This is a genomic window from Caballeronia sp. LZ062 (assembly GCF_031450785.1).
GTDB lineage: Bacteria > Pseudomonadota > Gammaproteobacteria > Burkholderiales > Burkholderiaceae > Caballeronia.
Window position 1 is genome coordinate 575,708 of sequence record NZ_JARTWB010000003.1, and the last position, 57,671, is coordinate 633,378.

Annotated in this window: 47 protein-coding genes and 1 pseudogene (2 of these 48 running past the window's edge); 23 read left to right on the forward strand and 25 right to left on the reverse strand. The window is 62.1% G+C overall.

All coding sequences use genetic code 11. The features are described 5' to 3' along the window. Both P9239_RS22755 and P9239_RS22760 read right to left on the reverse strand, forming a co-directional pair. Positions 1-648: the 5' portion of an EAL domain-containing protein gene (locus tag P9239_RS22755; RefSeq protein WP_309755207.1), read on the reverse strand. The gene continues 219 nt to the left of window position 1, outside the view; only the first 648 of its 867 coding nucleotides appear in the window; the start codon lies at positions 646-648; its stop codon lies off the left edge, out of view. Between the two features lie 309 nt (positions 649-957). Continuing rightward, a complete protein-coding gene (locus P9239_RS22760; RefSeq protein ID WP_309755208.1) occupies positions 958-2,079 on the reverse strand; it encodes a sn-glycerol-3-phosphate ABC transporter ATP-binding protein UgpC in 1,122 nt (373 codons plus the stop codon). A 201-nt stretch (positions 2,080-2,280) separates the two neighbouring features. Between P9239_RS22760 and P9239_RS22765 the strand changes: the two genes are divergently transcribed. From P9239_RS22765 to P9239_RS22815, 11 genes are all read left to right on the forward strand, one after another. Beyond that, a complete protein-coding gene (locus tag P9239_RS22765) occupies positions 2,281-3,651 on the forward strand; it encodes a sugar ABC transporter substrate-binding protein (protein WP_309755210.1) in 1,371 nt (456 codons plus the stop codon). Between the two features lie 30 nt (positions 3,652-3,681). Beyond that, the gene (locus P9239_RS22770) at positions 3,682-4,623 is read left to right on the forward strand and encodes a sugar ABC transporter permease (protein WP_309755213.1); all 942 of its coding nucleotides are present in this window, start codon (positions 3,682-3,684) and stop codon (positions 4,621-4,623) included. Next, positions 4,620-5,501, forward strand: a complete 882-nt coding sequence (locus P9239_RS22775) for a carbohydrate ABC transporter permease (protein WP_309755216.1) — start codon at positions 4,620-4,622, stop codon at positions 5,499-5,501. The genes P9239_RS22770 and P9239_RS22775 overlap by 4 nt, the downstream gene beginning before the upstream one ends. Before the next feature lie 35 nt (positions 5,502-5,536). Next, positions 5,537-6,517 (forward strand): sugar-binding transcriptional regulator, encoded by a 981-nt coding sequence (locus P9239_RS22780; RefSeq protein WP_309755219.1) that lies wholly within the window; start codon positions 5,537-5,539, stop codon positions 6,515-6,517. Positions 6,518-6,524: 7 nt separating this feature from the next. Continuing rightward, on the forward strand, positions 6,525-7,271 hold the full coding sequence (locus P9239_RS22785) for an SDR family oxidoreductase (RefSeq protein WP_309755222.1): 747 nt from the start codon (positions 6,525-6,527) through the stop codon (positions 7,269-7,271). Positions 7,272-7,343: 72 nt separating this feature from the next. Beyond that, positions 7,344-8,378 carry an NAD(P)-dependent alcohol dehydrogenase gene (locus tag P9239_RS22790; RefSeq protein WP_309755224.1) on the forward strand — a complete coding sequence of 345 codons (1,035 nt, stop codon included), beginning with the start codon at positions 7,344-7,346 and terminating at the stop codon, positions 8,376-8,378. 35 nt (positions 8,379-8,413) lie between these two features. Beyond that, positions 8,414-9,505, forward strand: a complete 1,092-nt coding sequence (locus P9239_RS22795; RefSeq protein ID WP_309755225.1) for an alcohol dehydrogenase catalytic domain-containing protein — start codon at positions 8,414-8,416, stop codon at positions 9,503-9,505. Positions 9,506-9,691: 186 nt separating this feature from the next. After that, the gene (locus P9239_RS22800) at positions 9,692-9,931 is read left to right on the forward strand and encodes a hypothetical protein (RefSeq protein WP_309755227.1); all 240 of its coding nucleotides are present in this window, start codon (positions 9,692-9,694) and stop codon (positions 9,929-9,931) included. Positions 9,932-10,254: 323 nt separating this feature from the next. After that, entirely contained in the window at positions 10,255-10,710 is a 456-nt protein-coding gene (locus P9239_RS22805; protein ID WP_309755229.1) for a 2Fe-2S iron-sulfur cluster-binding protein, read from the forward strand. A 1-nt stretch (position 10,711) separates the two neighbouring features. Then, positions 10,712-12,952 carry a xanthine dehydrogenase family protein molybdopterin-binding subunit gene (locus tag P9239_RS22810; RefSeq protein ID WP_309755232.1) on the forward strand — a complete coding sequence of 747 codons (2,241 nt, stop codon included), beginning with the start codon at positions 10,712-10,714 and terminating at the stop codon, positions 12,950-12,952. 11 nt (positions 12,953-12,963) lie between these two features. Then, a complete protein-coding gene (locus P9239_RS22815; RefSeq protein ID WP_309755235.1) occupies positions 12,964-14,259 on the forward strand; it encodes a cytochrome c in 1,296 nt (431 codons plus the stop codon). 25 nt (positions 14,260-14,284) lie between these two features. Here P9239_RS22815 and P9239_RS22820 read toward each other — a convergent pair whose 3' ends face one another. Continuing rightward, on the reverse strand, positions 14,285-14,554 hold the full coding sequence (locus P9239_RS22820) for a DUF1488 family protein (RefSeq protein WP_309755237.1): 270 nt from the start codon (positions 14,552-14,554) through the stop codon (positions 14,285-14,287). Positions 14,555-14,872: 318 nt separating this feature from the next. Between P9239_RS22820 and P9239_RS22825 the strand changes: the two genes are divergently transcribed. Then, entirely contained in the window at positions 14,873-15,301 is a 429-nt protein-coding gene (locus P9239_RS22825) for a DUF3331 domain-containing protein (protein WP_309755239.1), read from the forward strand. Between the two features lie 42 nt (positions 15,302-15,343). Here the strand turns inward: P9239_RS22825 and P9239_RS22830 are convergent, their stop codons facing one another. From P9239_RS22830 to P9239_RS22840, 3 genes and pseudogenes are all read right to left on the reverse strand, one after another. Next, the gene (locus tag P9239_RS22830) at positions 15,344-16,810 is read right to left on the reverse strand and encodes an amidase (RefSeq protein ID WP_309755241.1); all 1,467 of its coding nucleotides are present in this window, start codon (positions 16,808-16,810) and stop codon (positions 15,344-15,346) included. Between the two features lie 56 nt (positions 16,811-16,866). After that, a pseudogene (gene mnmD / locus P9239_RS22835) lies at positions 16,867-17,577 on the reverse strand (tRNA (5-methylaminomethyl-2-thiouridine)(34)-methyltransferase MnmD); the annotation flags it as partial. After that, positions 17,574-18,278, reverse strand: coding sequence for a YceH family protein (locus P9239_RS22840; RefSeq protein WP_309755242.1), 705 nt, complete (start codon positions 18,276-18,278; stop codon positions 17,574-17,576). The pseudogene mnmD and the gene P9239_RS22840, both read right to left, overlap by 4 nt. 406 nt (positions 18,279-18,684) lie before the next feature. On the opposite strand from P9239_RS22840, the gene P9239_RS22845 reads away from it, so the two are divergent. After that, positions 18,685-20,157, forward strand: a complete 1,473-nt coding sequence (locus P9239_RS22845) for a circularly permuted type 2 ATP-grasp protein (RefSeq protein WP_309755243.1) — start codon at positions 18,685-18,687, stop codon at positions 20,155-20,157. 41 nt (positions 20,158-20,198) lie between these two features. Beyond that, complete coding sequence (locus tag P9239_RS22850; protein ID WP_309755246.1) at positions 20,199-21,245, forward strand: alpha-E domain-containing protein; 1,047 nt, start codon at positions 20,199-20,201, stop codon at positions 21,243-21,245. A gap of 9 nt (positions 21,246-21,254) precedes the next feature. On the opposite strand, the gene P9239_RS22855 is transcribed toward P9239_RS22850, so the two are convergent. Beyond that, entirely contained in the window at positions 21,255-22,316 is a 1,062-nt protein-coding gene (locus P9239_RS22855; protein ID WP_309755248.1) for a putative zinc-binding metallopeptidase, read from the reverse strand. Between the two features lie 125 nt (positions 22,317-22,441). On the opposite strand from P9239_RS22855, the gene P9239_RS22860 reads away from it, so the two are divergent. The 4 genes from P9239_RS22860 (at position 22,442) to P9239_RS22875 (ending at position 30,443) form a co-directional block, all read left to right on the forward strand. Continuing rightward, complete coding sequence (locus tag P9239_RS22860; protein WP_309755251.1) at positions 22,442-25,903, forward strand: transglutaminase family protein; 3,462 nt, start codon at positions 22,442-22,444, stop codon at positions 25,901-25,903. Positions 25,904-25,945: 42 nt separating this feature from the next. Continuing rightward, positions 25,946-28,528, forward strand: a complete 2,583-nt coding sequence (locus tag P9239_RS22865; protein ID WP_309755253.1) for a circularly permuted type 2 ATP-grasp protein — start codon at positions 25,946-25,948, stop codon at positions 28,526-28,528. Further along, positions 28,528-29,436: a transglutaminase family protein gene (locus P9239_RS22870; protein WP_309755256.1), complete on the forward strand. Its 909-nt coding sequence runs from the start codon at positions 28,528-28,530 to the stop codon at positions 29,434-29,436. The genes P9239_RS22865 and P9239_RS22870 overlap by 1 nt, the downstream gene beginning before the upstream one ends. A 131-nt stretch (positions 29,437-29,567) precedes the next feature. Beyond that, positions 29,568-30,443, forward strand: a complete 876-nt coding sequence (locus tag P9239_RS22875; protein ID WP_309755259.1) for a hypothetical protein — start codon at positions 29,568-29,570, stop codon at positions 30,441-30,443. A 26-nt stretch (positions 30,444-30,469) separates the two neighbouring features. On the opposite strand, the gene P9239_RS22880 is transcribed toward P9239_RS22875, so the two are convergent. From P9239_RS22880 to P9239_RS22890, 3 genes are all read right to left on the reverse strand, one after another. Next, entirely contained in the window at positions 30,470-31,150 is a 681-nt protein-coding gene (locus tag P9239_RS22880) for a dihydrofolate reductase family protein (protein WP_309755261.1), read from the reverse strand. Positions 31,151-31,197: 47 nt separating this feature from the next. Next, on the reverse strand, positions 31,198-31,425 hold the full coding sequence (locus tag P9239_RS22885) for a hypothetical protein (protein ID WP_309755264.1): 228 nt from the start codon (positions 31,423-31,425) through the stop codon (positions 31,198-31,200). 151 nt (positions 31,426-31,576) lie between these two features. Next, a complete protein-coding gene (locus P9239_RS22890) occupies positions 31,577-33,313 on the reverse strand; it encodes a methyl-accepting chemotaxis protein (RefSeq protein WP_309755266.1) in 1,737 nt (578 codons plus the stop codon). A gap of 565 nt (positions 33,314-33,878) precedes the next feature. Here P9239_RS22890 and P9239_RS22895 point away from each other — a divergent pair. Next, positions 33,879-34,514: a PilZ domain-containing protein gene (locus P9239_RS22895; protein WP_309755268.1), complete on the forward strand. Its 636-nt coding sequence runs from the start codon at positions 33,879-33,881 to the stop codon at positions 34,512-34,514. A gap of 16 nt (positions 34,515-34,530) precedes the next feature. On the opposite strand, the gene P9239_RS22900 is transcribed toward P9239_RS22895, so the two are convergent. Next, positions 34,531-35,577: a GGDEF domain-containing protein gene (locus tag P9239_RS22900; RefSeq protein ID WP_309755271.1), complete on the reverse strand. Its 1,047-nt coding sequence runs from the start codon at positions 35,575-35,577 to the stop codon at positions 34,531-34,533. A 100-nt stretch (positions 35,578-35,677) separates the two neighbouring features. Between P9239_RS22900 and P9239_RS22905 the strand changes: the two genes are divergently transcribed. Then, on the forward strand, positions 35,678-37,246 hold the full coding sequence (locus P9239_RS22905; protein ID WP_309755273.1) for a tyrosinase family protein: 1,569 nt from the start codon (positions 35,678-35,680) through the stop codon (positions 37,244-37,246). A gap of 52 nt (positions 37,247-37,298) precedes the next feature. On the opposite strand, the gene poxB is transcribed toward P9239_RS22905, so the two are convergent. Together poxB and P9239_RS22915 are read right to left on the reverse strand one after the other, a co-directional pair. Further along, entirely contained in the window at positions 37,299-39,020 is a 1,722-nt protein-coding gene (gene poxB / locus P9239_RS22910; RefSeq protein ID WP_309755275.1) for a ubiquinone-dependent pyruvate dehydrogenase, read from the reverse strand. Positions 39,021-39,065: 45 nt separating this feature from the next. Next, positions 39,066-40,136: an SDR family oxidoreductase gene (locus P9239_RS22915; protein WP_309755279.1), complete on the reverse strand. Its 1,071-nt coding sequence runs from the start codon at positions 40,134-40,136 to the stop codon at positions 39,066-39,068. A 242-nt stretch (positions 40,137-40,378) separates the two neighbouring features. Between P9239_RS22915 and P9239_RS22920 the strand changes: the two genes are divergently transcribed. After that, positions 40,379-43,372, forward strand: coding sequence for a response regulator (locus tag P9239_RS22920; protein WP_309755281.1), 2,994 nt, complete (start codon positions 40,379-40,381; stop codon positions 43,370-43,372). Positions 43,373-43,398: 26 nt separating this feature from the next. On the opposite strand, the gene P9239_RS22925 is transcribed toward P9239_RS22920, so the two are convergent. The 3 genes from P9239_RS22925 to P9239_RS22935 all read right to left on the reverse strand — a co-directional run bounded on the left by P9239_RS22925 (position 43,399) and on the right by P9239_RS22935 (position 46,606). Beyond that, positions 43,399-44,058, reverse strand: a complete 660-nt coding sequence (locus P9239_RS22925) for an aldolase (RefSeq protein WP_309755284.1) — start codon at positions 44,056-44,058, stop codon at positions 43,399-43,401. Then, positions 44,055-45,356, reverse strand: a complete 1,302-nt coding sequence (otnK, locus tag P9239_RS22930) for a 3-oxo-tetronate kinase (protein WP_309755286.1) — start codon at positions 45,354-45,356, stop codon at positions 44,055-44,057. Before otnK ends, P9239_RS22925 begins: the two co-directional genes overlap by 4 nt. Positions 45,357-45,544: 188 nt before the next feature. Further along, positions 45,545-46,606, reverse strand: coding sequence for a sugar-transfer associated ATP-grasp domain-containing protein (locus P9239_RS22935; RefSeq protein WP_309755288.1), 1,062 nt, complete (start codon positions 46,604-46,606; stop codon positions 45,545-45,547). A 466-nt stretch (positions 46,607-47,072) separates the two neighbouring features. On the opposite strand from P9239_RS22935, the gene P9239_RS22940 reads away from it, so the two are divergent. After that, positions 47,073-47,255 (forward strand): hypothetical protein, encoded by a 183-nt coding sequence (locus tag P9239_RS22940; RefSeq protein WP_309755290.1) that lies wholly within the window; start codon positions 47,073-47,075, stop codon positions 47,253-47,255. Between the two features lie 71 nt (positions 47,256-47,326). Here the strand turns inward: P9239_RS22940 and P9239_RS22945 are convergent, their stop codons facing one another. From P9239_RS22945 to P9239_RS22955, 3 genes are all read right to left on the reverse strand, one after another. Beyond that, a complete protein-coding gene (locus P9239_RS22945; RefSeq protein WP_309755574.1) occupies positions 47,327-48,634 on the reverse strand; it encodes a sorbosone dehydrogenase family protein in 1,308 nt (435 codons plus the stop codon). Between the two features lie 4 nt (positions 48,635-48,638). Continuing rightward, positions 48,639-49,091, reverse strand: coding sequence for a DUF2231 domain-containing protein (locus P9239_RS22950; RefSeq protein WP_309755293.1), 453 nt, complete (start codon positions 49,089-49,091; stop codon positions 48,639-48,641). A 187-nt stretch (positions 49,092-49,278) separates the two neighbouring features. After that, entirely contained in the window at positions 49,279-50,022 is a 744-nt protein-coding gene (locus P9239_RS22955; protein WP_309755296.1) for an SDR family oxidoreductase, read from the reverse strand. A 115-nt stretch (positions 50,023-50,137) separates the two neighbouring features. Here P9239_RS22955 and P9239_RS22960 point away from each other — a divergent pair, with 115 nt between their 5' ends. Then, the gene (locus P9239_RS22960) at positions 50,138-51,061 is read left to right on the forward strand and encodes a LysR family transcriptional regulator (RefSeq protein WP_309755299.1); all 924 of its coding nucleotides are present in this window, start codon (positions 50,138-50,140) and stop codon (positions 51,059-51,061) included. Positions 51,062-51,077: 16 nt separating this feature from the next. Here the strand turns inward: P9239_RS22960 and pelG are convergent, their stop codons facing one another. From pelG to P9239_RS22990, 6 genes are all read right to left on the reverse strand, one after another. Then, positions 51,078-52,448 carry an exopolysaccharide Pel transporter PelG gene (gene pelG / locus P9239_RS22965; RefSeq protein WP_309755302.1) on the reverse strand — a complete coding sequence of 457 codons (1,371 nt, stop codon included), beginning with the start codon at positions 52,446-52,448 and terminating at the stop codon, positions 51,078-51,080. 9 nt (positions 52,449-52,457) lie between these two features. Continuing rightward, positions 52,458-54,044, reverse strand: coding sequence for a GT4 family glycosyltransferase PelF (gene pelF, locus P9239_RS22970; protein ID WP_309755304.1), 1,587 nt, complete (start codon positions 54,042-54,044; stop codon positions 52,458-52,460). After that, complete coding sequence (locus P9239_RS22975; RefSeq protein WP_404980130.1) at positions 54,044-55,018, reverse strand: lipopolysaccharide N-acetylglucosaminyl transferase; 975 nt, start codon at positions 55,016-55,018, stop codon at positions 54,044-54,046. The genes pelF and P9239_RS22975 overlap by 1 nt, the downstream gene beginning before the upstream one ends. Before the next feature lie 73 nt (positions 55,019-55,091). Next, positions 55,092-56,543, reverse strand: a complete 1,452-nt coding sequence (locus P9239_RS22980; protein ID WP_309755311.1) for a PelD GGDEF domain-containing protein — start codon at positions 56,541-56,543, stop codon at positions 55,092-55,094. A gap of 4 nt (positions 56,544-56,547) precedes the next feature. After that, on the reverse strand, positions 56,548-57,093 hold the full coding sequence (locus tag P9239_RS22985; protein WP_309755314.1) for a penicillin-binding protein activator LpoB: 546 nt from the start codon (positions 57,091-57,093) through the stop codon (positions 56,548-56,550). Between the two features lie 47 nt (positions 57,094-57,140). Next, positions 57,141-57,671, reverse strand: the 3' end of a protein-coding gene (locus tag P9239_RS22990) for a tetratricopeptide repeat protein (protein ID WP_309755317.1). 4,254 nt of this gene lie beyond the right edge of the window; the window shows 531 of its 4,785 coding nt (coding positions 4,255-4,785); its start codon lies off the right edge, out of view; its stop codon occupies positions 57,141-57,143.

Below are 57,671 nucleotides of genomic sequence, written 5' to 3' on the forward strand. Positions count from 1 at the left end.
CGACGAGAACACCGTGCGCGCATCCGCGTTATGTGGCGCTTCGGCGAGCAGTTCCTTGGCGATCTTCACAGTCCCGAAGCTGATCGGACCCAAGGCGGCAAGACACGCGAAGCCGGTGCCGAAATCGTCCATGGCGACGTTGACGCCGCGAGCGCGCAAACGTTGCACGACCTTCGCAATCGACGGGAAGCGGGCGAGATCCTGGTTCTCCGACAATTCCACTTCGATGGACGAAGGCGCGATGCCGTGGTCGCGGCACACGGCATCCAGCCGTTCCGCGAAGCCCTCGGCGGCAGCGACCGAAGGCGGCACGTTGATCGCCACGGGATAGGCCGCGCCGCCGCTCGCCTGCCATGTCGCGATGTCGTGCGAAACCGCGTTCATCACGAAGTCGGTCACTTCCAGCATGACTTCTTCGTCTTCGAGTGCTTCGTGGAACGCGCCCGGCAACAGCACTCCGAACTCGGGATGACGCCAGCGAATCAGGGCTTCCATCTGCGCGAGCTCGCCGCTGTCGACTCGATAGATTCCCTGATACGCCATGCAGAATTCGCCGGCTTCCAGGCCTTCGAGCACGCGCGTTTTCAACGTGTCAGCGGTCTTGGCCGCGACAGTCGATGTGTGCGACCGGGAAAGAAATGTCTTCATGCTAAGCCGCCTTGCCAGTGGTTCCCGCGCTTAAATGCACGACTCATGCCCGAATGGGCTATTTGTCCGGCAATTGCGTGGCGGCAAGGGGAAAACCCGGACCCATGCATCATGACAGGGCACGGTTCGGACGCTTAACGTTTCAAGCGCGATACACCATGCGCCGTTCGGTAGAAAATCTTCAAGCGGGAAAGCTCGCGGCGGTAAGAAGTAGCCCTCCGCCGCGATGCCGGGAGAAGCGCAGTTTGCAGTTTCTGCTGACGTTTCGCGTTTTGTTTATAATCCGCACTAGCGGACCTATTACTGCAATCAGATGGTCGCCGCCTGCGTCATTGACCGCATGGATTCCAGCGCGCTGCCGTCCTCTCGGAAGAGATGCACGTGCCGAATGCTGAAGCCGACGTTCAGCCGCTGTCCCTCTACGGCCGTCGATTCCCCCGAACCCTTTACCTGAATCACGAGATCGTTCGGTAAGCGAACATGCAGCAACGTTTCGCCGCCGAGATGCTCGATCACCATGACATCGCCTGTGAGGCCGCTATCGATGTCGCCTCCGCGTTCTTCGATGAAATGCTCGGGCCGTATGCCGAGCGTGAGCGTTTCCCCTGGCTGCACTGAGGACGCCTTGAATGGCAACGCCAACTGTTCTCCACCCGGCAGTTCGATGGTCACGCCCGCGTTGTCCGCGCGCAATACGCGCACGTCGATGAAGTTCATCTTCGGCGAACCGATAAAGCCGGCAACGAAGCGATTGTGCGGCGTCCGATACAACTCGAGCGGCGACCCGATCTGCTCCACCCGGCCATGATTCAGCACGACGATGCGATCCGCCATGGTCATGGCTTCCGTCTGATCGTGGGTGACGTAGATCATCGTCGCGTTCAACTGCTTGTGCAGTTTGATGAGTTCGAGCCGCATCTGGACGCGCAGCGCGGCATCCAGGTTGGATAGCGGTTCATCGAACAGGAAGACCTTGGGCTCCCGCACGATGGAGCGCCCGATGGCCACGCGCTGACGCTGCCCGCCCGACAAGGCGCGCGGACGCCGCTCCAGCAACTGCCCGATCTGCAGAATGTCCGCCGCGCGTTGAACGCGTTCCTTGATCTGCGCTTCGGGGAGCTTCAGCATACGAAGGCCGAACGCAATGTTCTCGTACACCGTCATGTGGGGATAGAGCGCATACGACTGGAACACCATCGCCACGCCGCGTTGCGATGGTTCGAGATCGGTCACGTCTTCGCCACCGATCATCACCTGACCCGAGTCGCTTCTTTCCAGACCCGCGATGGTGCGCAGCAAAGTGGACTTGCCGCAACCCGACGGACCCACGAAGACCATGAACTCACGGTCGGCTACTTCGATGTCGATGCCCTTCAGCACATCGGCGCCCGCGAAGGCCTTGCGAATCTGCTGCAGATGCACTGCGCTCATGCGTGTCTCCTACCGGAACGAGTTCAAGGCTGAACTGCGCGATGATGCGCAGTGCAGCATCCGATGTCTTCGTCGATTTAGTTCTTGACAACCTGTTCGGGCCAAAATATACAATTGTAAAACGCAAATTACAAGTGAAACGGACCGACGGAACGAAAGGAAGAATCCGCACCATCAGCTCAAGAACAACAGGAGACAGGCATGAACAAACGCTTCATCCCGGCCAGGCACGTTGGCCCGCTCAAACACGTCGCGGCTGTTGCGTTGCTCGCGGCAAGCGCCGCGTTCGCTGCATCGAACGCTCATGCCTGGACTTTGAAAGAAGCGGCGCAGCCGTATTCGGGCACCACCATCAAAGCCATATTCCTCGACAGGCCCGGATACAAGGCCGCACAAACCCTGATTCCCCAGTTCGAAAAAGAGACCGGCATCAAGGTGCGTTGGGAAGTCATTCCGTACGAGAACACGCGCGAGAAGGAAGTGCTCAACTTCGTGGGCGGCGGAGACCAGGACGTGGTGCTCGTCGACGTGGTGTGGATCGGCGAATTCGCCAGCAACAAGTGGCTCGTGCCCATCAAGAAGTTCACGGACGACCCGAAGCTCGCTGATCCGAGCCTCAACCTGAAGGGCTTCTTCCCGATTCTTCTGGATTCCTTCGGCACGTGGGACAAGGTCACGTATGGCCTGCCCTTCGATAATTATTCGGGTCTCATGTTCTACAACAAGTGCATGCTGAAGGACGCCGGCTTCGACGAGCCGCCGAAGACATGGGACGAGTTGTTGAATACCTATGCGCCCAAACTCACGAAGGGCGACAAATTCGCGTTCGCGTTGCAGTCGCGGCGCGGCGAGACGCAATCGGCCGACAGCTTCATGCGCGTGCTGTGGCCCAACGGCGGCTCTCTGCTGGACGCGAAGTTCAAGTCGAATCTGATGTCGCCGCAATCGCAGGCGGGCCTGGAATACCGGCAGAAGCTGATGAAGTACATGCCGCCGGGCATCGTCGATTTCGACCATGCCGAAGCGGTGAATGCGCTTGCGCAAGGCCAGGTTGCGATGATTACCGAATGGTCCGCGTTCTATCCCACGCTGACCGATCCGAGCAAGTCGAAGCTCGGCAATTGTCTCGCTATCACGACCGAGCCCAAAGGCCCCGCAGGGCTGAAGCCCGCGCTCGGCGGCTTCTCGCTTGCGGTGAATGCGAAAGCCAGCGCCAAGAAGCAGGCCGCTTCGTGGCTCTTCATTCAATGGATCACGTCCGAGGCAATGGCGAAGCCTTATCTCGATGCGGGAGGCGTGCCCGCCCGCATGGCCGTCTATCAGGACAAAGGCGTGCAGGACAAGTATCCGTTCGTGAAGCCGATGGTGGAATCGTGGCAAGGCGGCGTGCCGGACTACCGTCCTCGCTTTCCTGAGTGGCCCGCCGTGTCGGAAGTGATCGGCGAATGGGGCAGCAAGATGATGCTCGGGCAAGTGACGGTGAAAGAGGGCGCGCAGACCATCGGTCAGAAGACCGAGGACATCCTGAAGAAAGCGGGCTATTACGACGGCAAAAAGCCGCTGCTGAAGTAAGCACGACGATCAGGAACCGGAGACATTTCGATGGCTAACAGCACTGCAACGCCCGCGACGCCAGCGCGAGGTTCGCGCAAGGGCGCCCGGCGCTTCGGAGTACTGCCGCGCTCGCCTGCGTTCTGGTTCCTGATTCCCGCTATTTTCGCGCTTGCGGTAATCGGCATCTATCCGTTGTTGCTCGCGCTCTATAACTCGTTTCATCAATACAAGCTAGCGGATCTCGCATCGGGCACGCCATTCGTCGGCTTGGACAACTACATCGCGACGCTATCCGACCCATCGTTCTGGGGCGCGCTCGGACGCACTGCGCTGTTCCTTTGCCTCACGCTGCCTATCGAAGTCGCGCTCGGTCTCTTTGCGGCGCTCATGCTGCATCGCACGGACCTGCGCTTCATGCGCGCAGCGGCGCGTGTCAGTCTCGTCATTCCGATGGCCACCACGTATGCGGTCGTCGGGCTGATCGGGCGGCTGATCTTCAACCGGCAGTTCGGTGTCGCCAACTATCTGACCAGTCTCTTCGGCATTCCTCCGCAAGACTGGCTTGCCGATCCGACGCTCGCATTCGTGTCGGTGATGATCATGGATATCTGGCAATGGACGCCGTTCTGCGCGCTCATCATGCTGGCCGGACTTTCGATGGTGCCGAAAGAAGCGGAAGAAGCCGCGCGCCTCGAGACGCCAAAATGGAGCATGATTCTCTGGCACTTGCAGCGGCCGTATCTCTTGCCCGGACTCACTGCCATTCTCATTTTGCGTTCGGCCGACATGCTCAAGATGTTCGACGCCGTGTTCACGATGACGCGAGGCGGTCCCGGTGCGGCGACCGAATTCATCAGCGTCTATATCCAGCGCGTCGGCTTTCGGCTCTTCGATCAGGGCATGGCGTCGGCACAGGCCATCATTCTGCTGATTCTGACGATCGTGCTTTCGCGTCTCTACATTCGTTTCGTCTATCGGGAGGCTGCGTGAGTACGTCGGCTTTGCAAACGTCGAACGGCGGCACCAGTCAGCGTGCGAAGCGCGCGCGTGCCGCACGAAAGCGCGCTACCGTATGGCACTTTCTGGGGCTCGTGGTCGTGTTCATGTCGTCCGTGTTTCCGTTCTACTGGATGGTGACGACGAGCCTGAAGAGCCAGGCCGATGCACTCGCGTATCCGCCGAAGTGGCTGTTCAGTCCGACGTTCCATCACTATTCCGCCGCGCTCTTCGAGCACGACGTCGCGGGCAGCTTGCTGAATTCGCTCATCATCGCCAGTTGCACGACGGTGCTCGCCATTCTGCTCGGTACGCCGGCCGCCTATGCGCTCGCACGCTACGAGTTTCGCGGCAAGGAAGACCTGTGGTTCTGGTTCATCTCGAACCGCATGGTGAGCCCCGTGGTGCTCGCCGTGCCGTTCTTTCTCATCGCGACGAAGCTCGATCTCGTCGATACGCACGTGGTCTTGATACTGCTGTATCTGACGTTCTCGCTGCCCATCGTCGTATGGATCTGCACCGACCAGTTCCGCAATATTCCGGTCGAACTGGATGAAGCCGCGCGGCTCGATGGCGCGTCACCGTGGCGCGTGTTCTGGCGCATCAATTTGCCGCTCGCAATGCCGGGTATCGTCGTCTCAGCCATCTTCGCGTTCATCTTCTCGTGGAACGATCTGCTCTATGCGCTCGTGCTCACACGTACCGATGCGATCACGTCACCCGTTGCGGCGACGAGCTACATGAGCGGCTATGAGTTGCCGTGGGGCGAGATCATGGCGACCGGCACGCTGATCGTGCTGCCGATGGTGGTGTTTGCGCTGCTCGTATCGGGCCGGCTCGTACAAGGGCTCACGATGGGCGCGGTGAAGTAGACTCGCGCCTTTTACAGTGCGTTCACAGTGAGAACATGAGCAAGACAGCACCGTCCATTGCCGTTGCAGAAGCAGACGAGTCGATCGACTTGGAAGAGGAATTGCAGGCGCGCGTGGCCTGGCATTACTACGTCGGAAACCTGACGCAACAGGAAATCGCGCAGCGCATTGGCAGTAATCGTGTGCGCGTGAATCGGCTACTTGCTGCGAGCCGGGAATCCGGGTTAGTGCAGATCACCATCAACAGCAAGATCGCGCCGTGTGTGGCGCTCGAAAACATGCTGGAACAGCGCTTCGGACTGGAATGTGCGGTCGTCGTGCCGACAGGCGCGAACACGGAAGCGAATAACGCGGCGCTCGGCATCGGCGCGGCATCGTACTTTGCCAAGCAGATCGTCGCGGGGCAGACCATTGGACTCGGCTGGGGCCGCACCATTCGCGCCGTTCTGCGCGCCATGCCGCAACGCAGTTACGGCGCGGTATCGGCTGTTTCGCTGCAAGGCGGCTTGTCGCATTGCCCGAGCATCAACACGTTCGATATCGTTTCGGACTTCGCGAACATTTGTCGTGCGGATGGCTACCTCTTTGCCGCGCCCATCTACGTCAGCAGCCAAAAGGCGCGCGACGTGATCTTGCAGGAAGGCACCGTGCGTGAGACGTATGAGCTTGCGCGCAGTGCGGACCTCGCGCTCCTCACGTGCGGCGATCTCACAGAGTCGCTCGTCGTGACCTATGGCATCGACACACCCGACCAATTGCGCACGCTTCAGAAGGCGGGCGCGGTGGGCGACATGCTCGGTCATTTCATGGATGAAGACGGCGAGCTGATCGATCATCCGCTGAATCGTCGCACGGTGGCGATCACGCTCGAAGACTTGCGCAAGATACGCCGCGTCGTTCTCGTGAGCGGCGGCGCCAAGAAGTTTCATGTCACGCGTGCGGCTTTGCGCGGGCGCTATCCGTCGGTGCTCGTCACCGATGAAGACACCGCGCAGCGTCTGTGCGACGAACCCTGAATAGTCCATGACCTCGATCGATAGAAATCGCGAGTTTGCAGGCAAGACCGTGCTCGTCACCGGCGCGGGAAAGGGCATCGGTTATGCGACGGTGCATCTGCTGATCGAGCGCGGCGCACGTGTGATTGCGTTGAGCCGGAGCGCCGCCGATCTTTCTGCGCTCGCGAGCGAGACGGGCTGCGAGACGATCACCGTCGATCTTGCGGATGCCAGCGCAGCACGCGAGGCAGCGCGCGCGGCACAGCCGGTCGATCTGCTCGTCAATTGCGCGGGGCTCGTCGAATTGCAGCCGTTTCTCGATACGACCGTCGACGCATTCGATCTCACGATGCACGTCAACGTGCGCGCTGCGATGATCGTGTCGCAGGAATGCGCGAAAAGCATGATCGCGCGCAAGACGGGTGGTGCAATAGTGAATGTATCGAGTCTATCCGCGACGGTCGGCTTGCCCCTGCATGCATCGTACTGCGCATCCAAAGGCGCGCTCGACGCCATGACGCGCGTGATGGCTGTCGAACTCGGGCCGCACGGCATTCGCGTGAACGCGGTCAACCCGGTTGTCACGATGACGCCGATGGCCGAGAAGGCATGGAGCGATCCCGCGAAGTCCGGCCCCATGCTCGAGCGCATTCCGCTTAACCGCTTCGTTCAACCTGTGGAAGTGGCGCGCACCATCGCCTATTTGCTCGGCGACGACTCGAGCATGGTAAGCGGCGTCAGCCTTGCGATCGACGGCGGCTTTCAGGCGGGATGAATTCGCGACGCATACAAGACGCAATACAGGAAGCAATCAAACCGGCTCAACGAACAGCACGAAGGAACGACAATGGAAGCACTGGTTCTCGAAGAAGCACGCCGCATCAGCTTGCGCCCGTTTAGCCTGCCGCAAGTCGTGGGTCCGCGTGACGTGCGCATACGCATTCACACGGTCGGCATTTGCGGAAGCGATGTTCACTACTATCAGCATGGACGCATCGGTCCGTTCGTCGTCAATGAGCCGATGGTTCTCGGGCATGAGGCGTCGGGGACCGTGGTGGAAGTCGGCGAGGAAGTGACGCATCTCAAGGCGGGCGACCGCGTGTGCATGGAGCCGGGCGTGCCCGATACGGAATCCCGTGCATCGCGTGAAGGCATGTACAACCTCGATCCGAAAGTGCGTTTCTGGGCTACGCCGCCGGTGCATGGTTGCCTCGCGCCTTACGTCGTGCATCCCGCGGCGTTCACCTACAAGCTGCCGGATAACGTGAGCTTTGCCGAAGGCGCGATCGTCGAACCGCTTTCTATCGGATTGCAGGCCGCGAAGAAGGCCGCGATCAAGCCGGGCGATGTCGCCGTGGTGCTGGGCGCAGGCACCATCGGCATGATGTGCGCGCTCGCGGCGCTTGCCGGTGGTTGCAGTCGCGCGATCGTGTGCGATCTCGTGCAGGAGAAGCTCGAGCTCATCGGCGCCGTGCAAGGCGTGACGACGGTGAACATTCGCGACGAGCGCGTGCAGGACGTCGTTGCGCGACTCACTGACGACTGGGGCGCGAATATCGTCTTCGAGGCGAGCGGCAATGAGAAAGCCTTTGAAGGCATCGTCGACCTGCTGTGTCCGGGCGGCTGTCTCGTGCTGGTGGGCATGCCGCAGCGCGCCGTTCCGCTGGATGTGGTCGCGGTGCAGATCAAGGAAGCGCGAATCGAATCCGTGTTCCGCTACGCAAACATCTTTCCGCGCGCGATTCAACTCATTGCATCGGGCAAGCTGGATGTGAAGCCCTTTATCTCGCGGACCTTTCCTTTCGCGGAAGGCATCAAGGCATTCGAAGAAGCGGCAAGCGGCGTGCCGACGGATGTGAAAGTCCAGATCGTGATGGAATGACGAAGCGATAACCCGAGCTGACCGGAGACGCGAGCATGAGCACGGCATCGACTGACAACAGTGGCGAAATGACGGCTATCGTATGCCGCGCACCGAAGGACTATCGCGTCGAACGCGTGCAGCGTCCCCGCGCCGGCCGCAATGAAGTGGTCATTCGCATTGCGGCATGCGGCATATGCGCAAGCGACTGCAAATGCTGGTCGGGCGCCAAGATGTTCTGGGGCGGCCCTAACCCGTGGGTCAAGGCGCCCGTTATACCCGGCCACGAATTCTTCGGTTATGTGGAGGAACTGGGCGAGGGCGCGGCCGAGCACTTCGGCGTGCAGGTGGGCGACAGAGTGATCGCCGAGCAGATCGTGCCTTGCGCGAAGTGCCGCTACTGCAAGTCGGGACAGTACTGGATGTGCGAAGTGCACAACATTTTCGGTTTCCAGCGTGAAGTCGCGGACGGCGGCATGGCCGAATATATGCGCTTTCCGCCGACCGCCATCGTGCACAAGATACCGGACGGTATCTCGCTCGAAGACGCGGCGATCATCGAACCCCTCGCGTGTGCGATTCACACCGTCAATCGCGGCGACATCCAGTTGAGCGACGTGGTGGTCATCGCAGGCGCGGGACCACTCGGATTGATGATGGTGCAGGTTGCACATCTCAAGACGCCGAAGAAGCTCGTGGTCATCGATCTCGTCGATGAGCGCCTCGAACTCGCACGCGAATATGGCGCGGACGTGACTATCAATCCGAAGACCGACAATGCGCTGGAGATGATTCGCTCGATCACGGATCAATACGGCTGCGACGTGTACATCGAGACGACGGGCTCGCCGACTGGCGTCTCGCAAGGGCTGGACTTGATTCGCAAGCTGGGACGCTTCGTCGAGTTCTCGGTGTTTGGCAGCGACACGACTGTCGACTGGTCGATCATCGGCGATCGCAAGGAACTCGACGTACGCGGCGCGCATCTTGGCCCGTATTGCTATCCGATTGCGATCGATCTTCTGGCGCGCGGGCTCGTGACTTCGAAGGGCATCGTCACGCACGGCTTTGCGCTCGAAGAATGGGACGCGGCTATCGAGGTCGCCAATTCACTCGATTCGATCAAAGTGCTCTTGCGGCCGAAGTGATCGCCGCGCGAAGGGTCGGGCGGATTTGCAGCGCACTCCGCCTACCTGTCAGCCAGCCTCATCTATTGAACTCAGTGTCCGGGTCCGCCGCCTTCGAATGAACGCGGCGGACATTTGCTTTGGCTCGCCTTTTGCTCTATCAACAAACGTATAGCCTGCTCGATACCGCTCTCCCAGGACACGGCAGTGAATTCATGCTTCCATATTCGGGTGCTGTCCGGCGCACTTTCCGGGTGTGCGGAAGACGGCATCAGAATTCAAATCGCGCCCGGCATCTACCAGGCGTACCGCGAGGACGACACACTCACGTTCGTCGATGCAGACCCGCGAATGTGCGGCACGGTGACGGTCGACTTGCGCGAATACGCCGATTTCAGCCCCATTCCGGATGACCTTACGTCCAACGGACTCATAGAGATTCTTTGATCCAAGGAGAACAACGCGTCCCTCGAAGACTCTTTTGTCGTTCAAGACCCTGCAACTAACGGTCCATCGCAACACCGTCCAGACTAATTTTGAAAGCCCGTCGCGAGGCCGAGTGAATATGCGAACATGTCATCCGTCATCCAAGCTCGTTTCTTAAACCGGCGCTACAATCCCCTGTCCCTGTAATACCTGCCAATGGCGTCCTACCGTTGAGAACGTGTCAACCACGAATCAACGCGAAGTACCACCAGACGCCGAATGCCATCGCACGCAGCCCGCGATCGCGCTGTTCGCTCAATCCAATGCATAAGCCGGAGCCGCTCATGACTACGCTTTCGATCAATGGTCAGTCACACACTGTCGACGCGCCCCCAGATATGCCGCTCCTTTGGGTATTACGCGATCTCGTCGGTTTGACCGGCACCAAATTCGGTTGTGGCATCGCGCAATGCGGCGCTTGCACCGTGCATCTCGATGGCGTCGCCATACGTTCCTGCGTGCTGCCGGTCGCGGCTATCGGCGACAAGAAGATCACGACGATCGAAGCCGTCGGTGCCACACCCGCCGGAAAGAAAGTGCAGGACGCATGGAATCAGCTCGATGTCGTTCAATGCGGCTATTGCCAGTCCGGACAAGTCATGTCCGCTGCCGCATTGATTGCAGCGGTTCCCAATCCGACCGATGCCGATATCGACGCGGCCATGACCGGCAACATCTGCCGCTGCGGAACCTATAACCGCATTCGCGCGGCCATCAAGCAAGCAGCGAAGGGAGCGTGACATGTCGCGAGGCCTACTCGAAGCAGGACGTCACGCGGCGCCTGCGGGATTTTCACGCCGCTCGTTCCTCAAGCTTGGACTGACAGCGGGCGTGACGGCGAGCGGTGGATTTCTGATTGGCTTCAGCTTGCCCGCCGTCAGTCAGGACCAGGTCAAAGGCAAGTCGGTCATTGGCGGCGATGGCGTGGAAGCGCCTCAGGCAGGCGTATTCGAACCCAATGCGTTCGTGCAGATCGACAAGACGGGCAAGGTCGTGCTCGTCATTCCGAAGGTGGAAATGGGGCAGGGCGTCTATACGTCCTTGCCGATGTTGATCGCCGAAGAACTCGAAGTGCCGGTCGAGAGCGTCACCATCGACCACGCGCCGCCCGATGAGAAGCGCTTCATGGATCCGCTGTTGGGCGGTCAATTGACAGGCGGCTCGACATCCATCCGATATGCGTGGGAGCCCATGCGTAAGGCAGGCGCGGCTGCGCGCATGATGCTCGTTGCGGCGGCGGCGCAGCAATGGCAATGCGATGCATCGACATGTCATGCGCAAGGCGGCAAGGTGATTCATGCTTCGGGCGATCGCAGCGCGAGCTATGGTGGACTCGCGCAAGCGGCGGCAAGTATGCCGGTTCCGCAAGACAAAGATATCAAGCTCAAAGACCCGAAAGACTTCAAGATCATCGGCACGCAAGTCAGGCGTCTTGATTCGCCCGAAAAGGTCGATGGCACGGCAATGTTCGGTCTCGACGTGCGCTTGCCGGACATGGTCTATGCGGCCATCGTCAATTGTCCGGTATTCGGTGGCAAGCTCGCATCCGTCGACGACACGAACGCGAAGAAGATTCCCGGCGTGCGACAAGTGATCAAGTTCGACAATGGCGTTGCAGTGGTCGGCGATCACACGTGGGCCGCGAAGCGGGGCGCCGCAGCCTTGTCGATACATTGGGACGAGGGTGCGGACGCCAAGGTATCGATGAATCAGATCATCGACGAACTGGCGCAGGCATCGCAGAAGTCAGGCGCCGTCGCACGAAAGGATGGAGACGTAGGCAAGGGCTTCGGCGATGCGAAAACACGCGTCGATGCGGTCTATCAACAGCCGTTCCTCGCCCACGCCACGATGGAACCGGTGAACTGCACCGTGCACGTGCGCCCCGATGGCTGCGATATCTGGCTCGGCACGCAAGTGCCGACGCGTATCGTCGACGCGGGCGTCGCCATTACCGGATTGCCGCGCGACAAGATCGTGCTGCACAACCATCTACTTGGCGGCGGCTTCGGCAGGCGGCTCGAAGTGGACATGGCGACGCAGGCGCTCAAGATCGGCAAGCAGCTCGGCGTGCCGGTCAAAGTCACGTGGTCGCGCGAGGAAGACATTCAGCACGACATGTATCGGCCGTACTACTACGACAAGCTCTCTGCCGGCCTCGATGCGAATGGCAAGCCGATTGCCTGGACGCATCGCATCGTGGGTTCGTCCATCATGGCGAGATTCGCACCGCCCGCCTACAAGAACGGCATCGATCCGGATGCCATCGAAGTCGCGTCCGATCTTCCTTATGACTTGCCCAATCAGGTGATTGAATACGTGCGCCAGGAGCCGCGCCATGTGCCGACCGCTTTTTGGCGCGGCGTGGGCCCGACGCGCGGCACGTTCGTCGTCGAGAGTTTCATCGACGAACTGGCCGCGCAAGCGAAGGTCGACCCCGTGCAATATCGGCGTGATCTGCTCGGCAAGACACCGCGTGCGCGCAACGTGCTGGATGTCGCGACCCAAGCGGCCGGCTGGGGCAAGCAATCAGTGCCGCAGGGTCAAGGGCGCGGTGTCTCCGTCATGCATGCGTTCGGCAGTTTCTTCTCAGTGGTCGCGGATGTCACCGTCAACAAGGACGGCGAGGTGCGCGTGAATCGCATCGTGTGCGCGGTGGATTGCGGCATGGTCGTCAATCCCAACACGGTGGAAGCGCAAGTGCAAGGCGGGATCATCTTCGGCATCACGGCGGCGCTGTATAGCGAGATCCTGATCGAGAATGGCCGCGTTCAGCAGAGCAACTTCACCGACTATCGAATGTTGCGCATAGACGAAACGCCGCCCATCGAAGTGCATATCGTCAAGAGCACCGAGGCGCCAGGAGGCATCGGCGAGCCCGGCACAGCCGCGCTTGCGCCTGCGATCACGAACGCGATCTACGCCGCAACGGGAAAGCGCCTCAGGAAGTTACCGGTCGGCAACCAGCTGCGAAGCGCCTAAGGAGACCCGCCATGAAATTTGTTCTCAAGCCTTTCACGGCCGCGCTTCTTGCAGCGAACCTCGCGCTGGCGGCAGCGCCGTTGGCTGCGCACGCCGATACGACGAACGACACTCTGGTCACGCGCGGCGCTTATCTCGCGAAAGCGGGCGATTGCATCGCCTGTCATTCGGCGCCGCGCGGCAAGCCCATGGCAGGCGGCCTGCCGATGACCACACCCCTCGGCGCCATCTATACGACGAACATCACGCCGGACCCGGACACCGGCATCGGCCGCTATAGCGAAGAGGATTTCGCACGCGCGCTGCGCGAAGGCGTTGCGAAGGACGGCCACAATCTCTATCCGGCCATGCCGTATCCGTCTTACGCAAAGATCAACGACGAGGACATGCACGCGCTCTACGCGTACTTCATGCATGGCGTGACGCCGGTGAAGCAGGCGAATCGCGCGTCCGATATCAAGTGGCCCCTTAACATGCGCTGGCCGCTCAAGCTTTGGAACGCGGTATTCCTCGACAAGGGCGTGTATAAGGACAAGGCGGGCAAGGATGTAGCCTGGAATCGCGGGGCCTATCTGACTCAAGGCCTCGGACACTGCGGAGCGTGCCATACGCCGCGAGGGATTGCGTTCCAGGAGAAGGGGCTCGACGAAAGCACCTCTACCTACCTGACTGGCGGCGTGCTCGACAACTGGTTCGGCTCGAATCTGACCGGTGAGCACAACACGGGGCTCGGGCGCTGGTCGGAGCAGGACCTGGCCACGTTCCTGAAGACCGGCGCGAACGCGCACGCAACCGCGTTCGGTTCGATGACGAGTGTGGTCAACAACAGCACGCAATCGCTCAGCGACGGCGACATCACTGCAATGGCGCACTACCTCAAGTCATTGCCGGCGGCAGGCGGAAACGGCAACGCGCCTTATTCATATGATCCGAAGGCGACAAAAGTGTCTTTGACGCGGCCCTCGGCATCGGACTCCGGCGCGCGCGTCTATGCGGCGTTCTGCATGCACTGCCATGGCGTCGATGGCCGCGGTTTCGCGCCGATGCTGTCACCGTTGGCGGGCAATCCAAACCTGTTGGAGAAGGATGCTTCTTCGCTCATCAACGTGACGCTCAACGGCACCGAAGATCTCGTCATTCAGGGAGTGCCGGCACCGTACCCGATGCCTCGCTATGCGCCGGTTCTGAATGATCAGCAGATAGCGGATGTGGTGACTTTCATCCGCGGTGCGTGGAACAACAACATGCCGGCGGTGCAGCCCGAGGACGTGGCAAAGATGCGCAAAGCCACTCAGGCTGCGCGATAGTGGCCGTTCCATCAGTTCCGACGAATCAGGAAGAGAAATCGATCACGTCGAGGTGAATCGAGTTTGAAGGATGCGCCAGGAACTTGCGATGCACGCGCGCACTGATGCGCTCGTAGCCGTCGTTGAATGCTTTGAGAAGGCGCTCGTCGCTCGCCCCGACGGGCGCCCAGAAGCATTGTTCTAGCGCCTTGCGCGTGATGTTGCAGTGAATCTCCCGTTCGCGGGAAAAGGCGACAAAACTGACGGAAGTGCGGTCCGCCGAAATCGTCGCGTTGATGCAGAGCTTGCTTGTCATGATTCGACAGGAGTGTGCGTTTCGCTGCTTTTATTTTGTCAGAAATCAGGCAGCGTGCGCGTGCTCCTTCCTTTGCAACGTACGGCAGCCGCCATAGCGCTGATAGCACTTTATCGAACGTTCGTTCGCTAAGCGGTAATCAGTGCCCGCTCGACAAAAGCGGGGCAAGAAATTAAAACGCACCTTGCTCAGGTGTACTACCCTTAGAACGGTCCTTCGTCGAAGCGGGCGCAGGCGGTCGATCGCGCTCGCATCCCTTGCCATAACGTCAACACGCGATGCGAGACGGGCGCGCATTGCGACAAGCCGGAGCGGAGCATGAAGCATCCCTCTCTGATGGATCCGTGGAGCGGTACCCTCGCTATGCTCGACGATGGATCGAGCCCCCGCGGCCGTTCGAACCAGCCGGCGTCTTCGTTGACGCAGTCTGCCGTCGCTGGCGGTTACGGCAATATGGCGGCACCGAAAGGTCATGCGCCTTCTGCGAACATTAAGTTGCTCGAGCGTTTGAGCGAGTCGACACTTGCGCTTTCCTGGCACGATCCGACGTCGTTCAATTATTCCGAGCAGGTGTGGGCGCTTTGTACCGCGCGCAAAGGCGGAGTATGCGCGTTGAGCGGCCAGGCAATCCGGCGCGGGCAACCTGTCTATCGGCCCCGGCGCGTCGGCAGCTCGGTGCCGCTCAATAGCGGGGCGATGATACTGGCACTTGCACTGGCTCCTGCGGATCGCGAAGCAAGCGAGTAGTCCGCCTCATGCTGATCCACATGAGCAGACCATTCGATTGCGTTAGCCAAGCAGCGAACTGCGCATACGCGAATAGCCGCTGGCATGGTCATACGCCAGCCCCATTTGCAGCACCGCAAGGTCCATCTGCGCCGGACCGATGATTTGCAGGCCCGTCGGCAGACCGTTGGGCCCGAACCCGGCGGGCGCGCATAATGCCGGCAGCGATGCCATCGTTGCTGGCACGACGGCTTCCATCCAGCGGTGATATGTGTCCATCGTCCGATCGCTGATCGACTGCGGCCAGTGCATCGCTGCATCGAAAGGAAAGACCTGCGTGGCGGGCATCACCAGAAAGTCGTAGCGTGCGAAAAGCGCGGTGATTGCGCGATACCACGCCGAGCGCTCGCGCACGGCGTCGTAGACTTTCTCACCGGATAACCGCAAGCCCCGCTCGACTTCCCACACCGCTTCCGGCTTGAGCTTCGCTCGTCTATCCTCGTCGCGATAGAGCGCGGCGTTGGTACCCGCAAACGTGAAACTGCGCAGATCGAGCCACGCTTGCCACAAGCGTTCCATATCGAACTCAACGCGTGCCGCTTCTACCGAGCAGCCTGCAGCCTCGAAGTGGCGCAACGCAGAAGCGCACGTATCGAGCACGCCGGCTTCCATGGGCAAGTGGCCGTCGAGGTCCGCAAGCCAGCCAATGCGCGTGCCCTTCATATCGCGTTCAAGCGCGCGTGCGAAGTCAGCAGGGTTTTCGCTTCGGCGCGAGAGCGGGGCGCGCGCGTCGAAGCCGGCCTGCACGGAGAGCAACAGGCCCAGGTCCTCGACTGTCCGCGCGACGGGGCCCGCTACGCTGAACTGCTGAAAGAAAACGTCGTCGCTCGGGCCGTAAGGCACACATCCGGGTGAACTGCGAAAGCCGAACACGTTGTTGAACGCGGCAGGCGTGCGCAGCGAACCCATCATGTCGGTGCCATCCGCGAAGGGCAGCATACCGAGCGCGACGGCAACGGCTGCGCCGCCACTGCTGCCGCCCGCCGAGCGGGAGACATCGAATGCATTGCGCGTGGTGCCATACACGGGGTTATAGGTATGACCGCCCAAGCCGAACTCGGGCGTGTTGGTACGTCCAATGAAGATTGCGCCGGCGCCGCGCATACGTTCGAACACCATGGCGTCGGAGAGATTGCGTTCGCCCGCGAAGAGGGGCGACCCTTTGGTCGTCACCATGCCCGCGACCGGAAGAATATCCTTGGGCGCTTGCGGAAATCCGTGCAACGGACCCAGGCTTTCGCCGCGCGATAACTGAGCGTCGCGCTCCAGCGCGAGCGCGAGAAGCACATCCCGATCTTGCATCGCGACGATCGCATTCACCCGAGGATTCAAACGGTCGACGTGCGCAAGATGAGCCTGCATCACTTCCGCGCATGAGACATCGCGCGCGTGAATGGCTTTCGATAGCGCACAAGCGTCCAGCGATACGATCGGGTCCAGCGGCTGCGGATCAGAGTTCGTTATAGGCATCGCGCGTCACCACGTGCTAGAGAATTTCCGTGCGAATCTGCGGCGAGCGTCGAGCGCTTGCCGGTCAGCATAGCGCGCTTGCCTGCGAAACCCCGTGTCTTCCGATACTCGAAGCCATGCTCGAGAAGCGCACGCTTCACGAGTCCTGCGCTCGTGTAGGTGGCAAACGTAGCGTCGTATGCCGCGAGGCGCGCGAGCATGGCGAAGGTGGCGGGGCTCCACATATCCGGATTCTTTCGGGGCGCAAAACCGTCGAGATAGATGGCATCGACGGTGACGTCCAGTGTCAGCGCCAAGGGCGGGGCATCGGCGATATCGCAGAAGATGAGCGTCAGGACGACCGCGCCCGAATCGAACGTCAAGCGGTGCACGCCTGCATCGAGTGGCGGCCACGCAGAAATCAATTCGTCTGCAAGCGGCTGAATGGAGGCGTCGTCGATGATGGCCGCATGCGCGCGTCGCAGATCCTCTGCGCTGAACGGATGCTTTTCGATGGACACGAACTGAAGCGTCAGAGAGCGATGCGGGTGGTTGCGCCACATGAACCATGTCGCCAGGAAATTGATTCCCATGCCGAAGCCGGTTTCAATCAGTCTGAACGCCGGCTGACCGCGCCATCGTTCGGGCAGGCCGTTGCCTCGCAGAAAGACGTAACGCGCTTGTGCGAGTGCGCCGGCGGTGCTGTGATACACATCGTCGTGCCTCGAGCAAAAAGGCGTGCCGTCTGCGCGAAACGTGAGTGACGCAGGCGTCAGGCGTGTCGTCATGTTTGCGACGGCGGGTCCAATGCAATGCCCAACTCGCTCGCCATGCGCTCGACCATTGCGCGCAGTTCCGTCACCTCTTGAGCCAGGCGCTCGTGGTCCGCTCTGAGTGCCTCGAATGCCGACGACGAATACGATTCCCCACTCGATGCCTCGCGCGTCGGCGCGTCGGCCACACTGACTTCGCCGCATAGCAGGTGCATCCAACGGCTCTCGCGCCCGCCGGGGGCGCGCGGCAGTTTGACCACGCGCGGAGGATCGCTTGCGGCGAGTTCTTCGAGGAAGCTTTCCACTGACGAGATGTCGGCAAATGCGTGCAGGCGCGCGCTATTGGCGCGCAGTTCGGCCGCCGTTTGCGGGCCGCGCAGGAATAGCGTCGCGAGCAGAGCCACGGACTGACTCGGAATGCCCAGCACGCGATTGATGTTGTGCTCGAAACGCGGCACACGGCTGCTGCTGCCCTCGATCACGAGCGAAAGGCGCTTGAGGCCGTCAATGGTGGTCAGGACTTCGTCTTCCGTGACGTTCATCACCGGCGCACGCGCGCTCTTCTGGTTGCAGCCTGCGGTGAGTGCGTTCAGCGACAGCGGGTAAGTGTCGGGCACCGTCTGCTGCTTTTCAACGAGCACGCCGAGCACGCGCACTTCGAGCGGCGTCAGTTCGCGCAAGCCGGGACGAACGGCGCTTTGAGAGGGTGTGTTCATGAAGACTCGAATTGATTCGCCAAGATGCCTATGATACCGGCGCTTCTCGCATACCAGCCAAGGCGCACCTTCCTGCGGCATCGTTTACTGTGCAGAGATAAAGCGCCGCGCCGTTTTGGTGCAGTGCCCCTTCGCGACATGCCGAATGTTCCATGCGGTCAACGAATTGGATATCGGTCATGCGTTGGCATCGAAGTTGCTCTTTTGAGTGCGGCACTGGGCCGCCCGCGCAATGGATGCAGTCACAATAAGCATCCGCTTGAGGTTGCCTATGAAACGAAAGCGGGATGTTTCGCACGATGATTCGGTGCGCCGCGTTGTCAGGCTCTTCAGTCATTGCGAGTGCAACCAGAACACCAACCAAGGGATCCCGGTCCCGGCACGCACTTGATAGGAAAGTCCGGCCATGACGCAATCGTTCTTCAATGAGATGTTCGAGCGCAGCGACCTCGAAGCGCGCGGAGTACCGGCGTCGGCCTTTCTTGAAGCGGGTGCGCCCCGCCTGCATTACCGCGAGTTCATGGAATGGCTCAGCGCACAAAGCGAGAAGCAGGTCAATCTGAAACGCGCAGAGGCCGACCTGAATTTTCGTCGAGTAGGCATTACCTTCGCGGTCTACGGCACGAGCGACGTACCGGGCATCATTCCCGAACGCACCATTCCCTTCGACGTCATACCGCGCATTTTTCCTGCCGACGAATGGAAGGCGCTGGAGCGTGGTCTCAGGCAGCGCGTGAATGCGCTGAACCGCTTCATCCACGACATCTATCACGATCAGGACATCATTCGCGCCGGCATCATCCCGGAAGCGCAGATCGTCGGCAACGCGCAATACCGGCCGCAAATGCGTGGTGTCGAGGTGACGCGCAACATATACGCGCATATCGCGGGCATCGACATCGTGCGTGCGGGGCAGGGCGAGTTCTATGTCCTCGAGGACAATTTGCGTGTGCCGTCCGGCGTGTCGTACATGCTCGAGAACCGCAAGATGATGATGCGGCTTTTTCCCGATCTATTTGCACGCAATCGCGTAGCGCCGATCGCGCATTACCCCGACCTGCTGCTCGATACCTTGCGTGCGGCGGCGCCCGCCGGCGTGGACAACCCGACCATCGTCGTGATGACGCCCGGCATGTACAACTCCGCGTATTTCGAACATGCGTTCCTTGCGCAGCAGATGGGCGTGGAACTGGTGGAGGGACAAGACCTGTTCGTGGACGGCGACTATGTCTATATGCGCACGACGCAAGGACCGCAGCGCGTGGATGTGATCTACAGGCGCGTCGACGATGACTTCCTGGATCCGCTCGTCTTTCGCCCGGATTCGGCTTTGGGCGTGGCCGGACTAATTTCGGCATATCGCGCCGGACATGTCTCGTTGTGCAATGCAGTGGGCACGGGTATCGCCGACGACAAGTCCATCTATCCTTACGTGCCGGACATGGTGCGTTTCTATCTCGGACAGGAGCCGATACTCAATAACGTGCCGACCTGGATGTGCCGCAAGCCCGACGACCTGAAGTACGTGCTCGATCATCTGCCGGAACTCGTCGTCAAGGAGACGCATGGCGCGGGCGGCTACGGCATGCTGGTGGGACCGTCGTCGAGCGCCGCGCAGATCGCGGAATTTCGCGCGGTGCTCACTGCGAATCCTGAGAAATACATTGCGCAGCCCACGCTCGCGCTTTCAACGTGCCCGACATACGTCGAGTCGGGCATTGCCCCGCGTCATATCGATCTGCGTCCCTTCGTGCTCTCGGGCACGGAAGTGCGCATGGTGCCGGGAGGACTGACGCGCGTTGCGTTGCGTGAAGGGTCTTTGGTCGTGAATTCATCGCAAGGCGGTGGCACGAAAGACACCTGGGTGTTGGAACGCTAGCCACGCACACGAGACCATCAAAACCATACGCGAGACTACCCATGCTGAGCCGTACCGCGGATCATCTCTTCTGGATGGCGCGCTATACCGAGCGCGCCGAAAATACTGCGCGGATGCTCGACGCGAATTATCAACTCTCGCTCTTGCCGCAATCGGACGAATATGCGGAACTGGGCTGGCGAGCGATGCTCTCCATCTCCGAACTGAGCGGCATTTATTCCGCCGCTCATCGCAGCATGAAAAGCCGCGACGTGATCGAGTTCATGGTGCGCGATATATCGAACCCTTCTTCGATTGTCAGTTGCCTGCGCGCTGCACGCGAGAACGCGCGGGCGGTGCGCAGTTCCACCAACAGCGAGCTATGGGAAACGCTCAATACGACGTGGCTGGACTGCCAGCGGATGCTGGACGACGGCATCCTCCAACGCGAGCCTTATACGTTTTTCGAGTGGGTGAAGTTTCGCTCGCACCTGTCGCGCGGCGTTCAGCTCGGAACGCTCGTCAAGGACGACGCGTTCTATTTCATGCGTCTCGGCACGTTCGTCGAGCGGGCCGATAATACGGCGCGCATTCTCGACGTCAAGTTTGAGATGATGGAGCAGCGCGCAGACACATCGGCACAGCCGTTCGATTATCACCACTGGACGGCCGTGCTCGGATCGGTCTCGGGATTCGAGGTGTACCGAAAGGTTTATCGCGATGTCATCACGCCCGAGCGTGTAGCGGATCTGCTGATCCTTTATCGCGACTGGCCGCGTTCGCTGGCGGCAAGCATCGCTGAAGTCGAGCAGTTGATCATTCACGTGACCCAGGGCCGCGATACCGAAGCGGTCAGGCTTGCGGCGCAACTCAGCGCGGAACTGAGAAACGGCAATATCGGCGACATTCTGCAAGGAGGGCTGCACGCGTATCTCGTCAGTTTCCTCGCACGCGTGAACGAACTGGCAAGCAGCATCAGCCGTGAATTTCTTTTGCCGATTGCGCCTGAGTTGCCTGAAGCCTCTCAATCACAGACGCAATCGCAGACTGGAACGCAGGACGGGTCGCCTGCGCTTTCCCAGTCTCAGTCGCAGCGTTCGACGAGCTGACCCGTGCGCTCAACGCTTTGCAGCCGCAGCCACGACACGATGCACGAAGCGCAGCTTGTCGATGACGGGCGGCGCAAGCGTGAACGGATAGCCGTCCGGCATGCCGAGGCTGCGGTTGAGGCTATTCAATGCATACGTGAGCGGGAACCAGCGCTTCATCAGGTTATCGAACGTGGTTTCCTCGATGGGCGTCGTGTCTGTGAGCGTCGGTTCATGCGGGCTGTCGGGCACGAGAACCAGTCCGCACGAAACGGCCGTGTCCATCGTATCGACGATATGCAGATAGTGCGCCCATGTTTCCGCCCAGTCCTCCCACGGATGCATGGTCGCATATGCGCTGATGTAGTTCTCCGCCCAGTTCGCCGGCGGCCCTTCCTTGTAATGGCGATCGAGCGCGGCGGCATAGTCTTGTCGTTCATCGCCGAATGCAGTGCGAAAAGGCGCGACGCGCGGTGTGTCGGCAATCAGTCGATCGAAGAAATAGTGCCCTGTTTCATGGCGGAAGTGGCCAAGCAGTGTGCGATAAGGCTCATGCATCGCAGAACGAACTTTCTCGCGATGAGCGTCATCGGCTTCCGCTATGTTGAGCGTGATGATCCCGTTGTTGTGTCCTGTCATGACGCCGCGGCCTTCCGCGTCGCCTTCCAGAAACTGGAATTCGAGTCCGTGCTCAGGGTCTTCCTGCCGCGACTGAACATGAAGACCGAGGTCCGCGAGCGTGAAGAGCAGACGGCGTTTGGCACCCTCCAGGCGATACCAGTAAAGGCGGTTGTCGGGCGTCTCCAGGTTGGGAATGGTGCTCGTCAACTGGCAGGACGAACACAGCGTCTCTTCGGACTCCGCAGGGACCATCCAGTTGCAGACGTTCTCGACCGCGTAGTTGTGGCACGGACGGTAAAGCTGATCCTTGGCGAGCGGATGCAGGCTCTTCCACGTGCCGTCTTCGTTTTCATCGAAAGCACTGATCTGACTAAGTTCCGGGACATAGCCGAGTTTCGCCCCGCAGTTCTCGCAATGTGTGTTTTCGAAAAAGACGAGCTGGTCGCAGCGGTTGCAGTGGAAGGTCTTCATTGTGTGTGCCGAAAAGAGGAATCGAACCGAACGTTGCCCGGAGGTCAGCGCCACCAACGCAAAGAACGTGCCTCTTGCGAAGGTCCGGCATAGACCGTTAGAAAGAAATCGAAAAGGAGTTGCGTGTGTCCATTCGCGTCGCGTTGAACCATGTCACGCATTATCGTTACGACCGGCTTGTCGGTCTTTCGCCACAGGTCGTTCGCTTGCGGCCCGCTCCCCATTGCCGGACGCCGATCTTGTCGTACTCGTTGCGCGTCGAACCGGTGCATCACTTCATCAACTGGCAGCAGGATGCGTTCGCAAACTATCAGGCGCGCCTCGTGTTTCCCGAGAAGACGCGCGAATTCAGGGTGACGGTCGACCTCGTCGCGGAGATGGCCGTCTATAACCCGTTCGATTTCTTTCTGGAACCGTCTGCTGAAACGTTTCCGTTCCGCTATCCGCCCGAACTGCTGCACGACCTCGCGCCGTACATGATCAAGCGCGAAATGACGCCGCGTTTCGCGGCATTCGTCGAAAGCATCGACTGCTCGCCACAACCCACGGTCGATTTTCTCGTCGGACTGAATCAGCGCCTTTCGCGCGAGATTCGTTATCTGATCCGAATGGAACCGGGTGTTCAGACGCCGGAGGAAACGCTCGCGAGCGCGGCGGGCTCGTGTCGCGATTCGGGCTGGCTGCTCGTCGAAACTCTGCGGCATATCGGGCTGGCCGCGCGTTTCGTGTCGGGCTACTTGTTGCAGCTTGCGCCCGATACGAAGTCTCTCGAAGGCCCGAGCGGAACCGATGTGGACTTCACCGACCTTCACGCATGGTGCGAGGTCTTTCTGCCGGGCGCGGGATGGATCGGCTTCGACCCGACATCGGGGTTGCTCGCAGGCGAAGGGCACATTCCCGTCGCGTGTACGCCCGAGCCGGACAGCGCGGCGCCCGTCTCGGGCGCGGTGGATGAATGTGAGGTCGAGTTCGGCCATTCGATGTCGATCGAGCGCGTGCGCGAAACGCCGCGCGTGACGAAGCCTTACAGCGAGGACGACTGGCACGCCGTGCTACGCATGGGCGAGCAGGTGGATGCGCGGCTCGACGCATCGGACGTGCGTCTGACGATGGGCGGCGAGCCGACGTATGTCTCCGTGCGTGACCGCGACGCGCCCGAGTGGAACACCGACGCGCTCGGACCGACGAAGCGCGCTTACGCCGTGTCGCTGATGAACAAGCTGCGTGCGCAGTATGGCGCCGGCGGTTTTTTGCATATCGGTCAGGGCAAATGGTATCCCGGTGAACAGCTACCGCGCTGGGCGCTCTCGCTGTTCTGGCGCGAGGACGGCGAGCCATGCTGGCACGATCCCGCGCTCTTCGCGGACGAGCGGCAGCCGGTGAGCTACACCTCCGACGACGCCTTGCGCTTCACTCGTCACCTCGCGGGCAAGCTGTCTTTGGATTCAAAATTCATTCAGCCGGGCTACGAAGATACCTGGTACTACCTGTGGCGCGAGCGCCGGCTGCCCGTGAACGTCGACCCGTTCGACTCGCGTCTCGACGACGAACTTGAGCGCGTGCGTCTGCGCCGTGTTTTCGATGCCGGGTTGCCTTCGGTCACGGGCTACGCGTTGCCGATCGCACGCGAGGAGGGTGCGGCGGCACAGCCGGGCCGCTGGACAACCGGCCCGTGGTTCTTCCGGGATGAACGGATGTACCTCGTTCCCGGTGATTCGCCGATGGGGTACCGCTTGCCACTCGATTCGCTGCCGTGGGTCTCGGAAGCCGATTACCCGTGGCAGCACGAACACGACCCGTTCGCGCCCTCCGTGCCGCTGCGCCGCGCCGCCGAACTGCGCATGCAATACGCTGACCGTGATAATGCATTCGGCATGCAAGATGCCGAACGCAAAATGCCAGACGACGCGAATGCGGAAGCGACCGAAGCGACCGATGCGGCCACTGCCGCAGCCCGCGGCAGGATGCCCGGGCGCGGGGAATCCGCGGGCTGGATCGCACGCACCGCGATCTGCGTCGAAGCGCGCGATCCGGCGCGCGCCGCCGGCCCCAAGGTCGAGGCGCAGACGCTCGAGAAGCGGGGACAGGCCAACAAGCTGATGCACGTGTTCATGCCGCCGCTCGTGGCAGTCGATGACTATCTCGACCTGCTCGCTGCCGTGGAAGCGACTGCCGCCGAACTGCGGATTCCCGTCATCATCGAAGGTTATCCGCCGCCTCGCGATGCGCGCCTCAAGGTGCTTCAGGTGACGCCGGACCCCGGCGTGATCGAAGTGAACATCCATCCGGCGTCGAACTGGACAGAGCTTGTCGAGCACACCGAATACCTCTACAACGCCGCGCACGAGTCGTATCTCAGCCCCGAGAAGTTCATGCTCGACGGCCGGCACACGGGCACGGGCGGCGGCAATCACTTCGTGCTGGGCGGGGCCACGCCGGCCAATAGCCCGTTCCTGCGGCGCCCCGACTTGCTGGCGAGCCTGATTGCGTACTGGCACAACCATCCGTCTCTGTCCATGCTGTTTTCGGGGCTGTTCATCGGGCCGACCAGTCAGGCGCCGCGCGTCGACGAGGCACGGAACGATCAGGTGTATGAACTCGAGATCGCGTTTGCGGAACTGCAGCGTCAAGTCGATCTGCTCGGCGGTCGCGGCAGCGCACAAGTGCCGCCGTGGCTCGTCGATCGCATTCTGCGCAACATCCTCATCGACGTAACCGGCAACACTCACCGCGCGGAATTCTGTATCGACAAACTGTATTCGCCCGACGGTCCGACAGGGCGCCTCGGCCTGCTCGAATTACGCGGCTTCGAAATGCCGCCGCACGCGCGCATGAGTCTCGTGCAGCAATTACTGCTGCGCGCGCTCGTCGCCCGGTTTTGGGAGAAGCCCTATACAGCGCGGCTCACGCGCTGGGGCACCGAGCTTCATGATCGCTTCATGCTCGGCACTTTCGTGCAGACGGACTTCGACGACGTCATTGCAGAACTGCGCGACGCGGGCTTCCCGTTCGAGAAGAACTGGTTCGCGCCGCATTTTGAATTCCGCTTTCCGCTCGTCGGTGCATACGAAACGGGCGGCATCGCGCTTACGATCCGACATGCGCTGGAACCGTGGCACGTGATGGGCGAAGAGGGGGCGATAGGCGGCACGGTGCGCTACGTCGATTCCTCTGTTGAAAGGCTCGAAGTGCGCGTGCTCGGACTGAACGGCGACCGTCATGTGGTAACGGTCAATGGCGAGCGGTTGCCGCTGCAAACCACGGGACGCGTCAGCGAGTATGTGGCGGCCGTGCGGTTTCGTGCGTGGGCGCAAGCTACGTCGTTGCATCCGACCATCGGCGTGCATGCACCGCTGACTTTCGATATTGTCGATACGTGGACGGGCCGCGCGATCGGTGGCTGCCAGTATCACGTCGCGCATCCGGGTGGTCGCAATTATCAGACGTTCCCGGTGAACGCGTATGAAGCGGAGAGCCGCAGACGCGCGCGTTTCTTTGCGAGCGGCCATACGCCCGGTCCGGTCGATATCAAGGAGCGCGAGCGCAGCCTCGAGTTTCCGTTCACGCTCGACTTGCGTCGTTCATGAACGCGATAAGACGACGCGTAAGCCTTACAAGAGAGGCCAACTTTGGCGTTCCAATCGACACTGCCCTTCGATAACCCGGCCGCGCGCATCGACGTCTTGGCGCTCCTGCGCGCATTGCCTGCGCGAGAAGGGCATTGGGACGAGTTGCGAGACGCAACCGGCCAATTGCGCGAGCCATGGCGCAGATTCTTCGAGTTGCTCGGAGAGCCCGGCATTGCGCGGCTCGACGAGGGCGTTGCAGCCGTTGCACGACAGGTGCGCGACAACGACATCACGTACAACGTCTATGCGGACAACGGCGAGCCGCGTGCATGGTCGCTCGACCTTTTGCCGCTATTGATCGAAGAGCGCGAATGGGCGGTCATCGAGTGCGGCGTCGCGCAGCGCGCGCGTTTGATGGAGGCCATCGTCGCTGATGTCTATGGCCCGCAGACGCTACTGCAAAGAGGGCTTTTGCCGGCCGCACTCGTGTTCGGCCATCCAGGCTATCTTCGTCCTGTTAAGGGTTTCGTGCCGACGAGCGGGGGCTTTCTGCAGATCGTCGCGGTCGATCTCGCGCGCTCGCCTTCGGGTGCATGGACGGTCATCGCGCATCGCACTGAAGCGCCTTCTGGCCTCGGCTATGCGCTCGAAAATCGCATGATCGTGGCGAGCCTCTTCGGCGATGCATTTCGCACCATGCGCATAAGCCGGCTTGCATCGACGTATTCGCAACTCGTTGCGACGCTCGCACACGCGGCGCGAGCGATCATGCGCGAAGATGAAGCGGACCGGGGCGACGCGCCTCACATAGCGCTGTTGAGTCCTGGGCCATTCAGCGAGACGTACTTCGAGCATATCTTTCTTGCGCGTCATCTCGGCGTGACCCTCGTCGAGGGTAAGGACCTCACGGTGCGTCACGACAAGCTCTACCTCAAGACGCTTGCGGGCCTGTCTCGCGTGCATGCCGTACTGCGCCGTCTGGACGATGCCTTTTGCGATCCCGTCGAGTTACGTGCGGATTCGAGCATCGGCGTGCCCGGTCTTTTGCAGGTGATGCGTGCGGGCAATGTAGCAGTGTCCAATGTGCCCGGCGCGGGCTTCACGGAATCGCCTGCGCTTCATGCGTTTCTGCCGGGCGTGGCTCGCGCGGTGCTGAACGAGGAACTGCATCTGTCGACCGTGCCGACCTGGTGGTGCGGCGAAGACGCGGCGCGGCGCGAAGCCTTTGAGCGGCTCGATCACGCGTTCATCGTGCCTACCTGGCCGGGCGTGGACGCGGATGGCGCACCCGGCATCGAAGCGGGTTTGCAGCCCCTTTCCGACTGGCGGCAGCGCATCGAGCGCGCACCGGATATGTACACCGTGCAGAAGCATGTGCCCTTTTCGAGCGCGCCACGTTTCGATAGTGGCGCACTCGGCTCGCGCCCATGTGTGTTGCGTGCCTATGCCATCGCGCGCGCCGACGGAAGCTGGAGCGTGATGCCCGGCGGCTTCACGCGCCTTGCGGGGGACAAGCGCGCTACGGTGTCGATGCAGCTCGGTGGCAGCAGCGTGGACACGTGGGTTCTGACCAGCCATCCCGGCCCTGTCGTGCCGCTGCGTCCATCGCCGATGCAGCCGGGCGATCTGCGCAAGCAGCGCGTCGTGTCCAGCCGCGCAGCAGAGAATCTGTTCTGGGCGGGACGCTATGGCGAGCGCGCAGAAAACAACGTCCGTCTTTGCCGCCTATTGCTCGGCACGCTCGAAGCCAGTGATGCAGACGATCTGTTTCCCACGCTCGTCGAACTCGCGGCGCAATGCGGACTGATTCCGTCGATCGATACGCTGGCGGGCCGTTCGCCGAATGCATTCGAGCGCGTGCTCGTAGCCGGATTATCGGAAGCCGCAACGACGGCGAGCATCGGCGGCAATCTCGCGAATCAGGTGCGTGCCTGCGGCGAGATTCGCGACAGGCTTTCGACCGATCACTGGCGCACGATTCTCGCCGCGCGCAACGACTTCCGCGATGCGCTCGCGCGCCTTGGGCTGACACCGCACGAGGCGGTAAGGGATTATGACCGCGTGATGCTCGCCGGCGCGCTCGAACATCTTGCCACGCAGCTTCTTGCGATCAGCGGCGCGCAGGGCGATCGGATGACACGCGATGAGGCGTGGCGCATGATTTTCATAGGCAGGATGATCGAGCGCGTGTCGACCATGGCAACGTTTCTGCGCGTCTTTGCGGCGCAAGGGACGCTGACTCATTCGGCAGGCTTCGATCTGCTGCTGCAACTCTTCGATAGCACGCTGACCTATCGATCGCTTTATCCGGGAAATCTGGATGCGGCCGCATTGATCGATCTGGTCGTCGTGGACCCGACGAATCCGCGCGGACTCTATGGCGTGTTGTCTCGCTTGCGCACGAAGCTCGACGGAATGGTGAAGGCCGCCGGCGCAGCGCGTCGCGCGCATTTCACCGGCATGGCGCTCGATGTCGAAGCCTCACCGCCACTCGACGCTCTGTGCAAAGTCAATGACGACGGACGCTTCGGTACGTTGGTCGCGCTCTGCGATTCGTTGATTGCGTCGGCGAGCGCGGCATCGAACGAAGTCAGCGTGCATTACTTCAGCCATGCGCATCCCGTATCTGCACAGGTGTCCTGATGAATGCGTCGATCGATGACACTGGCAGTTCGACGACGCTCGCGATCACGCATCGCACGGTGTATCGCTATTCGACGCCTGTCGAGATAGCGCAGCACCTCGCCGCCATTCGTCCGTTGCATAGCCCGTGGCAGCAGGTCATTGCGCATACGGAGCGCATCGAGCCGGCGCCTTCCTATGTGCATAGCCGCGTCGATACCTTCGGTAACGACCTGCTTTACTTTTCGCTGGACGCGCCGCATGAGCGTCTTTCGATGACGAGTGAAACGACGGTGCGTCTCACTCCGCGCTGGACGAAGCTCGATCCGCAGGCGACGCCGCCTTGGAAAGACGTCGCACAGCGGCTGCGGTACAGCGCTGGCGCGCCGTTCGTCCGTGAATCGGAGTTCTGTTACGCGTCGCCCAATATCCAGCTGAACCACGCGTTACGCGAATACGCGTTGCCGAGCTTTCCGCCGGACACGGCGCTAATAGCGGGCGCCATCGATCTCATGCACCGCATTCACGCGGATTTCGAATACCGGCCTGCGTCCACCGCATTCGACACGCCGGCCACGCGCGCATTCGAATTGCGGCACGGCGTGTGTCAGGACTTCGCGCAAGTGATGATCGGTTGCCTTCGGGCGCTGGGTTTGCCGGCGCGCTATGTGAGCGGCTATTTGCGCAACGATCCCCCGCCGGGACAACCCAGACTGATCGGTGCCGATGCATCGCATGCATGGGTATCCGTGCATTGCCCGCGAAGCGGATGGGTCGACCTAGACCCCACGAACGACGTGCTCGCCGATCTCGACCACGTCACGCTCGCAACGGGCCGCGATTACAGCGACGTGTCATTGTTGCGCGGCATGATACTCGGCGGCGGATCGCATCATGTCGACGTCGCAGTGAACGTTCTTGCGCTATAGCCACCACGCATATTTGTGTATTTATGCGCCAAATCAGCAGAGACAGGGCGTTTCTTCTATAGCATGACGCGTTCTCTAATGCCGCGTCCGGTTCCCTGATGACCGCGCGGCAAGCCTATGATGAGGACGCCATGGATCTGGGAATACTCGTCTATATCGACAACAGCGAGCAGATGCTGGAAGAATTCGGCTGGCTTTACAAGAGCCTTATTCATCCTCGCATTCTGGAAAGCGGTGGAGTGGTCGCGGTATGTCACCCGGAAATTGCGGGGCGACTACCCGAGGACCCGCGAATCGAAACCATTCCAAGCGCGCCTTATGCGGAACGCAATCCGCAGTGGGCCGGTTACGGCTACATCAATTCTGTCGCGAATCTCGCGGAGCCTGTCGTTCTCGAAGCATGCTCCAGGTTTCCATACGTTCTAAAGACCGATTGCGATACATTCGTCACCCCGGCGTTGAAGCACTTCCGTCCGTCGGGTCTCTGCGCAGGATTCGGCGCGTATGCTTATGAAGAGTCGGTGCGCACGCGGCTTTCTGAAATCTCCATGCGCTGGGGCTATCCGCACACGGGCCTTTACAACGTCGGCGCGTCGGTGCTTGGTCCCACGGAATGGCTGCGAAACTACCTCGTCGCGCAAAGAGATGCCTGCAATCGGCTGCTCGATGAAGAGTTTCGCGACTTTCAGGGCCAGTGGCCGGGATGGTGCAAACAGGTGCTCACCATGTACGCGGGTGAACTCGCCCTGCGCTTAACGTATCCTCAGGGCTGTTCGCTTGGCTTACTGGACCACTTTTCGTTCGCGGATCGCAAGCTGGGCAGCGACGTTCTGCACATCCACGCCTGGCACACGGACGCGTACTGGTCGAAGCATCGCTACCGCAATGGCGAATACGCGCATATGACTCTTTCGGATATCGATACCAGCATCATCGGCGGCTACTGCCATTGGCTTGCCGCGGCACCGCTCGAAGAAGTGAAGCGTCGCGCCAACGAGTCGCGTTAGGGCGCGCGTTCCGGCGCGCCCGAGACTCATCGCTTGCGTGTATAACGCACCCAAACCACATCGTTCTCCAACTTGTCGACCGAATCCAGTTTGAGATACGCAGGCTTGTGCCACTTATCCATTGCGACTTCGAATGACGAAGGATGCGCTTCCCGTCCGTCGACGAGCGGGATCAGTAAGACGCTGACTTCATCGGCCAATTGCGCGTTGACGAATGCCCCCGACACGTGACCGCCTCCTTCGACGATCAGCTTGCCGATATTGAGTTCGCGGCCAAGCGTGTCCACGACGCGTTGAAGGTCGATATCGTCCTTGCCGCCGAAGAGGTACGACGCGCCGATGGACTGAAGGTGCGCGAGATAGTCGTCCTGCACGCTTTCGGCGACAACCTCGACGATATGCGAGTCGAGCGCAGTACTGCTTTTCCAGCCGACGCGCCCTTTAGGGTCGATCGACACGGCGTACTGGCTTGCGTCGCGCATGGCAAAGTGATCGGTGCGTGGCAAGGCGCCTTTCGCAAGACCGCGCGGATAGTCGCAATCCTTGGCGTGCGAGATTTCCTGCATGGTGACGCGGCCGCATACCCATGCATCCGCGTTGAAACGGGCGGCCGTTTCCTCGTAACACGCGGAGGCGAAGTCAAGGTGCCAGCCGTCCGTAAGGCTGCGGCCATCCAGCGAGGACATCATATGGCAGACGATGTGCATCGGTTTCCCTCTGTATTCTTGCGCCTGAATCGGTCAGGCGCTGCATCTCAGGCACCCGGCTTCTCGTCCGGTGGCAAGGGTCCTTCCTGGTCGATCGTGCTGCCCTGACGCCAAACGTCTTTTCCGGCTTCCGAGAGCTTGCCGCTGCTCGAGTCTTTGCCGGCTTCGCTTCCTTCGACGGCCATTTGTCCACCCGCCTGCTCCTGAGCCGGCAGCTTCTTGCCCTTTTCGGCCTCCATGCGGTCTTCTTGCGACCGGCCTGCGTGCGTCGTCATCGTATCCTCCGATGGGTTCAATTGGACACGTCACATTCGTAGCAAACCGCAAGCCACCTCGGAGCAACGTGTGTATGAGGTCCAGATCAAGAAGTGCGCGACGCAAGAATCAATAGGATCACGAACGAATAAACGACGTCTGTCGGTGCGCTCAGAATGTCTCCCAGTCGCCGCTTGCAGCCGTCGCCGCCACGGCTTTGGGCATCGCAGGCTCGGCGCGCTTGGCCGTCGATGCGGGCTTCTGCAGGCGCGCCGTCGGCTCGATGGGACGCTGCTTCGACGTAGCCGGCACCGGGCGCGGCCCGCCTTCCCGCGGCACACGCACCAGAGTCTCTGCGCTGGCCGCTGCCGCGCTCGGGGTCGTGCGGAACACGCTCACCGCTTTGCGAAGGACCTCGGCCTGATCTTCCAGCGAGCCCGCAGCCGCAGCAGCCTGCTCCACCAGTGCGGCGTTTTGCTGCGTGACTTCATCCATCTGCGAGATGGCCTGATTGACTTGTTCGATGCCACGGCTTTGCTCGTGCGATGCCGAGGCGATCTCGCCCATGATGTCCGTCACGCGCTGAATGGCGCTCTGAACGCTGCGCATGGTCTCGCCCGCTTTCGCGACGAGTTCCGTGCCCGCGCCGACGCGGCTGCCCGACGTCTCGATCAGCGCCTTGATTTCTCTCGCCGCGCTAGACGAACGCTGCGCGAGGCTGCGCACTTCGCCCGCGACGACCGCGAATCCACGGCCTTGTTCGCCGGCGCGGGCCGCTTCCACTGCGGCATTGAGGGCGAGAATATTCGTCTGGAACGCGATGCCTTCAATGATGCCGATGATTTCGGCGATCTTTTCCGAACTCTCTTCGATGCCCGCCATGGTGTCGACAACCTGACCGACAATCGCGGTTCCCTCGTTGGCGACAGCGCTCGCGTTCTCGGCAAGATCGCTCGCCTGGCGCGCGTTGTCGGCATTCTGCTTCACCGTCGACGTCAGTTCTTCCATGCTCGCCGCTGTCTCTTCGAGCGATGCCGCCTGTTCTTCCGTGCGCGCCGAAAGATCCGTATTGCCCGCGGCGATTTCTTTTGTCGCGCCCGCGATCGCGTTGGCCGACGATGTGACGGCACCCATCGTTTGGACCAGCCGGTCCTGCATGGTCCGGACCGACGCCATCAGGCTCGTATCGTCGCGCGCAGCCACAGGCACAGCCTCCGTGAGGTTGCCCGCCGCAATGCGTTTGCACGCGTCTGCAACGTCCTTGGGGTCCCCGCCGAGTTTGCGCAGCACGCTTCGGATGATCCAGGCCATCGCGGCAGTCAGCGCCAGCCCGACCATGGAGACAATGCCGAGCATCGCGAAAAGGCGGCGCCCGAATTCACGATTGATGTCGTCCACGTAAGCGCCCGTGTAGACGTGCCAGTCCCACGCACGAACGTACTCGCCGTATGCCACTTTCGGCAGCGCCTCGGTCTGGCCCGGCTTCGGAAACAGATAGTCGGTCACGTGCGTGCCGTCGAGTCCATGTTTGACGATTGCGGCGGTGAAATGCTTGCCGGTCTTGTCGACCAGATCGTTGATCTCGTTTTCCGTTTCGGGACGCACCGGATTGAGCAATTGCAGCATCGTCGAATCGACGACGAGCAGATAGCCGCTTTGCCCGTAGCGCACCGGCCGCAAATGCGCGATAGCCGCGCGCTTCGCTTCTTCTACAGGCATTGCGCCGCTTTGCGCCTGCTGGACGTAGAAGTTCACGACGCTTACCGCCGACTGCACCTGCTCGGCCAGCGCCTGTTGGCGATCGTGCATCATCAACGTACGCGTCATGCTCGCGCTGATCAGCGACAGCACGATCAGGCTCAGCCACACGAATCCCACCGTGCTCCACAGCGTTGCCTTCAAGCTCATTCTCTGCATTTGTCTCGCCCTTGCGTTCAACGTCAGTCAGTTCTCGTTCTCGTCAGCCTTGCTTGTGGCCAACCCCCCAGATATCAGCGCATTGGCGAGAAAGTTGAATACTTGCTTTCATGCATCGCGCAGAGGACGGCGACTCGAAAGACAAAGGGCGTTTGAACGCAACGCCGTTTATCGTCAGATGAATGCGCGCTAGCGTACTTAAGCGCCAAGGGTCCCACGCTAACGTAGCGCCTAAGACATTCATGACCTCCCACGTAGGGCAAGGCGCACGCCGCACAGAGACAGAAAGATGGTACTGGTCAAACTCAGCGCACAAGAACTGCAGATCGGCACGCCACTGCCGTTCGCCGTGTATTCGGCGAGCGGCAAACTTCTTCTTACGAGAGGATATTGCGTGCGTTCCGAAGGCCAGCGCGACCGCATACTCGCGGCAGGCGGGTTCCGCGATGAAGATGCTCCGGCGGAGCGGCCGCACGCCGGAGCGGTGGCGGCAAGCAACCTGTTGATATCGACAGCCAAACACGAGGCGCCTGCCCCGCGTGCCAGCGTCGATCGCATGACTGCCACTACCGGCACCTTGCCGAAAATGCTGGAAAGCATGCAAATCACGCTGGCCGGCCGAGACCAAACGCCCGTGCAGGCGGAGTTCGTCGGCTCGGTTGCGGGCAGCGCGCTCGTGGTGACTGCAACGAATGCGCACGAGTTACTGGACGCAGGCGTAACGGTCGAATGCAAGGGGCTGCTCGGTCGCAAAATCTACCGCTTTTCCAGCACGGTGATCGGCCGAAGCGAGTCGCCTGTGAAGGTCGTGTACCTCGCGTATCCGCAGACCGTGCAGACGCATATCGTGCGCAACCACGTTCGGGTATCGACGGAACTGGCAGGCCGCCTCATTAGAAACGATTGTGTCGCGGCGGGTTTCGACGTGGCAGTGGTCAACGTCAGTCTTGGCGGTGTGGCTTTGCGTCTTGACGATGCGCTCGTCAATGTAGGCGAGCACTTCAAGCTCGCGCTGCGCCTGCGCGCCGACGGTAAGATGCATGCCGTCGTATTCAACTGCATTGTGCGCAATCTGCGTCAAACGGGTAGCGCGGTGCTAGTCGGCGCGGAGTTCAGCAACCGGACCGTCGATACGACGGCGCTGCTCAGAATCCATATGTTCGAGACGGCCACAGGCAGCGCGTCCGAGTAACCTTCGCAGCACGCTGTTATCCCGACGCGCTGTCGATCTCCACACGGCAGCGCCCGAGGCGCTTCGCGGAATAAAGCGCACGGTCGGCGCGTGAGATGAGTTCGTCTCTCGATGCCCCGGCGTGCGCCTCGGCCAATCCCGCGGAGAACGTTAGCGTGATCTGAATCTGAGCGGGCAGTCTCGATGTCACCGGGGGAATGCCGTGCAGCAAAACATTCAGTATGTCTTTCGCTTGAGCGCCGGCCGCGTTCGGGAAAGCAACGAGAAACTCTTCGCCGCCCAGCCGGGCAAAGATGCTATCGCTAGGTAAGGAGTGGATGCAGTGCTGCGCGAAGTGCCGCAACGCGGCATCGCCGGTTTCGTGGCCGAATGTATCGTTGATGGATTTGAAATGGTCGAGGTCGATCAACGCGACGCACACGTGATGCCCCGAAACCGGCGGTGACGCCAACAGGCCGTCGAGTCGCGCAAACGCAGCGCGACGATTGGGCACGCCTGTCAATTCATCCAGTCCGCTTAGAAGCAGTGCCTGATCGCGTTCATGTGAGAGCACGCTTTCATGCTTCTTGAGAACCGTGATATCGGCGCCGACGAGGACGATCCAGCCATCGGGAAACAGAGTCTCGGTGCACCAGAACCATCGGCCATCGACGAAATCCACCGGGAACGAACGCTGGCGGGGAGCGCTAATGCTCCCGCGCCGACGCATCTGCGCATCGGCGATGAACGTTTGCGCATCGGCTGTTTCGATGCGAAGTGTTCGACCGTTCTTTGCTGCATCGAGGATGAGACTGGAGAACGTGGCCACCTGTCCCGCGCGAATGCGGAAAGCACGCATGAACGTTTCATTCGCATAGCGAAGGAAGTCGTCATCGTCGTATACGCCGAGCAGGGAAGGGCCGGATGTCGAAGAAGCCAGGAGCAGGCGTACCAGCTCGGGCGCGGCAGAGTCCGCGCTTACGGATATAACCTTCGGGGCGGAGTTCATGGCTCTCACTTTACCTGTAGCATTTAAGCCATACCTGCTCGGCTGACAGCGCGATACACCGAATGCGCCGCGCATGTTAAGCGTCGAGCGAAGACACGCATACCCGGATGAGCTCTGTGGCTTACCGCACACAGAATAGTTCGGAATGCAAATAACGCATTGAACGTTCCTCGCGGTGGTCCATACTTTAATCGCCGGCACATTCAAGAAACCATCCGTTCGTTCTTGTCGTGACGCTTCGGATTCTGGGCCGCTTCGTCCATGTGATCCTTCTGCGCTCCCTGGGGGGTGTATGGTCTCCAATTCAACCAAGCGACGCGCGTTCCTCCAGGGAACGGCGTCTGCCCTCGCTGTGGCATCTCTTCCGCGGTGGGGTGCGGCTGCCACGGCCCCGTTCATCAGGCTCGAATGGCAAGCGTTCAAGACAACGCCGCACTATGCGTCGTACCTGAACGCGGTGCGCACGATGAAGGCCACCACGGACAGCAGCAAGCCGACATCGTGGCAATACTGGGTCAAGGTCCACAACAACTATTGCCCGCATAGCGTGGCGTATTTTCTGGCTTGGCATCGCGGGTATTTGTACTACCTCGAACAGCAGATCCGAGCCGTATCGGGCGATGCAACGTTCACCATGCCGTACTGGGATTACTACACGTATCCGGTCATTCCGTCCGAGTTCACCGATACCGCCCAAGGCAATCCCCTCTACGTCTCGCGCGTGAATACGAACGTTTATCAGGCGCTCGATCTCGGTCCCTTTGCGTCCAACGTGTACAACTTCCAGCGTGGCACCAACAACGCATTCGAGCCCAAACTGGAAAACGCGCCGCACAATCCGGTTCACGACATCATCGGCAACTATATGGCCGACATCGCGACGGCGCCTATCGACCCGATCTTCTATCTGCATCATTGCAATATCGATCGTCTGTGGAATGCGTGGTCGCTCCGCTTGAGTAGCCGGGTGCCCGGGGCGACCAGCAGTTACTGGAACGGCAGCTTCACCTATGCGAGCGGCTTGACCATCGCCAAGTCGAAAACGCGCACGACCACGGGGCTGAACTATGACTACGCCAACGACACTCCGCCCGCTGTGCTGCCGCGTCAGGCGCAAGAAGGGAGGATCATTCGCGTGCAAGCACAGATCGCCACTATTCAGGGGCGGCCTCAGACCGGCTCATTCACGGCGAGTCCCGGGCGCATTGTGTCGTCGACGCGCCGGGCTCTGGGAGGCGTGAGAGGAATGGCACTGGGCGAGGCCTCTGTGAGCGCGAGGATTGCACTTCAGGCCGCGAACGCCACGGCATTGAAAGACGTGCTCACAACATCGCCGGCTGCCGCTGCGAGTCAATCGGCCGATGCCTCGCAAGCTGCGCCGCAGGCGCGAAGTTCCTATCAGTACGTGAAGATCGTGCTGGATGGCGTGTCGATGCCGCCAGCGGCCAAAAAAGGCGGGTTCTTCTACAACGTCTATTTGAATCTTCCCGCCAGCGGCGATGTCGATGCCGTGAGGTCACAACATTTCATCGGCACGTTGGGCGCATTTCAGATATCGACTGCCGGACATCACGGCATGAACATGATCGACTACGATGTGACCGATGTGCTCGGACGGCTCGGTATTGCCGATACGAACGATGTAGTGATTTCATTCGTGCGCGTCAGCGCTCCGAACTTCCCGAGGGGGACAGCGGTGTCGATCAACGAGGCGCGCCTCGAACTTGGCGCAGATGCGCCTTGACCAAATGCACCGCGCGATGCGGCGGACAGTCGTCCGCCGCCGTGCGTTCGCTTCAACGCAGATTCGTTCGCGCCAGTTCCACCAGTTCGTCGCCACGTCCACTGAATACTGCGCGCAGCATGTAGAGGCTGAAGCCTTTCATCTGCGCATAGTCGATGGACGGCGGAATCGCGAGTTCGTGCTTGGCCGTGACGACATCGACGAGTGCCGGGCCGGGATGCGCAAACGCGTCCTCCAGCGCGCCTTCCAGTTGCTCGGATTGCTCCACGCGCACCGACCAGATGCCGGCACCCTTCGCGATCTGTGAGAAGTCGGTCTTCGACAAATCGACGTTGGTGTCGAGATAACCTGCAGCCTTCAACTCCATCGACACGAAGCCCAGCAAGCTGTTGTTGAACACGACGATTTTGATGGGCAATTCATGTTGTACGGCAGTGAGCAGATCGCCGAGCAGCATGGAAAGGCCGCCGTCGCCGGAAAGGGACACGACCTGCCGTTGGGGATTCGCCGCCTGCGCGCCGAGCGCCTGGGGCATGGCATTCGCCATCGAGCCGTGATTGAACGAGCCGTGCAGTTGACGCTTCCCGTTCATCGACAGGTAACGCGCGGCCCATAGCGTCGGCGTGCCGACATCGACAGTGAAGATCGCATCGTCGGCTGCGACTTCATCGACGAGCTTGGTCAGATATTGCGGATGAATGGGCCGGTTCGGTGCCGACGGTGTGGCGAGATGATCCAGATCCTTGCGCGCATCGGCGTAGTGCTTGAGTGCGTTCTCGAGAAAGCGCCGCTCGGTTTTGCGTTGCAGCTTGGGCATGAGCGCCGTGACCGTTTCCTTAACCGTGCCGATGAGACCGAGTGCGAGCGGCGCGCGCCGGCCGAGTTGCGAACCGCGCTTGTCGACCTGCACGATTTGCGCGTTCGGCGGATAAAACGGCCGATAAGGAAAGTCGCAGCCCAGCAGAAGCAGCGTGTCGCACGACATCATCGCGTGATAGCCCGAACTGAAGCCGATGAGTCCCGTCATGCCCACGTCGAAGGGGTTGTCGTACTCGATGAATGGCTTGCCGCGCAACGCATGCACGATGGGTGCGCCGAGCGTGTCCGCGAGCGCGACCACTTCGTCATGTGCGCCCGCCACGCCGCTGCCGCACATGATGGTCACGGCATCGCAGCCGTTCAGCATGTGCGCGAGTTTGTCGAGTTCGGCTTCGGCGGGCACGATGGTGTGCGGCGCGGCCGGCGTCCAGCGCGCGGGCGCATCGGGACCATCGGACAGCGCGATATCGCCCGGCAACACGATGACCGCGACGCCGCGTTCTTCCAGCGCGGTACGCATGGCGCGCTCCAGCACGCGCGGAAACTGCGAAGCATTCGAGACCAGCTCGACGAAGTGACTGCACTCGCTGAAATACGTCTGCGGGTGCGTTTCCTGAAAGTATCCGAGACCGATTTCCGTCGACGGAATATGCGCCGCAATGGCAAGCACCGGCTGACGATTGCGATGGCAGTCGTACAGCCCGTTGATGAGATGCAGATTGCCAGGTCCGCAGCTTCCCGCGCATACGGCAAGCCGGCCGGTGGTTGCCGCGTCCGCGCCTGCGGCGAACGCGGCCGCTTCTTCATGCCGCGTATGCATCCAGCGTATCGTGCCCAGCTCGTCGAGACTGTGCGCGAGACCGTTGAGGCTGTCGCCGGTCACGCCCCAGATGCGCTCGACGCCTGCGGCAGCGAGTGTTTTTGCCAGATAATCGGCGATCGAATGCTTGGCCATGTGCTTTCCCTGAAAAGAATGCGCGCCATGCGCGGTGTGATCGGCTTACTCGGGAATGATGCGCTCGCGCTTCAGACGGTCGAACAACGCGAAGAACGCATCGGGCGTGCTCTGGTAATCGAGGAAACCGGCCTTACGGCTCTTCGACATGTCCGTGAGCACTTCCATCGGCCGCCCCAGGTCCGCATCCGTGTGCCACCAGGAGACGAGCTTGTCTACCTCCGGCTCCGCGAGCGCATGCCGCGCCGCGATCTCGGTCCACGTCTTGCCCGCATGTTGCATGCGGCCTTCGAGCGGTCTCGTCTCACCATCGAAAGGGGCGGGCGCGATACCGAAGTAATCGGCGATGCGTTCCCACATCCACTTCCAGCGGAACACATCGCCATTGACGATGTTGAACGCCTCGTTGCGCGCCTCGGGCCACGTCGCTGCCCATTCCAGATGGCGCGCGAGCAGACGCGCATCCGTCATGTCCGTCAGGCCGTGCCATTGCGCCGCTGAACCGGGGAACAGGAACGGCTCGCCCGTCGCCTTGCACAGGCTCGCGTAGACAGCGAGCGTCACGCCCATGTTCATTGCATTGCCAACGGCGAAACCGATGATGCTGTGCGGCCTATGCACGCTCCATCCGAATCCGTACTGACGCGCCGCGTCGAAGAGCCGGTCTTCCTGCTCGTAGTAGAAATTGTCGACGGGTTGCCGACCCTGTTCCTCGCGAAAGGGCGTCGTCGGAACCGTGCCTTTCGCGTAGGCCTCGAATGGTCCGAGATAATGCTTGAGACCCGTCACGAGCGCGGCATGTTCGAGCGAGCCGGAAGGCCCCAGTGCCGCAAGCACGTTCGCGACCATGGCGCCGTTGACGCGAATGTTTTCTGCTTCGGTTGCCTGACGCGACCACGCGGTGAAGAAGACATGACTGAACTCGCGTCCGTTCAGTGCATTTGCTACCGACGATTCCGACGTGAGGTCGGCGACGATGGATTCGACACCGGCGGGTGCGGGTGTGCGGCCGCGCGAGATGCCGGTGATGCTCCAGTCACCGCGCGACTGAAGATGCTCGGCGAGATTGCGCCCGACGATGCCCGTCGCGCCGATAATGAGTGCTTGTCTGTTCATTGCAGCCCTGGATGGTCGATTGATCGATGCGCCAGTGTGACGGAATGCGATGAATTGTGCAGAGAGCCGGATGGGCATGGACTTAGCGCGCCCATGAGCGGCAAAACCGACTCAATGGCGTACGTTAGCGAGGTAATAACTACTGCCGTGACGGCCTGCGTACGCCAGGCCCCGCCGTGTCGCGCACAAGCAAAGTAGAATGCAGCACTCGAAATCAGCCGCACGCGCCAGGGTATTGCCACATGGATGTCAAGGGTCAAGGTCTCGTCGGTCCTGCCGGTTCAGGCAGCGGACACTTCGAGCGCATGATCGCCGGGGTCAGGGACTACGCGATCTATCTTCTTTCGCCGACCGGCCTCGTCAGAAGCTGGAACGTCGGCGCCGAGCGCATCAAGGGCTATGCACCCGAAGAGATCATTGGTCAGCACTTCTCACGGTTCTATACCGAAGAAGACCGCGCGACCGACTTGCCCGCCCGCGCGCTCGACATAGCGGTGCGCGAAGGCAAGTTCGAGTCGGAAGGCTGGCGCGTGCGCAAGGACGGTTCGCGCTTTTGGGCACACGTGGTGCTCGATTCGCTCTTCGACGATTCGGGCCAGCATGTCGGCTACGCAAAGATCACGCGGGACATCACCGCGCAGCATGAAGCCAAGCAGATCGCCGAGCGTCAGAAAGACCTGGCGCTCGACGTGCGCACGCGCGAATACCACGAGTTGCTGCGCCTCTTCGAGCAGGCGCCGGGCTTCGTGTGCTTCTTTCGGGGTCCGAAACATGCCTACCAGTTGCAGAACAGCGCGCATCACCGGTTGGCGGGGTTCAGGCCGATCATCGGCAAGCCGGTGAGAGAGGCGTTGCCCGAACTCGAAGGGCAGGGGTTCTTCGAACTGCTCGACGAAGTGTACGAAACCGGACGGCCATTCGTCGGACGTGCGGTGCCGTTGCGCGTCGATCCGCAGGCGGGCGGCGAAAGCGAAGTGCGTTTCATCGACTTCGTGTATCAGCCTATCGTCGATGACGACGGTGCGGTCGTCGGTGTCTTCTCGCAAGGCAACGACGTCACCGATCAGGTACATGCGCAAGAAGCCCTCAAGCGCAAACAAGACGAACTGGAACAGCTTATCGTCGAGCGCACCGAGGCGCTCGAGAACACCAGCAGGGCGCTCGAACTCGCAAAGGAACTGCACGTCGACAACGCGCGTCTGTTGCGGCTTTTCGAGCAGGCGCCGGGGTTCGTGTGTGTGTTGCGCACGCGCGAGCACGTTTTCGAGCTGGCGAACGCCGCGTATCGCAGACTGACCGGCGACCGCGATCTCATCGGGAAGCGCGTTCGGGACGCAATGCCCGAAGTGGTCGAACAAGGGTTTATCGACTTGCTCTCGCATGTATTCGATACGGGCGAGCCGTTCGTCGGCAAGGCGGTGCCGGTCATGATTCAGGCGGGAGACGGCGGTCCGCTGGAAACGCGCTTTCTCGACTTCGTCTATCAGCCGATCGCGGGCAACGACGGCGAAGTCGGCGGCATCTTCGTGCAGGGTCAGGATGTCACCGTGCAAAAGCTCGCGCAGGACGAAGTGGAGCGATATCAGACGAGCCTCGAAGCACTGGTGGAAGAGCGCACGCGCGAGCTCGAACAGACGCAGGCCGCGTTGCAGCGTTCGCAGAAGCTAGAGGCGATCGGCAAGCTGACCGGCGGCATCGCACACGACTTCAACAACATCCTCCAGGTGATCGGCGGCAATCTACAACTACTGAGCGCATCCGTTGCCGGCAACGAGACTGCGATCAAGCGAGTAGACACCGCAGCAAGCGCGGTCGAGCGCGGCGCGAAGTTGTCTTCACAACTGCTGGCTTTTGCACGGCGTCAGCCGTTGCAGCCGGTGGTCACGAACCTCGCGCCCGTCGTCGCGGGCATGGACGACATGCTGAGGCGCGCGCTCGGCGAGTCGGTCGTCATGGAAACCGTGCTCGCGGGCGGGCTGTGGAACGTGCAGGTCGATCCGCATCAGCTTGAAAACGTCGTGCTGAATCTCGCCATTAACGCGCGCGACGCGATGCCCGACGGCGGCAAGCTCACCATCGAGTTGAGCAATTCCATGCTGGACGACGACTACGTCGCACTCGATGCCGATCTCGAACCCGGCCAGTACGTGATGCTCGCTATCTCCGATACCGGCACCGGCATGACGCGGGAAGTGATGGAGCGCGCGTGCGATCCGTTCTTCACGACGAAGCCGGAAGGCGTCGGCACGGGTCTCGGGCTTTCGATGGCGTACGGCTTCGTGAAACAGAGCGGCGGGCACTTCAAGATCTACAGCGAAGTGGGGCACGGTACGACGATCAAGATCTACTTGCCGCGCTCGCTCGAAGCCGTGGTGCAGACGACGTCTTTCGCGGCGGCACCCGTCGTTGGCGGCACCGAGACGATCCTCGTCGTGGAAGACGATCTGGCCGTGCAGTCCACTGTCGTCGAGATGCTGCGCGAGCTGGGCTATCAGGTGCTCAAGGCCGACAATGCCGAAAGCGCGTTGGGCATTCTGCAAAGCGGCTTGTCCATCGACCTGTTGTTCACGGATGTCGTGATGCCCGGCAAGCTGCGTAGCCCCGAACTCGCGAGACGCGCGAAGGCGCTCTTGCCGAACATCGAAGTGCTGTTCACATCGGGGTATACGCAAAACGCCATCGTGCATGGCGGAAGGCTCGATGCAGGCGTGCAGTTGCTGACGAAACCGTATCGGCGCGAGCAGCTCGCGCGCAAGATCCGGCATATGTTGGCGAACCGGAAGCAGCTCGCGCTCGCGCGTTCGCATGTGCCAGTCGAGAGCGCGTCACCGGTCACGCGCTTGCCGCAGGGCTTCAGCGTGCTCGTCGTGGAAGATCACCCTGAGTTGCGTGGCATGGCGCTCGAACTCATTCGCGCGCTGGGGCATCGCGTCAAGGCAGTCGCGAGCGCGGAAGAGGCGCTGACGGCCTTCGCCGCGGACCATTTCGACATTCTCTTCACCGATGTTGGTTTGCCCGGCATGGACGGCGTGACTTTGTCGCGAAGGCTCGCCGCCGAGCGGCCCGGCTTGCGCGTCATCTATGCGACGGGCTACGGACAGACCATGGAAGACGACGCCGGCGCCATCGGCACCGTGCTTGCAAAGCCTTACACGCTCGCGAGTCTGAACGTGGTGCTCGCACAGTTCGCCGAGGCGGCGTCGAATGGCGGCATCGCGGGCGACAGCCGCGAGTAGGACGCAAGTAAGGACGCGCGCCGAGACTACCAGCGCGCCCCGAACGTCTGCCTGAGCTCGTCGATGCCGGCATCGTCGAGCGGCGCGGGGCGCGGCGTGGTCATGAGCCACAGGCGCGCAGTCTCTTCCAGTTCTTCGAGCGCATACGACGCGTGGGAGACGCTGCGCTCCCACACCACGGGTCCGAGCCGCTCCAGCAGCACCGCGCGCACGTCCGCCGCGCGCGCGGCGATCTCGGCGGCGGCTTGCGGGTCGCCGGGGCGGCGGTATCGCACGAGCGGTACGTGGCCGACCTTCATCACATAGTACGGCGTGATCGGCGGAAGGACGTCGTCGTCGCTCCACACGCCCGCGAGCGTCAGGGCGACGAGCGACGTCGAATGCGTATGCACGATGCCGCGTGTGCCCGCGCTGCCCTCGTAGATGCGCCGATGCAGCTCCAGCGTCTTCGATGGCCGCTCGCCGGACACGTGCCGCCCCTGCGAATCCACCTTGGCGATCTGCGCGGGATCGAGTCGGCCGAGACACGCGTCTGTCGGCGTGATGAGCCAGCCGTCTTCGCAGCGCGCGCTGATGTTCCCCGCCGTGCCTACGGTATAGCCGCGCGCATAGAGACTCTCGCCGACCGTGCAGATTTCCTCGCGCAGTTTCGCGTCGCTGTCCGGTCCGATGACGGCGCCGCTCATGCGCGTTCTCCTTCAATGTAGCGCAGCGCTTTGTCGAAGAAATCGCGTGCGCCGAAGTTTCCGGACTTCAGCGCGAGCGCAAGCGGCGTCTCACCGACACTGACGGTCACCGGCACGCCGGGATCGATGGGCGGCCCGATTTGCAGCATCTCGACGCCGAGCGCCTGCACCACCGCGCCCGACGTTTCGCCGCCCGCGACCACGAACTTGCGCAGGCCGCGCGCCTTCGCTTCGCGGGCGATGGCGGCGAGCGCATCCTCCACGAGCTTGCCCGCCGCAGCGCTCCCAAGTTCCTGCTGCACGGCCTTCACTTCGTCGGGCGTGGCCGTCGCGTAGACGAGCACGGGCTGCGGCGCGTGCGTGTCGATGAAGGCGAGCGCCTCGTCGACCACCGGCTCACCGCGCGAAAGCGCACGCGGATCGATGCGAAACGCGGGGCGCCTCGGGAGCCACTCCGCGACCTGCGCGTTCGTCGCCTTCGATGCGCTGCCCGCCAGCACGAGCGCCCCGCCTTCGACAGCGGGCAGGTCCGCGGCCTTGTCGTTCGGCTCGATCAGTCCAGCGCGCCGGAAGTTGTCGGGCAGGCCGATGGCGACGCCCGAGCCGCCTGTGATGAGCGGAAGTGCGGCGCAGGCCTCGCCGAGCGTGCGCAAGTCGGCGTCGGTGAGCGCGTCCGCAATCGCGAGACGCACGCCATCGGCACGCAGACGCGTGATGGCATCACGCACCGCATCGGCGCCCGCCGCGACGGTCTCGCTCGCGATCAGTCCGACCTTCGATGTCGATTGCCGCTGCAATACACGCACGAGGTTGGGATCGCGCATCGGCGTTAGCGGATGGTGCTCCATGCCCGACTCGTTCAGCAGCGCGTCGCCGACGAAGAGATGCCCGCGATAGACCGTCCGCTTGTTCTCCGGGAAAGCGGGGCAGGCTATCGTGAAGTCCGCGCCTTCCCCGGCGCCGAGCGCATCGAGCAGCGCCTCGGCGACGGGGCCGATGTTGCCGGCATCGGTCGAATCGAAGGTCGAACAGTATTTGAAGAAGAACTGGCGGCAGCCTTGAGCGCGTAGCCACTCGAGCGCGGCGAGCGATTGCGCGACCGCATCGGCCGCTTCGATAGTGCGCGATTTCAGCGCGACGACGACGGCGTCCGCGTCGAGCAGCGCGTCCGACGCAGGCACGCCGATAGTCTGGATCGTGCGCATGCCGCCGCGCACCAGCATACTGGCCAGGTCGGTTGCGCCGGTGAAGTCGTCGGCGATGCATCCCAGGACGGGACGCCGGGTTCGTGTGTGCATGTGCGACCTCCGTTGCGACGATTGTACGGGCGATCGGCGCTATGGGTCACGCTATGGGTCGCGCTTGTATCGCGCAATCGCTCGCAGCGGCAGTTCGTGCATGCAATGGTCGAGCGGCTACGGGAGCAGTCCCATGCCCGACCGTTGATCAGACGTTATCCGGCGATTCGTTGAAACACCGCTAACGCTTACGCCATCGGCCGCAGCGTTTCCCACTTGAGGTCGGTGAAACACGGCCCTTGCGTCGCTTCGCTGAATTTGACGTCGTTATGTTCGGCATTCCATTCCATGACGAGCACGTTCTCTTCGATATCGACGGTCAGATCCCAGCCGACGCAGCGCGCGAACGGTGCCTTCGCGTGCAATTCGATTGCCTTCTCGACGCACTTCGCGAACGCGGGCAAGGTCACGCCGTCGAACCTGACTTTCGAATCCGGATGCGCGTCCACGCGGGTCCAGTCGCTCAGATAGCCCGAGCTGAAGAGCCGCCCGGTCTGGAGATCCACGGGCACGCATACTTCACTGTCCGGGCGGATGTACGTGTCGGCGGAGCGGCCGAGGCGCAGGAAACAGGCGCGCAGCGAGATATTGCCGGCATCGTCGACGACCGTGGTCAGGCGCAGCGTCGCCACTGCTTTCGACGCGAACTGGTCGAACGCAGCGTGCTGCACGATAAAGCGTTGCAGCACGCCATTGCCGAGCTGGCTGATGCGCTCGGCGTCGAAATCCTTGCGGTCGATCAGGAACACGCCTTTGCCCTGCATCGAGTGATCGAGCTTGAAGGCGATTCTGTCTGTCGTGCTGAAAACAATGTTCGCGACTTGCGACTTGTGGATGGCGGTGTGATCGGCCGTATAGAAGATGCCGTTCACGTAGTAACCGAGGTCGGGGAACGCGTCGTCCTGAAAGAGCAGCCGAGACACGGGCTTGAGATGGGACATCTGCCCATAAAGTCCCTTCATCTTGGGGACGACGATCCACCCGTAGTAGTTGTCCGGAATCCAGCCTTCCTTGAACGTCCCGTTCAATGCGGTATAGACGTGCAGCCACGGCGCGTAGCAGGGGTCGCCAAGCACCTCGCGGGCGTAGGCGTCGGCCAGGCGCAGTTGTCTGGGGTTCGTCTTGCCCTGTCTGCTTTCGATGTTGCGGAGAATCTCGTTCGCTTCCCGCGCGTGCTTCCGATGGAATCGGTGACGCGACAGGTTCTTCCACGAGATCTTGACGAAGCTTTCGACGTAGGGTGCCGGCATATTGTGTTCTGCTCTCGTTGAGCATTGTTGGACTTTGTTGAGCATTAGAGCGTACCGGCCGTAACTGACGAAACCCTTAAGGAAGCGAATCGTGGCGCGAAACGGCTTAGTTTTGGCGGGCGTTTCGACGAAGCGGCGAGGCTTCTTTTCGGCATACCAATAGCCGCTTCATGCCTGTGATGACGATACGCAAGTGTCATGTCGGACGATTGCGCCGGTTGCAGCGCGCTGCAAACGAAGCCTTATTCGTCGTACCCAATGCGTCCGCAATGCGCGCTTACGTTTGCGCCCGCGAACTCAACGCGAAAGCGTATGCCAACCCTCACATCTTCACGAAGACATGATGGGCGATGGCCGCAGCCGGTCTAGACTCGGCAACACAACACGCACAGCGGCGCCATGCCATGCAGAGCGCGGCCCGACTGATGCGAGAGACCAAATAAACCACGTATCTCGGGGGTTGGGAATGAAGAGGACGACGCTCGTTGGCCTGTTCGATGCGCTCGCATCGGGCTTCATCTGGATGGTCGCAATGAGTACCTTGCCGATCGTGCTGGCGCGCGACTGGCTCGAACGCCGGTTGGCCGCTCACGGCAAGCGGGGCGCCGCGTCGAATGATCGTGATGTGGTCTTGCCCAGCGGAACCTGAGCACAGCACCGGATGACAGACGGACCCATGAAACAGGGTTCCGTCTGCGCATCGCTCATTCACGAGCCGCCTCAACCGCCTGCTTTGGTCACGCGCCACACGGCGTTGCCCGCGTCGTCGGCGATGATCAGCGCGCCGTCCTTGTCCTCGGTCAGACCGACCGGTGCGCCGCGCAGCTGCTTTTCGTCGTCCGAAACAAATCCGGTAACGACAGGCTTCGGCGCGCCGACAGGTTGACCGTCCTGGAACGCGACGTAAGTAACGGCATAGCCCGCGAGCGGCGAGCGGTCCCAGCTGCCATGCTCGCCGATGAACGCGCCGCCGCGATACTGCGCGGGCAGATTGTTACCCGTATAGAACAGCAGCCCGAGCGGTGCGACGTGCGACCCGATCGCGTAATCGGGCTTGATCGCCTTCTCGACGAGATCCGGCCTCTGCTGATGCACGCGCTCGTCCACGTGCTGTCCGTAATAGCTGTACGGCCAGCCGTAGAAAGCATGTTCCTTCACCGACGTCAGATAGTCCGGAACCAGATCGGCGCCGATCTCGTCGCGTTCGTTCGCAACCGCCCAGAGCTTGCCCGTCTTCGGTTCCCATTGCAGCCCGGTCGGGTTGCGGATGCCGGCGGCGAACACGCGGCTGCCGCCCGTCGCGATGTCCACTTCAAGCACGTCCGCGCGCCGGTATTCCACTTCCAGTCCGTTCTCGCCGACGTTGCTGTTCGACCCGACGCCCACATAGAGCTTCTTGCCGTCCGGACTCGCGAGCAGCGCCTTCGTCCAGTGATGATTGATCGTGCTCGGCAGATCGGTGAGTTCGACGCCCGTGCCGTCGATATGCGTCACGCCGGTCTTGTAGGGAAACGCGAGAATCGCGTCGGTATCGGCCACGAAGAGCGTATCGCCGATCAGCTGCATGCCGAACGGCGCATGCAGATGGTCGATCAAAACGTGCTTCTCCCATTCGCCGTTGCCGTTCGCGGGCTTGCGCAAGAGCGTGATGCGATTGCCGCCTTTCGCTTCCTTGCCCGAGCGCGTCTGCACCATGCCCGCGATCAGCTGCTTCGGCGTCGTAACCGGCTCTTCGTCCGGGCTGCTGGATTCCGCGACGAGAATGTCGCCGTTGGGCAGCGCATACACCTGACGCGGATGCTGAAGGCCCGACGCGATGCCTTCGATCTTCAGGCCGTCCGCGACCTTCGGCGTCTCGCCGTTTTTCCAGCCGACGTGTTTCGGCACCTGCATCGGCGGGGCGAAGAAGTTGCGCGCGTCCGGCAGCGGCGGATTCGCGCCCGCCTGTTGCTGCGAGCTATAGGACGCGTGCTCGTCGCACCCGCTCAGGCAGGCCGCAACGGCCATCGAAAGGACGCCTGTGCGCATGATGTTATTCACGAGCGGCCTCCGGCAGATTGAAGCGGTTGAACTTGTCGAAGGCCAGCATCACTTGCCCGGCGCTCAGGAGCAGCACCGTGACGACCGAGAGAATCACGTTAAGCGGAACCATTGCATAGGCATCGCGCGAATGGACGAAGGCGTTGAACACCGCCGCGATGATGCCGAGCAGGTTCAGCCAGAAGTCGGTGCGTTCGAGGCTCGTGACCGTGCCGCGCCCGCCGAACCAGACGTGGCCCAGATTGACGAAGCGCGGAATGATCGCGAAAAAGAGGCCGACCGTGACGAGCCACGCCGCGGCCTTCGCCCAGAAGATGACGGCCGTGTTCGTATAGATGATGTCGAAGATCAGCGTGCCGACGAAGAGGCCATACGGGATTGGATTAAGCCACTCGAAAAGCGCCGTGGCCAATCGCGAGCGGTAGCGCGGGCGAATCGGTTTCATGGACGTGCCTCATCATGGTTGAGGAAACAAGCCATGCGGCGACGCACGGCTCGTGCCCGCAATCGCCGCTTGAAACCGTTCGAATCGCCAAGAGCGTGCGTCCCTTTCGCGAAGATTCCATCTTCCCGACGCAACGCCGACGATTCGCTACGCAGCCCTTACTTACCGCTGCGGGCGAGGCAGCATGTCATGCGCTGAAGCCTCCGTCGATCATCAGGCTCGCGCCCGTCACGAACGACGCTTCCGGACCTGCGACATACGCCACCATGGCAGCGATCTCGTCGGCTCTGCCGTGGCGTGGGACGGCCATCAGTGCGTGCAGCGCGGCGCCGAATTCGCCTTGCTCCGGGTTCATGTCCGTGTCCACGGGTCCGGGCTGCACGTTGTTGACCGTGATGACCTTCGGGCCGAGATCCCGCGCGAGACCTTTCACGAGCCCTTGCAGTGCCGCCTTGCTCATCGCGTAAGCCGCGCCGCCTTCAAACGGCATGCGCTCCGCGTTCGTGCTGCCGATATTGACGATCCTCCCGCCAGCCGACATGTACGGCAGCACCGCCTTCGTCGCCACGAACACGGCGCGCACGTTCACGGCCACGGTCTTGTCGAAGTCTTCGAGCGAGAAGGCATCGATGGCGCCGAGATGCAGCACGCCCGCGTTATTGACGAGGATGTCGATCTTGCCCAAGCGGCGCGCCGCATCGTCGATCGCGCCTGTCAGTGCGTCGGCGTCGCCCGCATCCGACTGAATGGCGAGCGCTCGGCCACCGGTTTCCTCAATGTTCGCGACGAGCGCCGAAGCCTGCGCCGCCGATCCGCGATACGTGAAGGCCACTGCCGCGCCTTCGGCCGCGAGCCGGCTGACCACCGCCGCGCCGATACCACGCGCGCCGCCCGTGACGAAAGCAACTTTTCCGCTGAGAGTGTTTGCCATGATCTGCTCCTGCTGGGTGAGTGAAAGTGAGATCAGTATGGCGGTCCGATTCACTGCCCGGTAGCGCATAATTCGCGCAAGCACTTTCAACCGGCAGTATCGAATGGAGCTTGCCGTGGAATCGTTCAACTTTCTGGAATCGTTCGTCGTGACGGCGCAGACTGGCAGCTTTTCCGCGGCGGCTCGGCGGCTGGGATTGACGCCCGCTGGCGTCAGCAAGAACGTCGCGCGGCTGGAGCAGCAGCTCGGGCTGCGGCTCTTTCATCGGAGCACGCGCAGCCTGACATTGACGGACAGCGGCGAGAGCTTCTATCAGGAAGTGCATACGCCCTTCGACGCGCTGCGCGACGCCGTCTCGCACGCGGCCGAACAGAACGGCGCGCCGTCGGGCACGCTAAAGATAAGCGTGGGCGTCGGTTTCGGGCGCGAATATCTGGTGCCCATTCTGGGCGACTTCCTCGCGCGGTATCCGGCCATCGTCCCGGACGTGCACTTCGACAACCGGCCGGTCGATCTCATCGGCGAGGGCTACGACGCGGCCATCGGCGGCGGCATCGAGTTGAATGAAGGCGTCGTCGCGCGCGAACTGGCTCCCGCGCATGTGATCGTCGTGGCGTCGCCGGCCTACATGGCGGACAAGCCGATGCCCGCGCATCCGTCGGAACTCGAAGCGTTCGACGGCATCGCGCGCCGTTCGGTGTCGTCGGGACGCGTGTTCGCGTGGAAGCTGCAAAACGCGGTGGGCGAGCAGTGCGTCGTGCGGCACCGCACGCGCATGATCTTCGACGATCCCGAAGCCATGGCCGCCGCTGCCATGCAAGGGCTCGGCATCGCGCTGATACCCATGCCCCATGCCGCGCGCTGGCTCCAGCAAGGCAGCCTCATGCGCCTGTTGCCGGGCTGGTTCGCCTTGCTCGGCGCGATCACTCTGTACTATCCGAGCAAGAAGCTGCTGCCGCCGAAAACCCGCGTGTTCGTCGATTACGTGGTGGACGCGTTTCGCGCCGGACGGATCAACGCGCGCCTCGACTCGCGTTAGCCACGCTCAGCCACAGTCACTGGATCATGAACGTCTCGTATTCGAGCGAATCGAGCTTACGGTCCAGCCAGACGAGACTCACGAGCACTACCAACAGCAGCGATCCCGCGAAGCCGAATCCATACCAGCCGAGGTTCGCCGTGAGCGTCAGTCCCGTGAGCACGACGTTCGACACCACGAACAACGCGACGAGCGCGAGCACCACGCGCCGCTTGTCCAGATAGAAGAACACGTTGATCACGCCCATGAAGAGCACTTGCAGGCTCGCGGCGATCACGTCCACATAAAGCAGCGGCGAATAGAGCGTCGAAATGCGCAGCCAGCCGAGCAGCACCGCGCTGATCGCGAAGAGCAGCAGAGCGGCGGTCGACTGCACCTTGACGATCTCATAGAGTCCGTTGCGCAGCGCCTCGACCATTGCGTTGCGCATGCGCTCGATATGCTGCAACGACGCGCCTTCGCGCACCGCGCCATAGAACGCATCGTAGTATTCGACGAAGTCCGTCTCGATGCGCATCAGAAACACGGCCATGCCGGGGATAATCGCGAGGTAGGCAAGGAACACGGGAATGTCGTAGATGATCGACGCGCGCAGCGGCCCGATGACCGTCTGCCCCGTGCCCGGCGCGTACCAGAACATGTACTTGTCGACCCAGATGCCGAGGTTGTAGAGAAAGCCCGTCGCCATCAAGGTCGGATAGCGGTAGCGCCGCGAAAAGAAGTCATATGCGATGAAGCGGTCGCTCGTGTAATCGCGATAAATGAGCGTGAGCAGACCCGCGAGCAGCACCGTCTGCCCGAACACGAAGCCGCCGAGCAGACCCGTCAGCCCGAACACGTTCAGCGTGATCGCCGCGCCCGCTGTCAGCGTATAGCCGATGAAAAACACCCACAGAATGGACATGTACTGCTTCATGCCCGACAGAAAGATGGTGGCGAGCCAGATGTTGCTCATCACGACGAAGCCGGCGAGCATCAGGAGCCGATACGCCGCCGACTGATCGCGAAACAGGAAGATCACCGCGAGACCGCCGAGCAGCGTGGCCGCGACCGTGCAAACGAGCGCCGCGCCGTGATAATTCGGCAGCACCATGTCGGCGCGCTTTTCGAAGAGACGGTCGGACGTGAAGCGCGTGAAGCCGAGCTGCAGCGGCCCCGTCAGCACGAGCGACAACGAAATGAGATACGTCACCGATACCTGGAACTGCGTAATGAGTCCGGTTGGCAGCACGAACGGCAGGCTCAGAATACCGATCAGCAACATGCCGATGATCGACAGAATCCACGGTCCCGCGCTGATGAGTCCCGCGTAGGCATAGGCCTGCATCAGCCCGACGAGCGTGTCGCGCCGAAGCATCTTGCGCAGTTCGAAGCCGATTCCCGCCATGACGTTTAGTTATCCTTCATTGTTTGTGGGCGTATTGCCGCCGATCAGCCGCTCGTAAAGCACGCGATACGCGCCCACCATACGATCCTGCGTGTAGAAGCGTTCCACCCGCGCGATGCCCGCAGCCTGCGCGGCGTGCCAGTTGTTATCGTCGAGCAGATCGAGCGCGGCGTCCGCGAGCGCGCGCGGATCGGCAATCTGCACGACGCGGCCCGCCGCACCGAGCGCCGCGTCTTCGCCCGGCAGGCCGTAGATGAGTTGTCGGCAGGAGCCGACATCCGTCGTCACGGAAGGCACGCCCGCCGCGAAGCCTTCGAGCACCACGAGCGGCAACGCCTCGGAGATGGAACTGAGCACTAGTACGCCGCATTTCGGCAGTAGTTCCTCGATCTTCTGAAAGCCGAGAAACTTCACCTTGCCTTCCAGCCCGAGACTTTCGACGAGGCTGCGGCATTCCTTCGCGTATTCGACGTCCTCGTCTTCTGGTCCCGCGATCCACGCTTCGGCGAGCGGTTCCTTGCGCACGACCGTCAGCATCGCGCGAATAAAGGTCTTGATGTCCTTGATCGGCACCACGCGACCGATCAGGCAGAGCGTCTTCGGCACGCCGGGCGCGCGCTTTTCGCGCAGCGGCGCGAGTCGCGGCAGGTTCACGCCGTTCGGAATGCTCGCGGTCTTCTGCGCGGGCGCGCCGTCGGCCACTTGCCGCTGGCGGTTGCCTTCATAGAGCGCGATGATGTCGTCGGCCGCGTCGTAGCACACGCGCCCGAGCGTTTCGAAGAAGCGCACCCACAGATCGCGAAAGTAGCCGACTTGCGACACGTCGCGCTCGAAGATGCTGCGGTTATCGCGTATCCACTGGCTCTGGAACAGGTCGATCTTGCGTTCCTTCGTGTAGATGCCGTGCTCCGACACGAGCAGCGGCCGCCCCGTGCGGTAGTGCGCGAGCGCGCCTAAAAAGCCCGCATATCCGGTGGAAACCGTGTGATAGACGCCCGCATCCGGCAACGTTTCCGCGATGCGCGCGAGCAGCCAAAGCGGCTTGTGCATCACGCGCACGGTCCAGAAGTAATCGACGAAAGATGGGTCCGTGCAGCGTTCGCGGTACTGCTCCGTCACGTAATTCCATGCCTCTCGCGAGTAAAGAAATTCGCTCTCCGAAAGACGGCCGTCGGGCGAGAGGTCCTTCAGCATGTCGCGCAGCATGGAGCCTGCGGCTGCGCGCATCGCGGGATTGCGCATGGCTTCGTGCAACTCCGCGGACTGTGCGAACGCCGCGCGATCGCCGCGACGCTTCGCTACTTCGGGGTTCGCTGCGAAGTCGTACAGGAAGTGATTTTCCTGATGCACGACGTTCTCTGGCAACGCATACGAAGCCTTCGGATAGTCCTGCGGGCGGCTGCCGAGGAAACACAACGCGAAGCTCAGATCGGGGAACGCGCGGATCATCTGATTGACCCAGCTCGACACGCCGCCGCTCACGTACGGGAACGTGCCTTCGAGCAGCAGCACGACGTCGGCGCGCGACGCCTTGGGCAGCGTCGTCGTCAACGCGGGCCACGATGTTTGCGGAATATCGGCGATGTTCGCGTTCATCAGACGCCTTTGCGCAGCGTGGCGAGCGAGCCGCGCCAGTAATCGAGTACGGGTTTCATGACGGGCAGGACCGCGGACGGGCTCATCTGTCCGAGAAGCGTTTTGACGCGCGCGAAGTCGCCGCGCAGATACGCGGCCTCGGCAAGGTAAGGCAGCATGCGGTCGCGGGCGAAGCCGTGCTGAATCGCGCGTTCGAGCAGCGTGTCGGCGGCATCGAGGTCGCCGCGGTCGAGCGCGAGGCGTCCGCGCATGCGCCAGAGCGCGGCGTCCGCCGGTTCGATGTCGAGCGCGGCGGCGGCGTAGGCATCGGCCTGTTCGGCCGCGTTGCGATATACGTCGCCCTGCACGAGATGCGCGTAGATCAGCTCGCCATACAGCTCGGCGAGCGTCTTGTTGACCTGGTAACGCTCGCGCGGCGTGAGCGTCTTGGCGAGGCGCGGCCGCTCGGCGAGAATGCGCTGCGTGAGGCGCTTTTCCTGGCTGTCGAGCATGCCGTAGGCGAGCAGGCGAATATCGTCGAGCGGATCGGCGAGCATCCCGCGCAACAGCGGGCTGATGGTATGCGCGGGCATCGACTGCATGGCGAGCAGCGCCGTCATACGCAGCGACGTGGCGGCTTCCGCGTTCTGCAGCTCGGCTTTGAGGCGCGCGCCGCGTCCGTACGACACATGCGGAATCAGATGCGTCGCGAACTCCGGCTCTTCGATGTACGCGATGCCTTTCGCCGCCACGCGTCGCGGCAATGCCAGCGCCAGCACCATCGCGCCGACCGAGACGAGCGCGCCGCCGACCGGCACCGCGAAAACGAAGAGCCACAGATAGCAGTAGGCGCCCTTCGCGCGCGTCGAACGATAGCGCGCGGGCAGCGTGCGCCAGCAGGCGAATGCGATCAGCGTGGCGGCCACCGCCTGCGCGGCCAGGCACGTGAGCAGCACGCGCGTCGGCGGTCCCGCGCGCGAGGCGAGCACGAACATGCCGATCTGCGCGGCGACGCCGAGGAGCGCGGCCAGCCACGCCAGCCATGCCGTCGCGCGATGGATCGGGCGCTCACTCGTCGGCATGGCACAGCCTCAGGAACTGATGCAGCCGTTCGATAGGCGAATCGGCCGACAGACGCATCGAGTGCGTCGCGACGCCCGCCGATTCGAAGTCCGCGCCGAATTGCGCGCGCAGGTTTTCTTCGATACGCAGCAGATAGCCCGCCACCGCGCTTTCGCCGGAAAGCGGCATCAGCGTGAGCACGACGCGCTCTGTCGGCGTGACGATGGGCCATTGCGCATCGAGCGAGCGGCGCAGGCGCAGCACGTGTTCATGCAGCGAGACGCCCAGTTCGCTGGCATCGAAAACGAGCGCCACGAGCGACGATTCCACGCCGGTATCGCGCAAGAGACGCACGAGGCGCGCGTAGTCCAGCGCGAAGTCGTAGGGACAGCGCGGGAACGCCTGCAACACCGAACGGCTGATGTCCGCGTGACGCACGCTGTCCGCGTAGTAGCCGGCGAGCACGAGCAGGAACTGGAGGTTGTCGCGCGTCATCGCGAGAAACGGCATGCGCTCGACGACGAGCAGCGCGACGTGCCGCCCGCCCGCATCGAGCAGCGGCGCGACCGCGCGGTACCGCGTTTTTGCCTCCGCGCCCGTCGCTGCGTCCGACACCGCGCTCGATTCCGGATGCGTGAGCGCCAGCGTTTCGCGCGCCTCGGTGACGAGCGGATCGGCCGTATCGAGCGTGAACGGCTCGCCGACGCTCGCGACGGGCGTCGTCTGCACCGTGTTGCCGCTCCACGCGAAGAGGCTCGCGGTTTCGAGCTGGCACGCCTGCGCCGCCGTCTTCAGGAAGCGCGCGGCGCCGATGAGCGGGCCGTCGTCCTCGTCGTTGAGCGCGAGGGTGCGAAGGCGGGCGAGCGAATCGCGCAGCGTCGCCGGGCGCGCGAGCACGTCCTGTTCGAGCCGCTCATGCGACAGGCGCAGCAGGAACTGGTTCTTCGTGAGAATCGAGAGCCGTTCCGCGAGATAGTCGTTGGCGATGCGCGCCTGCCGCTGCCGGCCGATCCAGATATCGCCGAACTGCCCGCATAAGAGCGTCAGCACGAATCCGCCGAAGAAGAAGCTGCCGGGAAACGATGTATGCGCGGCATGCGTGTTCGGCGCGTACCAGGCGAGGAGCAGCAACAGCGCGCTCGCCATGCCCGCGAGCGTGCCGTAGCGCAGCGCGAAGACGACCGGCACGAGCCACACCCAGCCGAAGCCCGTGCGCAGGAGCAGCGGATCGGCGGGATCGACGAGCCACGCGATGCCCGTCATCACGAGGGTCGCGACGGCGGCTTCCATCGCGATGAACGCGGCGCGCCTGCCCGAGATGCCCGAAGGCGCGAACACGCGCGCCCACGGCATGTCGCGCGCGACGGACTGGCCGCTTTGCGCCTCGCGCTGCCGCCGGGGGCGGGCCGCGCCGCCGGCTTTGGCCGATGCCTGCGATTTGCCGTCCACGGTTCCCATCGCGTTACTTCGTCAGCGAGCCGAGCAGCTCTTTTTCCAGTTTCTGCGCCACGCCCGACAGCGCGTCGCGGCTCCATCCGGTGCGGCTGCCCGCCGCGCTCCAGACGACCTTGCCGCTCGCGACATCCACGACATCGAAGGTGAGGCCGACAGCCGGCTCGCCATCCACGCCGACCTTGTAGCGCCATTCCGTCACCGTGCCCGTCAGCGCGTAGCGGATATTCTGCGAGCGCGCCCACGCGAGCGCCTTCGTGTTGATGTCGGGCTTCGCGGTGTCGAAGAGCGTTTCCTCGTCGCCGCTGTCGGGATAGCGCGTGAGCGCCACGCCGCCCGATGCCACGAGACTCTGCGCGATGGCCGACGCACGCAAGCCCGCCTGCGGCGTTTCGGTGCGGTTGGTGATCGGCAGCACGGTCCAGCTCGCGTTTTTGTCGAGCGCCGCGCTCGCGGTGTCGCTGCGATCCACCACCGCGCACGCGTTCAGCGTGAGCGCGATGCACACGCTGCCGAAGAGGCCCGCCCATCGTTCGTATTGTCGTGTCGTTCTCATGTGTGCTCCGCTTGCTTCGTTTTTCGATGCCCGTGACGCTACCGCGGCTAATACAGCCAGCGATAGCGCACGCCGTACTCCGTGAAAGCCTGCGTGCGGCCGGACGTGACGCCGGCGTGCTCGTAGTACATGGTCGCCTGATCGTTGCCGAAGACGCTGCCCGCAAGTCCCACGCGCACCTGCGCCGTCCAGCCCGCGTTCGAATCGTGCATCGGCCCGGCGGCGAAGAAGGGCCGCCAGGCGCGCGTGTAGCCCTCTTCCAGATCGTCGCCGAACGAGAAGAGGAGGCCTTCCTGCGTGAAGGTCTGCGGCATGAACTGCTGCGCGGTGAGCGGCACGCCCCCAGGCAGGAGGCGCGCGAGCTGCCCGCCGGGATTGCCCGACGCGCTGTACTGCCCGTGCGTGAACACCGCGCGGACGGTGTAGTCCGGATACTCGGCGCGCAGCTTGTAGCCCGCGTTGAAATCCGCGACGGTGCCGGTGCCCAAAAACGACTTGTCCTGTCCGTAGAAGCGCGCGTATTCGACGCGGCCGCCGACGAACACATGCGTGTCCGGCCGGTAATTGACGCCCACGCT

Bases quoted from the DNA above. Each gene is read 5' to 3' on its own strand.
- P9239_RS22945 (WP_309755574.1), bottom strand. From the start codon at position 48,634: ATGCGCACAGGCGTCCTTTCGATGGCCGTTGCGGCCTGCCTGAGCGGG.
- P9239_RS22855 (WP_309755248.1), bottom strand. From the start codon at position 22,316: ATGAAGACCTTCCACTGCAACCGCTGCGACCAGCTCGTCTTTTTCGAA.
- P9239_RS22980 (WP_309755311.1), bottom strand. From the start codon at position 56,543: ATGGGAACCGTGGACGGCAAATCGCAGGCATCGGCCAAAGCCGGCGGC.
- P9239_RS22975 (WP_404980130.1), bottom strand. From the start codon at position 55,018: ATGTTCGTGCTCGCCTCGCGCGCGGGACCGCCGACGCGCGTGCTGCTC.
- pelG (WP_309755302.1), bottom strand. From the start codon at position 52,448: ATGGCGGGAATCGGCTTCGAACTGCGCAAGATGCTTCGGCGCGACACG.
- P9239_RS22885 (WP_309755264.1), bottom strand. From the start codon at position 31,425: ATGACGACGCACGCAGGCCGGTCGCAAGAAGACCGCATGGAGGCCGAA.
- P9239_RS22915 (WP_309755279.1), bottom strand. From the start codon at position 40,136: ATGAACAGACAAGCACTCATTATCGGCGCGACGGGCATCGTCGGGCGC.
- P9239_RS22840 (WP_309755242.1), bottom strand. From the start codon at position 18,278: ATGAACACACCCTCTCAAAGCGCCGTTCGTCCCGGCTTGCGCGAACTG.
- P9239_RS22825 (WP_309755239.1), top strand. From the start codon at position 14,873: ATGAAGCATCCCTCTCTGATGGATCCGTGGAGCGGTACCCTCGCTATG.
- P9239_RS22780 (WP_309755219.1), top strand. From the start codon at position 5,537: ATGAGCAAGACAGCACCGTCCATTGCCGTTGCAGAAGCAGACGAGTCG.
- P9239_RS22785 (WP_309755222.1), top strand. From the start codon at position 6,525: ATGACCTCGATCGATAGAAATCGCGAGTTTGCAGGCAAGACCGTGCTC.
- P9239_RS22810 (WP_309755232.1), top strand. From the start codon at position 10,712: ATGTCGCGAGGCCTACTCGAAGCAGGACGTCACGCGGCGCCTGCGGGA.
- poxB (WP_309755275.1), bottom strand. From the start codon at position 39,020: ATGGCCAAGCATTCGATCGCCGATTATCTGGCAAAAACACTCGCTGCC.
- P9239_RS22790 (WP_309755224.1), top strand. From the start codon at position 7,344: ATGGAAGCACTGGTTCTCGAAGAAGCACGCCGCATCAGCTTGCGCCCG.
- P9239_RS22850 (WP_309755246.1), top strand. From the start codon at position 20,199: ATGCTGAGCCGTACCGCGGATCATCTCTTCTGGATGGCGCGCTATACC.
- P9239_RS22940 (WP_309755290.1), top strand. From the start codon at position 47,073: ATGAAGAGGACGACGCTCGTTGGCCTGTTCGATGCGCTCGCATCGGGC.
- P9239_RS22770 (WP_309755213.1), top strand. From the start codon at position 3,682: ATGGCTAACAGCACTGCAACGCCCGCGACGCCAGCGCGAGGTTCGCGC.
- P9239_RS22760 (WP_309755208.1), bottom strand. From the start codon at position 2,079: ATGAGCGCAGTGCATCTGCAGCAGATTCGCAAGGCCTTCGCGGGCGCC.
- P9239_RS22820 (WP_309755237.1), bottom strand. From the start codon at position 14,554: ATGACAAGCAAGCTCTGCATCAACGCGACGATTTCGGCGGACCGCACT.
- pelF (WP_309755304.1), bottom strand. From the start codon at position 54,044: ATGAACGCGAACATCGCCGATATTCCGCAAACATCGTGGCCCGCGTTG.
- P9239_RS22935 (WP_309755288.1), bottom strand. From the start codon at position 46,606: ATGCCGGCACCCTACGTCGAAAGCTTCGTCAAGATCTCGTGGAAGAAC.
- P9239_RS22805 (WP_309755229.1), top strand. From the start codon at position 10,255: ATGACTACGCTTTCGATCAATGGTCAGTCACACACTGTCGACGCGCCC.
- P9239_RS22955 (WP_309755296.1), bottom strand. From the start codon at position 50,022: ATGGCAAACACTCTCAGCGGAAAAGTTGCTTTCGTCACGGGCGGCGCG.
- P9239_RS22875 (WP_309755259.1), top strand. From the start codon at position 29,568: ATGGATCTGGGAATACTCGTCTATATCGACAACAGCGAGCAGATGCTG.
- P9239_RS22900 (WP_309755271.1), bottom strand. From the start codon at position 35,577: ATGCGCGGCGCATTCGGTGTATCGCGCTGTCAGCCGAGCAGGTATGGC.
- P9239_RS22870 (WP_309755256.1), top strand. From the start codon at position 28,528: ATGAATGCGTCGATCGATGACACTGGCAGTTCGACGACGCTCGCGATC.
- P9239_RS22815 (WP_309755235.1), top strand. From the start codon at position 12,964: ATGAAATTTGTTCTCAAGCCTTTCACGGCCGCGCTTCTTGCAGCGAAC.
- otnK (WP_309755286.1), bottom strand. From the start codon at position 45,356: ATGCACACACGAACCCGGCGTCCCGTCCTGGGATGCATCGCCGACGAC.
- P9239_RS22845 (WP_309755243.1), top strand. From the start codon at position 18,685: ATGACGCAATCGTTCTTCAATGAGATGTTCGAGCGCAGCGACCTCGAA.
- P9239_RS22950 (WP_309755293.1), bottom strand. From the start codon at position 49,091: ATGAAACCGATTCGCCCGCGCTACCGCTCGCGATTGGCCACGGCGCTT.
- P9239_RS22920 (WP_309755281.1), top strand. From the start codon at position 40,379: ATGGATGTCAAGGGTCAAGGTCTCGTCGGTCCTGCCGGTTCAGGCAGC.
- P9239_RS22765 (WP_309755210.1), top strand. From the start codon at position 2,281: ATGAACAAACGCTTCATCCCGGCCAGGCACGTTGGCCCGCTCAAACAC.
- P9239_RS22795 (WP_309755225.1), top strand. From the start codon at position 8,414: ATGAGCACGGCATCGACTGACAACAGTGGCGAAATGACGGCTATCGTA.
- P9239_RS22880 (WP_309755261.1), bottom strand. From the start codon at position 31,150: ATGCACATCGTCTGCCATATGATGTCCTCGCTGGATGGCCGCAGCCTT.
- P9239_RS22830 (WP_309755241.1), bottom strand. From the start codon at position 16,810: ATGCCTATAACGAACTCTGATCCGCAGCCGCTGGACCCGATCGTATCG.
- P9239_RS22985 (WP_309755314.1), bottom strand. From the start codon at position 57,093: ATGAGAACGACACGACAATACGAACGATGGGCGGGCCTCTTCGGCAGC.
- P9239_RS22890 (WP_309755266.1), bottom strand. From the start codon at position 33,313: ATGAGCTTGAAGGCAACGCTGTGGAGCACGGTGGGATTCGTGTGGCTG.
- P9239_RS22925 (WP_309755284.1), bottom strand. From the start codon at position 44,058: ATGAGCGGCGCCGTCATCGGACCGGACAGCGACGCGAAACTGCGCGAG.
- P9239_RS22895 (WP_309755268.1), top strand. From the start codon at position 33,879: ATGACTGCCACTACCGGCACCTTGCCGAAAATGCTGGAAAGCATGCAA.